The 57671-nt window shown below is 34.3% G+C and carries 51 protein-coding genes and 1 tRNA gene (1 of these 52 running past the window's edge); 29 read left to right on the forward strand and 23 right to left on the reverse strand.

Going from position 1 to position 57671, the window contains the following annotated elements; genetic code table 11:
• Positions 1 to 248: 248 nt before the first annotated feature.
• A complete protein-coding gene (locus R2I74_RS06010; protein WP_316354551.1) occupies positions 249 to 536 on the reverse strand; it encodes a hypothetical protein in 288 nt (95 codons plus the stop codon).
• 63 nt (positions 537 to 599) lie between these two features.
• Here R2I74_RS06010 and R2I74_RS06015 point away from each other — a divergent pair.
• From R2I74_RS06015 to R2I74_RS06065, 11 genes are all read left to right on the forward strand, one after another.
• Positions 600 to 1429 (forward strand): IS5 family transposase gene (locus tag R2I74_RS06015; RefSeq protein ID WP_316353078.1). Its coding sequence is split into 2 segments (ribosomal slippage): positions 600 to 990 and positions 990 to 1429, totalling 831 coding nucleotides; the frame shifts between segments, so codons are not numbered across the junction.
• Between the two features lie 429 nt (positions 1430 to 1858).
• Positions 1859 to 2806: a TDT family transporter gene (locus R2I74_RS06020; protein ID WP_316354553.1), complete on the forward strand. Its 948-nt coding sequence runs from the start codon at positions 1859 to 1861 to the stop codon at positions 2804 to 2806.
• Positions 2807 to 2875: 69 nt separating this feature from the next.
• Positions 2876 to 3856: a malate dehydrogenase gene (locus R2I74_RS06025; RefSeq protein WP_316354555.1), complete on the forward strand. Its 981-nt coding sequence runs from the start codon at positions 2876 to 2878 to the stop codon at positions 3854 to 3856.
• A 173-nt stretch (positions 3857 to 4029) separates the two neighbouring features.
• The gene (locus tag R2I74_RS06030) at positions 4030 to 4971 is read left to right on the forward strand and encodes a glycosyltransferase family 2 protein (protein WP_316354556.1); all 942 of its coding nucleotides are present in this window, start codon (positions 4030 to 4032) and stop codon (positions 4969 to 4971) included.
• Between the two features lie 18 nt (positions 4972 to 4989).
• Positions 4990 to 6081, forward strand: a complete 1092-nt coding sequence (gene rfbB / locus R2I74_RS06035; protein WP_316354558.1) for a dTDP-glucose 4,6-dehydratase — start codon at positions 4990 to 4992, stop codon at positions 6079 to 6081.
• Between the two features lie 93 nt (positions 6082 to 6174).
• The gene (gene rfbA / locus R2I74_RS06040) at positions 6175 to 7065 is read left to right on the forward strand and encodes a glucose-1-phosphate thymidylyltransferase RfbA (RefSeq protein ID WP_316354559.1); all 891 of its coding nucleotides are present in this window, start codon (positions 6175 to 6177) and stop codon (positions 7063 to 7065) included.
• A 100-nt stretch (positions 7066 to 7165) separates the two neighbouring features.
• On the forward strand, positions 7166 to 8545 hold the full coding sequence (locus tag R2I74_RS06045) for a hypothetical protein (RefSeq protein ID WP_316354561.1): 1380 nt from the start codon (positions 7166 to 7168) through the stop codon (positions 8543 to 8545).
• 276 nt (positions 8546 to 8821) lie between these two features.
• Positions 8822 to 9868, forward strand: coding sequence for a class I SAM-dependent methyltransferase (locus tag R2I74_RS06050; protein ID WP_316354563.1), 1047 nt, complete (start codon positions 8822 to 8824; stop codon positions 9866 to 9868).
• A 38-nt stretch (positions 9869 to 9906) separates the two neighbouring features.
• Positions 9907 to 10736 (forward strand): IS5 family transposase gene (locus tag R2I74_RS06055; protein WP_316353063.1). Its coding sequence is split into 2 segments (ribosomal slippage): positions 9907 to 10297 and positions 10297 to 10736, totalling 831 coding nucleotides; the frame shifts between segments, so codons are not numbered across the junction.
• A 184-nt stretch (positions 10737 to 10920) separates the two neighbouring features.
• Positions 10921 to 11418 (forward strand): hypothetical protein, encoded by a 498-nt coding sequence (locus tag R2I74_RS06060; protein WP_316354565.1) that lies wholly within the window; start codon positions 10921 to 10923, stop codon positions 11416 to 11418.
• A gap of 11 nt (positions 11419 to 11429) precedes the next feature.
• A complete protein-coding gene (locus R2I74_RS06065; RefSeq protein WP_316354567.1) occupies positions 11430 to 13583 on the forward strand; it encodes a GMC oxidoreductase in 2154 nt (717 codons plus the stop codon).
• A gap of 1361 nt (positions 13584 to 14944) precedes the next feature.
• Here R2I74_RS06065 and R2I74_RS06070 read toward each other — a convergent pair.
• The 5 genes from R2I74_RS06070 to R2I74_RS06090 all read right to left on the reverse strand — a co-directional run bounded on the left by R2I74_RS06070 (position 14945) and on the right by R2I74_RS06090 (position 17483).
• Positions 14945 to 15021 (reverse strand) — tRNA-Met (locus R2I74_RS06070).
• A gap of 66 nt (positions 15022 to 15087) precedes the next feature.
• Positions 15088 to 15312 carry a 50S ribosomal protein L31 gene (rpmE, locus tag R2I74_RS06075; protein WP_316354569.1) on the reverse strand — a complete coding sequence of 75 codons (225 nt, stop codon included), beginning with the start codon at positions 15310 to 15312 and terminating at the stop codon, positions 15088 to 15090.
• Positions 15309 to 15602 carry a 50S ribosomal protein L28 gene (rpmB, locus tag R2I74_RS06080; RefSeq protein WP_316354571.1) on the reverse strand — a complete coding sequence of 98 codons (294 nt, stop codon included), beginning with the start codon at positions 15600 to 15602 and terminating at the stop codon, positions 15309 to 15311. The genes rpmE and rpmB overlap by 4 nt, the downstream gene beginning before the upstream one ends.
• A 127-nt stretch (positions 15603 to 15729) precedes the next feature.
• Positions 15730 to 16197, reverse strand: a complete 468-nt coding sequence (locus R2I74_RS06085; RefSeq protein WP_316354573.1) for a DUF2269 family protein — start codon at positions 16195 to 16197, stop codon at positions 15730 to 15732.
• Positions 16197 to 17483 (reverse strand): SDR family oxidoreductase, encoded by a 1287-nt coding sequence (locus R2I74_RS06090; RefSeq protein WP_316355328.1) that lies wholly within the window; start codon positions 17481 to 17483, stop codon positions 16197 to 16199. The genes R2I74_RS06085 and R2I74_RS06090 overlap by 1 nt, the downstream gene beginning before the upstream one ends.
• Positions 17484 to 17726: 243 nt before the next feature.
• On the opposite strand from R2I74_RS06090, the gene sucC reads away from it, so the two are divergent.
• The 3 genes from sucC (at position 17727) to bioD (ending at position 20993) form a co-directional block, all read left to right on the forward strand.
• Positions 17727 to 18890: an ADP-forming succinate--CoA ligase subunit beta gene (gene sucC, locus R2I74_RS06095; protein WP_316354574.1), complete on the forward strand. Its 1164-nt coding sequence runs from the start codon at positions 17727 to 17729 to the stop codon at positions 18888 to 18890.
• A 46-nt stretch (positions 18891 to 18936) separates the two neighbouring features.
• Positions 18937 to 19809: a succinate--CoA ligase subunit alpha gene (gene sucD / locus R2I74_RS06100; RefSeq protein WP_316354575.1), complete on the forward strand. Its 873-nt coding sequence runs from the start codon at positions 18937 to 18939 to the stop codon at positions 19807 to 19809.
• A gap of 569 nt (positions 19810 to 20378) precedes the next feature.
• Positions 20379 to 20993 carry a dethiobiotin synthase gene (bioD, locus tag R2I74_RS06105; protein ID WP_316354577.1) on the forward strand — a complete coding sequence of 205 codons (615 nt, stop codon included), beginning with the start codon at positions 20379 to 20381 and terminating at the stop codon, positions 20991 to 20993.
• A 22-nt stretch (positions 20994 to 21015) separates the two neighbouring features.
• Here the strand turns inward: bioD and R2I74_RS06110 are convergent, their stop codons facing one another.
• The 8 genes from R2I74_RS06110 to R2I74_RS06145 all read right to left on the reverse strand — a co-directional run bounded on the left by R2I74_RS06110 (position 21016) and on the right by R2I74_RS06145 (position 31475).
• Positions 21016 to 22767 (reverse strand): ABC transporter ATP-binding protein, encoded by a 1752-nt coding sequence (locus tag R2I74_RS06110; RefSeq protein ID WP_316354578.1) that lies wholly within the window; start codon positions 22765 to 22767, stop codon positions 21016 to 21018.
• 325 nt (positions 22768 to 23092) lie between these two features.
• Complete coding sequence (gene rho / locus R2I74_RS06115) at positions 23093 to 24445, reverse strand: transcription termination factor Rho (RefSeq protein ID WP_316354580.1); 1353 nt, start codon at positions 24443 to 24445, stop codon at positions 23093 to 23095.
• Between the two features lie 880 nt (positions 24446 to 25325).
• On the reverse strand, positions 25326 to 25592 hold the full coding sequence (locus R2I74_RS06120; RefSeq protein WP_316354581.1) for a CBU_0592 family membrane protein: 267 nt from the start codon (positions 25590 to 25592) through the stop codon (positions 25326 to 25328).
• Positions 25593 to 25738: 146 nt separating this feature from the next.
• A complete protein-coding gene (gene ettA, locus R2I74_RS06125) occupies positions 25739 to 27400 on the reverse strand; it encodes an energy-dependent translational throttle protein EttA (RefSeq protein WP_316354583.1) in 1662 nt (553 codons plus the stop codon).
• Between the two features lie 2 nt (positions 27401 to 27402).
• Positions 27403 to 27609, reverse strand: a complete 207-nt coding sequence (locus R2I74_RS06130) for a 2-hydroxymuconate tautomerase family protein (RefSeq protein WP_316354584.1) — start codon at positions 27607 to 27609, stop codon at positions 27403 to 27405.
• A 16-nt stretch (positions 27610 to 27625) separates the two neighbouring features.
• Positions 27626 to 28750 (reverse strand): DNA polymerase III subunit delta, encoded by a 1125-nt coding sequence (holA, locus tag R2I74_RS06135; RefSeq protein WP_316354585.1) that lies wholly within the window; start codon positions 28748 to 28750, stop codon positions 27626 to 27628.
• A 12-nt stretch (positions 28751 to 28762) separates the two neighbouring features.
• The gene (locus R2I74_RS06140; RefSeq protein ID WP_316354587.1) at positions 28763 to 29188 is read right to left on the reverse strand and encodes a hypothetical protein; all 426 of its coding nucleotides are present in this window, start codon (positions 29186 to 29188) and stop codon (positions 28763 to 28765) included.
• Positions 29189 to 29414: 226 nt separating this feature from the next.
• Positions 29415 to 31475: an Rne/Rng family ribonuclease gene (locus R2I74_RS06145; RefSeq protein WP_316354589.1), complete on the reverse strand. Its 2061-nt coding sequence runs from the start codon at positions 31473 to 31475 to the stop codon at positions 29415 to 29417.
• Positions 31476 to 32008: 533 nt separating this feature from the next.
• Here R2I74_RS06145 and R2I74_RS06150 point away from each other — a divergent pair.
• The 3 genes from R2I74_RS06150 (at position 32009) to dksA (ending at position 35474) form a co-directional block, all read left to right on the forward strand.
• Positions 32009 to 33163 carry a hypothetical protein gene (locus tag R2I74_RS06150; RefSeq protein ID WP_316354591.1) on the forward strand — a complete coding sequence of 385 codons (1155 nt, stop codon included), beginning with the start codon at positions 32009 to 32011 and terminating at the stop codon, positions 33161 to 33163.
• Between the two features lie 48 nt (positions 33164 to 33211).
• The gene (gene phaC, locus R2I74_RS06155) at positions 33212 to 34969 is read left to right on the forward strand and encodes a class I poly(R)-hydroxyalkanoic acid synthase (RefSeq protein ID WP_316354593.1); all 1758 of its coding nucleotides are present in this window, start codon (positions 33212 to 33214) and stop codon (positions 34967 to 34969) included.
• Between the two features lie 79 nt (positions 34970 to 35048).
• Complete coding sequence (dksA, locus tag R2I74_RS06160) at positions 35049 to 35474, forward strand: RNA polymerase-binding protein DksA (RefSeq protein ID WP_316354595.1); 426 nt, start codon at positions 35049 to 35051, stop codon at positions 35472 to 35474.
• A 200-nt stretch (positions 35475 to 35674) separates the two neighbouring features.
• Here dksA and bioB read toward each other — a convergent pair whose 3' ends face one another.
• Positions 35675 to 36631, reverse strand: a complete 957-nt coding sequence (gene bioB, locus R2I74_RS06165; protein WP_316354597.1) for a biotin synthase BioB — start codon at positions 36629 to 36631, stop codon at positions 35675 to 35677.
• A 32-nt stretch (positions 36632 to 36663) separates the two neighbouring features.
• Here bioB and R2I74_RS06170 point away from each other — a divergent pair, with 32 nt between their 5' ends.
• From R2I74_RS06170 to R2I74_RS06200, 7 genes are all read left to right on the forward strand, one after another.
• Positions 36664 to 37815: an aminotransferase class I/II-fold pyridoxal phosphate-dependent enzyme gene (locus R2I74_RS06170; protein WP_316354599.1), complete on the forward strand. Its 1152-nt coding sequence runs from the start codon at positions 36664 to 36666 to the stop codon at positions 37813 to 37815.
• A complete protein-coding gene (locus tag R2I74_RS06175) occupies positions 37812 to 38573 on the forward strand; it encodes a methyltransferase domain-containing protein (RefSeq protein WP_316354600.1) in 762 nt (253 codons plus the stop codon). Before R2I74_RS06170 ends, R2I74_RS06175 begins: the two co-directional genes overlap by 4 nt.
• 84 nt (positions 38574 to 38657) lie before the next feature.
• Positions 38658 to 38987 (forward strand): ferredoxin family 2Fe-2S iron-sulfur cluster binding protein, encoded by a 330-nt coding sequence (locus R2I74_RS06180; RefSeq protein ID WP_316354601.1) that lies wholly within the window; start codon positions 38658 to 38660, stop codon positions 38985 to 38987.
• Between the two features lie 61 nt (positions 38988 to 39048).
• Positions 39049 to 40065 (forward strand): hypothetical protein, encoded by a 1017-nt coding sequence (locus R2I74_RS06185; protein WP_316354603.1) that lies wholly within the window; start codon positions 39049 to 39051, stop codon positions 40063 to 40065.
• Between the two features lie 282 nt (positions 40066 to 40347).
• Entirely contained in the window at positions 40348 to 40878 is a 531-nt protein-coding gene (gene petA / locus R2I74_RS06190) for a ubiquinol-cytochrome c reductase iron-sulfur subunit (RefSeq protein ID WP_316354605.1), read from the forward strand.
• 2 nt (positions 40879 to 40880) lie between these two features.
• The gene (locus R2I74_RS06195; protein WP_316354607.1) at positions 40881 to 42095 is read left to right on the forward strand and encodes a cytochrome b; all 1215 of its coding nucleotides are present in this window, start codon (positions 40881 to 40883) and stop codon (positions 42093 to 42095) included.
• Positions 42096 to 42121: 26 nt separating this feature from the next.
• The gene (locus tag R2I74_RS06200) at positions 42122 to 42877 is read left to right on the forward strand and encodes a cytochrome c1 (RefSeq protein WP_316354609.1); all 756 of its coding nucleotides are present in this window, start codon (positions 42122 to 42124) and stop codon (positions 42875 to 42877) included.
• A 463-nt stretch (positions 42878 to 43340) separates the two neighbouring features.
• Here R2I74_RS06200 and R2I74_RS06205 read toward each other — a convergent pair whose 3' ends face one another.
• The 8 genes from R2I74_RS06205 to R2I74_RS06240 form a co-directional block, all read right to left on the reverse strand.
• A complete protein-coding gene (locus R2I74_RS06205; RefSeq protein ID WP_316354611.1) occupies positions 43341 to 44177 on the reverse strand; it encodes a metal ABC transporter solute-binding protein, Zn/Mn family in 837 nt (278 codons plus the stop codon).
• 5 nt (positions 44178 to 44182) lie between these two features.
• A complete protein-coding gene (gene fsa, locus R2I74_RS06210; RefSeq protein ID WP_316354613.1) occupies positions 44183 to 44833 on the reverse strand; it encodes a fructose-6-phosphate aldolase in 651 nt (216 codons plus the stop codon).
• Positions 44833 to 45702: a ParB/RepB/Spo0J family partition protein gene (locus R2I74_RS06215; protein ID WP_316355330.1), complete on the reverse strand. Its 870-nt coding sequence runs from the start codon at positions 45700 to 45702 to the stop codon at positions 44833 to 44835. The genes fsa and R2I74_RS06215 overlap by 1 nt, the downstream gene beginning before the upstream one ends.
• A complete protein-coding gene (locus R2I74_RS06220) occupies positions 45703 to 46485 on the reverse strand; it encodes a ParA family protein (RefSeq protein WP_316354615.1) in 783 nt (260 codons plus the stop codon).
• Positions 46485 to 47090, reverse strand: coding sequence for a 16S rRNA (guanine(527)-N(7))-methyltransferase RsmG (gene rsmG, locus R2I74_RS06225; RefSeq protein WP_316354617.1), 606 nt, complete (start codon positions 47088 to 47090; stop codon positions 46485 to 46487). Before rsmG ends, R2I74_RS06220 begins: the two co-directional genes overlap by 1 nt.
• Before the next feature lie 146 nt (positions 47091 to 47236).
• Complete coding sequence (gene mnmG / locus R2I74_RS06230) at positions 47237 to 49090, reverse strand: tRNA uridine-5-carboxymethylaminomethyl(34) synthesis enzyme MnmG (protein ID WP_316354619.1); 1854 nt, start codon at positions 49088 to 49090, stop codon at positions 47237 to 47239.
• Between the two features lie 75 nt (positions 49091 to 49165).
• Complete coding sequence (ndk, locus tag R2I74_RS06235; RefSeq protein WP_316354621.1) at positions 49166 to 49585, reverse strand: nucleoside-diphosphate kinase; 420 nt, start codon at positions 49583 to 49585, stop codon at positions 49166 to 49168.
• Between the two features lie 189 nt (positions 49586 to 49774).
• Entirely contained in the window at positions 49775 to 51811 is a 2037-nt protein-coding gene (locus R2I74_RS06240) for a hypothetical protein (RefSeq protein WP_316354622.1), read from the reverse strand.
• 1166 nt (positions 51812 to 52977) lie between these two features.
• Between R2I74_RS06240 and R2I74_RS06245 the strand changes: the two genes are divergently transcribed.
• The 5 genes in view from R2I74_RS06245 to R2I74_RS06265 are tightly spaced (at most 11 nt apart) and all read left to right on the forward strand, a layout consistent with a single transcriptional unit that may run on beyond the window.
• Complete coding sequence (locus R2I74_RS06245) at positions 52978 to 53691, forward strand: VirB8 family type IV secretion system protein (protein WP_316354624.1); 714 nt, start codon at positions 52978 to 52980, stop codon at positions 53689 to 53691.
• The gene (locus R2I74_RS06250; protein WP_394355829.1) at positions 53678 to 54091 is read left to right on the forward strand and encodes a TrbG/VirB9 family P-type conjugative transfer protein; all 414 of its coding nucleotides are present in this window, start codon (positions 53678 to 53680) and stop codon (positions 54089 to 54091) included. The genes R2I74_RS06245 and R2I74_RS06250 overlap by 14 nt, the downstream gene beginning before the upstream one ends.
• Before the next feature lie 11 nt (positions 54092 to 54102).
• Positions 54103 to 55545 carry a TraB/TrbI/VirB10 family type IV secretion system protein gene (locus R2I74_RS06255; RefSeq protein WP_316354625.1) on the forward strand — a complete coding sequence of 481 codons (1443 nt, stop codon included), beginning with the start codon at positions 54103 to 54105 and terminating at the stop codon, positions 55543 to 55545.
• Positions 55542 to 56549 carry a P-type DNA transfer ATPase VirB11 gene (virB11, locus tag R2I74_RS06260; protein WP_316354627.1) on the forward strand — a complete coding sequence of 336 codons (1008 nt, stop codon included), beginning with the start codon at positions 55542 to 55544 and terminating at the stop codon, positions 56547 to 56549. Before R2I74_RS06255 ends, virB11 begins: the two co-directional genes overlap by 4 nt.
• A protein-coding gene (locus R2I74_RS06265; RefSeq protein ID WP_316354628.1) for a type IV secretory system conjugative DNA transfer family protein crosses the window boundary here: on the forward strand, positions 56527 to 57671 show its 5' portion. 646 nt of this gene lie beyond the right edge of the window; the window shows 1145 of its 1791 coding nt (coding positions 1-1145); its start codon is at positions 56527 to 56529; the stop codon falls past the right edge of the window. Before virB11 ends, R2I74_RS06265 begins: the two co-directional genes overlap by 23 nt.

Here is a 57671-nt window from a genome sequence, read left to right on the forward strand (position 1 = left end):
CGAGATATTTTTAACTAAAAACTAGCGTGAGCGTTGTTCAGGGATTAAAAAATCGTCTGAGCTGAGGAGTGAAACGACGAAGCAATCCAGTTGAAATCAATGTTTTTTAGCTATTTTCTGGATTGCTTCGTCGTTCCATTCCTCGCAATGACGGTGGTTGTAGCTTTGTAAGCCGCTGACTTGCGTTCAATTTTAAAAACTCGTGAACGCTTACAAACTAGCTACAAAGCCCTATCCAAAGAGAACTTCTATTGAGAGCAAATTACGAATTCTTGAATGTAATCATAACCAAGCGGCCAACAACATATCTTATTATTTGGATGATAATTACAAATAAAAGTTGAGCCATGCCCATTATCTCCTAATTGATATATTTCGTCAATGATGGGTCCGCATTGCTTGCTCCACGTAATAGAAAACTTTGCACTTTCATTTTGAGTATTCCATTTCAGCAAACAATTATCGCCGACATCACAACCAACTTTTTGCGCGAAAAGCAAAATAAGTTTTGTAACAATAGCTCCTTCTTCTTTCAATAGACCTCTTTCGAAACTGGACTAAATATGCTATAAAGTCGAATTTACTTAATTTAGAACTATATGAGATATAAAAATTTAAGCATTTTATCGGAAGAGCATTTTAGAAGATTAACTGGGGTAAGAAATAGTACATTCGAAAAGATGGTAGGGATTTTAAAGACAGAGAAACAAATAAATAGGAGGTACCAAGGTGGCAGAAGAGCTAGTCTTAGTATGGAAGACAGCCTATTAATGACACTTGAATATTTAAGGGAATACCGTACCTATTTTCATATAGCTAAGAATTATGGGGTTAGCGAAAGCAGTGCATTTAAAACAATTCGTTTTGTTGAAGACACTCTAATAAAACATCCGGATTTTGCTCTTCCAGGTAAGAAGGCTCTAGTTAAAAGCGGTATGGAGTATGAATTAGTTTTAATAGATGCTACAGAAAGCCCTATAGAGCGACCCCAAAAAAACAGAAATACTATTACTCAGGTAAAAAGAAAAGACATACGTTAAAGACTCAAATAGTAGTAGATAAGAAAAGCAAACGAGTCATATGCACTTCTTTTTCCAATGGTAAGCGTCATGATTTTAAATTATTTAAAGAATCAAGAACCCATATACTGCCTGAGGTTAAAGTGATTACTGATACTGGTTATCAAGGCTTACAGAAGATTCATACAAATTCTGAGCTACCAAAGAAAAAGAGTAAAAAGAATGCTTTAACCAAAGAAGATAAGAAAAATAATAGAAGTTTAGCAAGTGACAGAGTATTAAATGAAAATGTTATAGGTATGTTAAAGCGTTTTAAAATAATTGCTGATAAATATCGAAATAGACGCAAAAGATTTGGTCTTAGGTTCAATTTAATTGCTGGTTTATATAATTGGGATCTTGGTAAATGAGTTTCGAAAGAGGTCTAATATAGAATCTCCATTATCACAATATTTTACTTGTTGTACGCTATTATTTGAAATGTCGTTTTTTGTGGAAGCTACAGCATAGTCAGCAAACACAAAAAACAGAGTCATGACTAAGCTTACAAATAAGCACCAACCTTGCGATGGTTTTAATAACAAAAGCATAATAATACCATAATTCCTAGTTTGTAATTTTATGAAACCTTTTTTGATTTGTCAAATTACTGAGATGTAGTTAGGCAAACAATATTAGTAAGTAAGATATTTATTGATGTGGTTAAAACAGTAAAAATTGCAAGCTCCTCTACTTATTAGATCAAACTAGAATCCAAGGATAAAGGCTTTTTAGAAGCGAGTATAGTTAACTTGACGGCGTGCCAAATAATAAATATAAATTATAAAAAAAAGTGGGCTATGATAAATAAATTTAAAAACTTACCTGTGGCAATGTCTGGATTAGCTTTAGGTGTATCGGGATTAGGTAATTTGCTGGCATCAGAAGTACACCCTCACTTACGCCATATTTTTGTTGGCATTGCTATATTAATCCTAATTATGGTCTCTATAAAAAAATTAGCCCATTTTCAGCAATTAAAAAATGAGATTGCCAACTCAGTGACCGGTAGTTTTGTTCCGGCTTTTGACATGGCATTAATGGTAGTTGCAAGTGTCATTGCTGAGGAATATTTATTGATTGGTCAGGTTTTATGGTATTTCGCAATTATCTTGCATATAATATTTGCTACTAGTTTTTTCTATTACCAGATTAAAAGCTTTGAGTTTAACCAAATTTTACCTAGTTGGTATATACCCCCAGTTGGAATAGTCGTAGCCTGCGTTACTAGTACTCCTATGCATAACCAGCAGCTGGCACAAATTATTTTTTATATTGGCTTCGGTTTTTATTGTCTTATGTTACCAATAATGATGTATCGTTTGATTTTTGGAGAGCGAATTAATAACCCACAATTACCTGCATTTGCCATAATGGGTGCCCCGGCAAGCTTATGTTTGGCCGGCTACTTGACTGTATTTGAACAACCATCGTCGCTAATTGTGGAAATGTTGTTGCCACTAGGATTAATGATGACTGGTTTAGTTTATTTATCTATGGTACGTATAAATCCATTACGCATCAGTTTTATTCCACTTTATGCTTCATTTACATTTCCTCTGGTAATAGGTGCTACAGCAATTATAAAATATTCACATTTTATTGGAGAATTCACCGCAGCCGGCAGAATTTGGCATAATATTGGAATAGCTGAAATGATAATTGCTTGCATAATAATATTTTGGGTGCTAATAAATATGGCTCATTTTGTATATAAAAACGTATTAAATCCTCCAACAATAATCTAAATATATAGTCGATCAAGATCATTTTTGTTACACTTCAACTTTTGTTGAAATGTTTTTAGGACTCTCATTATGAAATTACCAGTTAAAATTACCGTAACAGGTGCAGCAGGACAAATTAGTTATAGTTTATTATTCCGTATTGCAAGCGGAGATATGTTAGGTAAAGATCAACCAATAATCTTACAATTACTCGAAATTGAACCAGCTCTGAATGCGCTAAAAGGAGTAATTATGGAATTAGATGACTGCGCTTTCCCACTAATTCATGGAATTAGCGCTAGCAGTGATCCTATGATAGCATTTAAAGAAGTGGACTATGCTTTATTGATTGGTTCACGTCCACGCACTAAAGGTATGGAACGTAAGGACTTATTAGAAGTAAATGGAGCAATTTTTATAGGTCAAGGTAAAGCTTTGGCTGCAGTTGCTAAAAAAGATGTTAAAGTGTTAGTAGTAGGAAATCCAGCCAATACTAATGCATTGATTTTATCTAAAAATGCAAAAACCATTGACCCGCGTAACATTACCTCGATGATGCGTTTAGACCATAACCGAGCAATGAGTAAATTAGCCGAAAAAATTGGCAGCCATTCTACTATGGTGAAAGATATTGTAGCATGGGGAAATCACTCGTCAACACAGTACCCAGATATTTTCAATGCAACGGTGGAAGGCAAGAAAGCCAGTGAATTAGTTGATAAAAATTGGTTAGTGACAGACTTTATTCCAATAATACAAAAACGTGGTGCGGCAATTATTGAAGCACGTGGTCTTTCCTCAGCAGCATCTGCCGCTAATGCTGCTATTGATCATATGAAGAGTTGGATACACGGAACTGCTAAAGACGAAATAGTAACTATGGGAGTTGCTTCAGATGGTAGCTACGGAATTCCTGAAGGCTTAATATTTGGGTACCCTTGCACATGTAAAGATGGGCAGTACACTATAGTTCAAGGTTTTGCAATTAGCGATTTTAGTCGTAAATATATTGATATTACTTACGCCGAATTATGCGAAGAACGTACTGCAATCCAACATTTATTAGCTTAAGCAGCGTTGTAGAAATTTTTATAGGAATTCGCATGATGCTTTAGTCTAATGTCAATAGAATCAAAAAACTATTTGAAATCTGATTTATATAGGATGCCGATTTTACGTGGACACGCCATATAAAATCATATATTTAAGTAGATATATTTATAAATAGTTTAATTTTTCTTAGTATGAACATCACCTCTAACTTGGCTATTATACTATGCACGTATAATAGCGCTAAATTTCTAACAGAACAATTAATGTCTTTTGATGCACAAAGCTTTAGAGACTGGTCTCTTTTTGTGTATGACGATGGCTCAACAGATAATACTGAAAGCTTGATTAAGGAACATCAGAAAGCTGATACTATTCATCATATTAATTGGACGGTAAATAATAAAAATAGGGGCTTTGTGCATAATTTTCTAAATGGAATATGTTCTGCCAATGTTGATAAGTTTCAATTCTATGCTCTCGCTGATCAGGATGATATTTGGTGTGACACAAAACTTGAGCGCGCTGTTGCTTGTTTTAAAAACGTTTCTGTTGAAATGCCTGCTTTATATTGTTCGCGCACACAATTGATAGATAAAAATGGCCGAACAATCGGATTTTCACCATTATTTACAAAAAAACCTTCTTTCATGAATGCTTTAGTGCAAAGTATTGCTGGTGGCAATACTATGGTATTTAACAAAGCTGCTCGTGAGCTGATTGTAAGTGCAGCAAAAGACATGACAGTAGATGTAGTAAGTCATGATTGGTTTATTTATCAATTGATTTCTGGAGCAGGAGGTCAGGTATATTATGATGCTCTACCATCAGTTTTATATCGTCAGCATGATCACAATTTGATCGGCTCTAATAACGGCTTTATGGCTAGGTTAGCTAGAGTTAGAAAACTGTTTAATGGCTCTTTTAGAGAGTGGAATGATAAGAACGTTAAAGCACTAAAGCAAAATATTTTATTATTCACGGCAGAAAACAGAAATAAACTCAATCTTTTTGATGAGGCAAGAAATAAAGGTCTTTTTACTCGTTTAATGGGTCTTAAAAAAACTGGTATTCATAGGCAAGGCTTACTTGATAATTTAGCATTATTTATAGGTATAATATTCAATAAAATATGAAGTAATATGCAAAATTCTATGTTAAAAAATACAATTTTGGTGACTGGTGGCGCTGGATTTATTGGATCCAATTTTGTGCTACAAGCTATGTCTTATGCCGACGAAAAGATTATAAATTTAGATTTATTGACTTATGCCGGAAATCTCCAGAATATTAAGACCATATCTGAAAATCCGTTACACCACTTTGTAAATGGTGATATTGCCGATAAATCATTAGTTTCTACTCTTCTTAAAACATATAATCCAAAAGCTATTATAAACTTTGCAGCAGAAAGTCATGTAGATCGTTCTATAGAAGAATCTAGTAAATTCATTAACACCAACATTCTTGGAACATATAATTTATTAGAAGTTACTCGTCATTATTGGAATTCTTTATCCGAAGAAGATAGAAAATTATTTCGCTTTATTCATGTAAGTACGGATGAGGTGTATGGTTCTTTGGAGGTGACTGATCCTGCTGTTACTGAAAAATCTTGTTATCAACCGAATAGCCCTTATTCTGCCAGCAAAGCTGCTTCTGATCATCTTGTAAGGGCATGGCATCATACTTATGGTCTTCCGATAATTATCACTAATTGTTCCAATAATTATGGACCATTGCAATTTCCTGAAAAACTAATCCCTTTACTTATTGTTAGTATATTTGAAGGCAAAATTTTGCCAATATATGGCAATGGAGAAAATATACGAGATTGGCTATTCGTGACTGATCATTGTTCGGCTATTAGATTAATCTTAGAAAATGGTAAAATTGGTGAAAGTTATAATATTGGTGGTAATAATGAAAAAACTAATTTAGAGGTAGTGCAAATTATCTGTTCACTGTTGGACAAACAACTACCGGCTGACAAGCGTAACTTAATACACCCACAAACCAGTAAACCCCTAGTATCATACAGTGAACTAATCACTTTTGTACCGGATCGCCTAGGACATGATCAGAGATATGCTATAAATTCTACCAAAATTCAGCAAGAGTTGCATTGGCGTCCTACAGAATCTTTTGAAACTGGTATTGTTAAGACAATTGAATGGTATATGAATAATCGTGATTGGATTTCGCAGATTAAAACTGGTGAATATTCAAAATTGAAGGTTTTGTAGTGATTGAATACATCTAAGTTATGTGATAAATTGGGGTTTATAATGCCGAGGTGGCATGTGTGGTTGGGTTGAATTAAATATGATAAAGATGATATGAAGAGAAAAGGTATTATTTTAGCTGGTGGATCAGGGACACGTTTGTACCCTTCTACCTTAAGAGTGTCTAAACAAATGTTACCAGTATTTGATAAGCCGATGATTTATTATCCACTGTCAACTCTTATGCTTGCTGGAATTAAAGACATATTGATCATTTCTACTCCTAGAGATACTATTCTATTTCAAGAACTACTTGGTGATGGTAGTAATTGGGGAATCAATCTTAGCTACGTAATACAGGAATCTCCTGATGGATTGGCTCAAGCGCTAATAATTGGAGAAAAATTTATAGGTAACTCGTTGAGTGCTTTGATATTAGGAGACAATATTTTTTATGGTGGTAAATTGTCGGCAATCCTATTGGAAGCTGGTAAAAAAACTGAAGGGGCAACAATATTCGCATATAAAGTGTGCGATCCTGAGAGGTACGGTGTGGTCGAGTTTGATCGTAATGGTATTGCACTATCTTTAGAGGAAAAACCACAGAATTCAAAATCTGATTATGCGGTTACTGGGTTGTATTTTTATGATGCTGATGCTTCATATTTTGCTAAACAACTCAAGCCATCAGCTCGTGGTGAATTGGAGATAACAGATCTTAATAGTATTTATTTACAGCAAAATAGATTGTCAGTAGTAACTCTTGGGCGAGGCTATGCCTGGCTTGATACAGGAACTCACGAATCATTACTTGAAGCATCTCAATTTATTGCTGCTATAGAACACAGACAAGGGTTCAAAATAGGATGCCCTGAAGAAATTGCATGGCGTATGCATTGGATAGATGAAGCGAAACTTGAAGAATTAGGGCATAATATGTCCAAGAATAATTATGGCCAATATTTAATCAAGCTTGCAAGAGAGTCATCAATCAGCGCGAGTTAAGGAGCGTGCTTGATAAAGATTGGATTGCTTCGATTTTTAACAAAATCTATGACGACTTTTTCTAAAAATCGTGAAACACTCACAAATTATGGTAATATTTATGAAGTTTAAAGGTAATTTTTTAACAGTCTTAGGAGGCTTTGTTTTTGGTACAGCAACTACCATGACATATACCTACTATAATCCTGAAATTATACTATCACATGCTAAAGACCCACAATTTGGATTTAATCTTGTTAAGTCTCTGATTAGTAAAGATCAGGCATTGAACGATGCAGTTGCTGTTGAAGCTACAAAAAGTGCTACCCAATTTGGTAAAGAATTTTATAACAATATAACGCAAGAAGGCAGACGATCAATTATTGCGCATCCCTATGATAAGCAAGGTAGTGGTGTATCAGTTACAGTATCATATATAGATTCTACTACTGGCAAAATAAACTTAATGTTAATGGAAAAGCTGAAAGTTCGTAATAAAGCTGAAGAAGGTTTTGCACCGCAGTATGACCAAATTGGTGGCTATACTCATGGTGCTGGGGTAGAAGGGACAAAAAAGACTAGATTATCTTTTGCCGAAGGAGAAGCAAGGGATGCAGCGGAAGATTTAAATACGGCAACTGGAGTTGCTATAACTTTATCCGACAGTTCAACATCTCAAAAAACTGCAGTACAATATACTACTAAAAAAGATCTAGAAGCAATTGGTAAGGCAATTGCACAATATAATGTTAAGATTGTCCAAAAAAATCCTTATATCAAGAACTTTGACCCTAATGATGTAAAAGGCTACCTTAAGTCTCAGGGTCTTGAATATACTAGAGATTATAATGCAATTGCTACGGCAATACGTGAATTTAGAGAAGAAACTGGTTATAATGGTCTGATTACCCTAGAAATGATTAGAGAGGTTTACACTACAGATAATTATGGAGCTGATAATGTAGCAAACCTACACACTAAAGCTTCGCATTATAGTATTAATTTAGGTAAACTACCAAAAGCACCAACCATATACGAATCATCATTCAAGTCTGAACGAGCAAGTAATTCTTTTCAGGCTAATGGCACAGAAATTGGGCGTCTTACATGGGTAAGTACTAGTGCATTGGAATCAAAAAATGATTCTTCATTGTGGTTCTATGATAAACCGATAAGATTTTCATATATATCTGTTCTAAATAATATTATACGGGAATTACGAGACGGAGAATTAAAAGAAGCAAGCAAAGGAGTGATTAACTCACATAACCATATTGCAGATTTTGCAGAGCATTTTCAACTGCAGCAGAAGTTAAGTAAATTTTCTGGAGAATTTGGTTCCACAGCCAGTCAAAAGCACAAAATAGATAAGTGTATTGCTCAGAATATAGGAGATAGCCGGGTTATTGATTCTAATAGTCTATCAAATATTTTTAAGCAATGTCATGAAAATATTAACCTTAAACATGATGTCAATATTTTAGGAAATATAGAAGAATAAAGTCATTTTGAAAATTCTGCACGCAAAACCTAGCGCTTTTTTTGCTACTCCAGTTTTTTAATTTTCTTTTATGCAGCTATTTCTTTTGCCAAAGCATATATAAGAGCCTGTCAGATCAGTAGATATAAGAGGTAATTTTGTCGTTAAAACTCTCTCTCTTAATATCTACTGATCTGACAGGCTCTTATACCAGCATTAATATCCTGATAAATAAGAGATTTTGCAGATATGATAAGAAGATTAATAGCAATAAAGTATACCCTCTATAAGCTCTTTATGGTGGTTTTCTTCTTTTTGCCACTAGAGGCTTCATCTAGCTCAATTAATTTTGACAGTCTAAATGGCAATAATATGTGGTATATTTTATCTAATGATCGTGGTGAAAAAGAAGTTAAAGACTTTATAAACAATGTACTAAGACAATGTGATGCTGATAAATTTATTGAAATATCGCATAAAACGCTTAGCAATAAGCTTGATTTATCAAATGCTGCGTTCTATAGCTCTTTAGAACATCAAATCTCAAAAACAACTCCTTTGATGCCATTTATAGCCAAAGTAAAATCACTGCATCATCAACAAAAGATTTTATCCGCACAATTACAACATTTAATTGGCAATAGAGTGGTAAAAAATTATGTTGAAATTGGTACCCCTGGTACCTATATTAACAGTTTAAAGGATTTAATGCTTATCGAACAAGCAACGATTATCAATAATGCTCAAGGTCTAATAGATTATATCCATGGTAGTTCCTGGTCTTTATCAAGAAAATTTAAATCATATGATAAATTCGTTCCGCTTAATAACTATGATGCAATTGCAGAAGAACAGATCCTTAGTAATAGTGTTGATGTAGTATCTTGCGTAGTAGGATTACATCATATTCCAACTGAGAAACTCCAACCCTTTGTAAGCTCAATATATCGTATTCTAAAACCTGGCGGTATTTTTATTCTTAGAGACCATGATGCTAAAGATGATGAGGTGAAATCTATAGTTCAAGCGGCACACACTATTTTCAACTTGGTAACAATGGAGCTTGATTTGCAGGGAGAAGTAAAAGAATATCGTAATTTTCAACCGCTTAACTATTGGATAGAACTGCTGACGCTGACCGGCTTCAGAGAAGCTGCTTGCGATAAATTATACCAGGCAGGTGACCCTACTTTAAATGCTATGGTAAAATTCATAAAACCCTTGCAATTAGAATCAGAAGTCATATCAGAAATTGAAGACTATCCTTATTATAAAAGAGATTTGACCAAAACTTTTCTTTCTGCGCCAGAATGGCATAATAGACCTCTTTCGAAACTGGACTAAATATGTTATAAAGTCGAATTTACTTAATTTAGAACTATATGAGATATAAAAATTTAAGCATTTTATCGGAAGAGCATTTTAGAAGATTAACAGGGGTAAGAAATAGTACATTTGAAAAGATGGTAGGGATTTTAAAGACAGAGAAACAAATAAATAGGAGGTACCAAGGTGGCAGAAGAGCTAGTCTTAGTATGGAAGACAGCCTATTAATGACACTTGAATATTTAAGGGAATACCGTACCTATTTTCATATAGCTAAGAATTATGGAGTTAGCGAAAGCAGTGCATTTAAAACAATTCGTTTTGTTGAAGACACTCTAATAAAACATCCGGATTTTGCTCTTCCAGGTAAGAAGGCTCTAGTTAAAAGCGGTATGGAGTATGAATTAGTTTTAATAGATGCTACAGAAAGCCCTATAGAGCGACCCCAAAAAAACAGAAATACTATTACTCAGGTAAAAAGAAAAGACATACGTTAAAGACTCAAATAGTAGTAGATAAGAAAAGCAAACGAGTCATATGCACTTCTTTTTCCAATGGTAAGCGTCATGATTTTAAATTATTTAAAGAATCAAGAACCCATATACTGCCTGAGGTTAAAGTGATTACTGATACTGGTTATCAAGGCTTACAGAAGATTCATACAAATTCTGAGCTACCAAAGAAAAAGAGTAAAAAGAATGCTTTAACTAAAGAAGATAAGAAAAATAATAGAAGTTTAGCAAGTGACAGAGTATTAAATGAAAATGTTATCGGTATGTTAAAGCGTTTTAAAATAATTGCTGATAAATATCGAAATAGACGCAAAAGATTTGGTCTTAGGTTCAATTTAATTGCTGGTTTATATAATTGGGAGCTTGGTAAATGAGTTTCGAAAGAGGTCTAATGTACTTACTACTGTTGAATACACCAAATTTATCTATAACAAGCCCTTCTACGAGTTTCCTTATTTCTCTAGCATTAGCTCATTTTGGGAAGTGTTTGGAAAATCGTGGAATGAGGCAAGAAAATATCATTCCTTTTGGCAAGTATTAACTGCGGATTATACGCAAATGAACTTATTCATAGGAGCATTTACGACTATTGAATATTCTTTAAAAGGAATAATTTCTGCTCCACTGTGCTGGCTTATTCAAGATGCAGAGCCACGAAAAATTCAAATGTTGGTTCGAGATCCCAAGAACGAAGTAAGTAAAGTTTTTTCTGGCACGCATGTTATTAGAGAATTTGAAATTAATGATCTTAAATTAGTGGAAGTAAGTCGCTATAAAGCATTTATGGAAAGCATAAAATCTCTTAATAATAATTTTGAATTACAAATAACTTCAATTGCAGGCAATGATAGAATTCAATTTACTTTAAAGCATTTTCCTGCTGCAGGTGCGATATTAGATTCTGCTTTAGGAGTTAAAAAATTATATAATTGGTCTTTTCCAACGGTAGTAGATCAAGAATTTACTGCTGTAACCGTAGAAGTCGCTCACTTAAAAGATTTTATAGAAATTATTTCAAGAAACAATATTGAAGTATTTTATATCCATGATTTTTAGGTTCTATGAAAATGAAAAAAATAATTGCACTTACGTTTATTGTTCTAATCTCCATATATGGTATTTTGGCTTTTAATACTCGATTTTTTGAAAGCGAAGAATCATCCCGTCTAAAAGAGTTTCATTATAATTTATTTGACTTATATTTACCAGCTGACGAATCTTTAACCACAGTGCAAAAGCTTAAACGAGTTTTTTACCGTGAGGTTACGTGGTACAAGATCAAAAATAATAAAGAGCTAGCAGGACTATTAAACCCACTTAGTGATTTAAAAAGACAACCCCCTGCTATTGTTATTCAAGAATTTCCAGATATCGTAAAAAATGGCTTTGAGAATGTTAGCCCAGAAAGGCAAGATGAATTTAGAAGAGCGATTATGTTAGTCGGTTCACCTGAGCTTAAGAAATACCTGTTTAAACTACGGCAAACCTGGTTATATATTGTTTATTCAACACCACTAACCTACGATCTTGCTAGCATTATACCAAAAGAAGAAAACAAGATAGTTGCCGTTAATTTAAACCTACCAAAAACTAAACTTAAAGTAGTTGATAATGAAATCATTAATGAAGATGGCGAAATAGATTATTTAATTATTGGTAGTGGTCCGGCTGCTAGTGTTATTGCTCATGAGCTCACCAGACAAGTTACTGGAGCAAAAGTAGTTTTAGTAGAATCTGGCTCTTTTGTTAAACCTTTAAGCACAATTACTGAAGCTTCATCCAATCTTATGGAATCAAATAATGACCGTAGAACAATCAGCGGAGGTATTGTAATTCGTAATGGTGCTACAGTTGGTGGAGGCACTACTGTTAATTTGGATCTTGCTTTTTCTCCTCTTCTTCCCCAGATAAAAGCGAAGTTACAAGGATGGGTTGACTTTGATAGATTGCCTGCAGATTTTTTGCATCAATCAAATCAAGATTGGCAAAAATTGCATGATGCCTATGAATGGGTTAAATCATATGTTCATACTAGGCAGGTATCGGCTGAAGAAATTAACGATAATAATAAGTTGCTAAAAGATGGAGACTTGCTTGCAACGACTTATAATCTTAATGCCAGAAAGCCTTCAGGTAAAAAAAATGAAATCTTAAAAATATCAGCAGTGGAGGCTTTTATTTTACCAGCGCTGCGAGGAGGTGATAATTTCAAAGGTCATCTTAGCTTGCTCCCCAACGCTAAAGCAATAAGAATTAACTTTAGCAACAATGATAATGATGGAGAAAAGAAATCTACAGGAGTAAGTGTGATAGCGCAACCATTGCTTCGAGAAGAATATGTTGCTGAGGATATTAATAATCTTAAATTATCTGAAGCTAAAGAATATACAATTAAAGCCAAAAATATTATTATTAGTGCTGGTACTCTAGGTTCTGCAGAACTGCTATTAAAATCAAATATCAATAATGATAATATTGGACGAGGAATTATAATACATCCTTCTATGGGAGTTATAGGACAGTTTGCTAAAGAAATAAATGCATTTGAAGGCCTATCTGCCTCTGTTTATGCTCCAGCTGTTGACGGTAGTTATTTTTATGAGGCAATGTCTGATAACCCGCAATTTATAGCCCAGATTCATCCAGGTAGCGGCAAAGATATAATACATACTCTACAAAATTATAGGAAACTTGGAGGATTTGGTATTATGTTAGTTGATAGTGTAAATTATAATAATCGCGTTTTTATTGATCATAATTTTGGAAAAGTAGAAGTAGATTATACCATTAGTAGTGCTGATAAAATAAGGTTGCGTGAAGGAATTAAAACTGCTGTTAAAATCCTCTTTCAACAAGGAGCTAAAGAAGTTTTTATACCAACAGCTGAAAATATTTTTGGCAAGAGTAAGTTTGAACCATTTCTTTCACCTGATAATATAGATAAGGCCGTTGAGCACTTAGAAATTATTGATCCTTTTAACTTTATTTCTTCAGCTCATATGCAGGGTAGCAATAAAATAGGGTCAGATCCTCAGAATTCAGTAATTTCTAACAATTTTAGAGTGTGGGATTTGCCGAGCGGAAAAGAGATAGCCAATCTTTATGTCTGTGATAGTAGCATCTTTCCTACTTCTGTAGGAGCTAACCCAATGCAATCAATATATACTATTGCCAAACTCTTTGTGGATCGCATAGCTTTATTCGAACAAACAAAAGATTAATCGCTATTTTGCTTAGTTTGTGAATGTGCGAGGTTCTTAGAGGGTAGATGTAAACAAAACGTTAAGATGATTTTTAGGATATTTTTGTGAGCGTTGTAAGTTAAAAATGGGATATAATAAATCTTGAAGTCAATATGAGCAGAATAAATTATATTGATTTTAAGAGAGTAAGCACTAGCTCTTATTTGAATAGGAACTAGTGCACGGGCGTGAGCGACCGAGTGAGCGAGGTTTTTTTGACGAGTGAATCATGATACTCTCTAGCCTATTCTCTCGAGACGTTTGGATAGTTGCAAGGTATTAACTGCACACCCGCGTACAACGTAAATATATATCTCGAGGTACTTTATGACATTGTACAATAATTTTGTTGGAATTGATATTAGTAAAAAAGATTTTGTTGTTGATGTATCCAGCTATAATATTGGTTCTCTCATAATATTTTCCACTTTTCTTACTATGCAATAACTTACCTTTTTTTCCCCAACCTCTATCCTTGCAAATTGTCATCTCGATCCCACTCTCATCAATGTATACAAGATGTTGAGCAGTTATGTTTTTTATACTTTCTATGTATTTATTTCGTTTCTCTTCATTAGCTTCCACATAGGTAAAGGCTTTTTTTATAGCTAAATCCTAATTTACATAAAATCCTTCCAACTTGAGAAGCTGTGATTCCGTATCTAATGCCTATTTCAGATAATTTAATTTCTAAATTTGACTTATCAACTTTACTTTGAAAACCACGCCTAACTCTTGGTTCTACATGCCCTTCTTTCTTATAGCGAATGTACCAACGATTAATTGTGTTCTTGTGGATATTAAATAATTTCGATGCCTATAATTGGCTATGATTATTATTGAGGTACAATATTACTTTTTTTCTTAAATCTGTATTATATGGACTTGTTGTCATTTTTTGCTAGATTATACCTTGTTGTAGCACCTAATACAACTCATTTAACTATATAGTCAAGGATCGATCATTTAATGGCTGATATACACCATCACAAGAGGTTTCTTAGGCTCCAGAACAGCTGATTGGCGTTCATGCTGTGATTTTAGCCAAGTTTACGTATAAGTCAATTATGAAATAAATAAGATGAAGGTCTTTGTATCATCCTCAGCCTAGTTTGGAATAATATCAAGGGAGTTCATAAAACCAGCAAGTTTTGAAATGGGTCTATATGAAAATGAAGTGAAGTGAGTGTTAATTCACGAGCATTAGCAATCGTTATCACTAGCTAAGAGTCTTATCGTGAATTTTTTCAGGATCTTATAAAGCCCAACGAGATCCCGAAACAAGTTCAGGATGACTATAATTGCTGGTTACCAAGCTATTACAAAACTTCAAGAATAATTGGTTGCGGGGGCTGGATTTGAACCAACGACCTTCAGGTTATGAGCCTGACGAGCTACCAGACTGCTCCACCCCGCGATAAATAACTAACAGATTCTCTCTTATATCTACTGATCTGACAGGCTCTAAAAGAGTCCAGTAAAACTACTTTGCTCCGAACTTCAAACCACCGAATTTCTTATTGAAATTACTTATACTTTGATTAGATTCATTGATTACGTTTAAACCATCTTTAGTCCAAGCCGGATGTTTTCGATAATCAACGTCCATTAAAATTTCCTCAACACCAAGAGTCGAATTTGTTTCAAACAAATCTTCTCCGATTTTTATACGTAATTTTTTATAGGCTGGATGTATACCAAGTTTCATAAATTTTCTTCAGCTTTTTTTGTGATAATTTTTCTCTTAACTAGCTTAGCCCGATCAGACAACATATGCTCAGATGTTTTTATCATATATTCATCAAACCCACCAGTTTTTTCCACTGAACGTATACATCTAGCATTTACTCTGAATCTATACTGTGAACCAGTTACATCACTAACAAACCGCACAACACGCATATTTGGTTCAAAACGCCTTCTAGTTTTACGCTCTGAATGCGATACTTTGTTCCCATATAAAACACCTACACCAGTAAGTTCACATTTACGAGACACTACCACTACCTATTTAAATTAACTAAAAACTATCGAGAGCAGATGATATCATCAATAAATATATTGTCAATAGCTTATCAATTGTTGATCTTGAAAATTCTAGCAAAACATTTTAGACTGATCTTTATTATGTAGGTTTAATGACCATCAAAAAGAAAATGATCACCAGGCTAATAAAAGCTGGCCAACCTAAGTAAAACCATAATTTGAATAACTTATAATATTCAGTTGGTAATTCTTCATTGATAGCCTGGGTCTTCAAGGCTATATTTCTTAGTTTAATTTGAATCCATACTACCGGTAACCAACAAATTCCAGCAACAATATATCCTATATAAGTTAACACTAACCATAAATCAGAAAAATCATAGCCTACTAATTTGATTAAGATAACGCCACTAATTGGCTGAATAATAACGCTTGGAGTAGTGAATAAGAAATCAGCTAGCACAGTAGTTTTAGCAGCATAGACTTTGGCTGCTAAATCGCCTGTTTTATTAGCCCACCACATAAAAAATGCAATACCAAGTCCAGTACCAAATAAAATAGTAGCGCTAATTATATGTATAGTTTTGACGATAGAGTACCAGTCCATTACTTATCTCTTTCGATTGCAAGTAATACACAAGCCAGGAGTATAATAGGAATATTTTTGGTAAGAGATCCCAAAGGTTCAAGCCATAAAACCGGTTCTAATAGTGTTAGAATAAAGGTATAACCAACTATTGTTGAAATTTGTATTAAAACTACTAGAGTTATTCTTTGTTTAAATATCAAGAGAGCACCAAGTATTACATCTAGCAAGCATGAGGAATACAACATTAGCTGATTTAGTTGATCGTTAAAACCCAATTTTCTTATAATTTCTATTCCAGGTTCCGGTGCCCATAAGCCAGTAATTACTCCTGTAGCTATCCAAAATAATCCAAGCACCCATTTTAATAACGGCTTAAGTACAAATAACCGTGCATGCCATAATGATTGTAAGGTAAGTGGATCAGTAGATAGTCCAAGTTCTAGGTTTTTTGGAGAAATAGCAGTAAATTCTATAAAATCTTGTTTATCAGCTATATTAGGAAGCATCATCATTTTATAGGAGGTACTATTTAATGGACCACTACCTATCAAATCTCCTATTTTAGATATAAATTTAATAAATATGAGAGGGATGCTAATTAGAATAGCTGGTTTCAATCCCAGCCATTTTCTGAAGTTAATCAATATATCTTTAACAGTGATAATTTCAGGGCCAACTATTTTTAGAATTTTTTTGATTTCTCCTTCTCTCTTAGCACAATGCAAAACTGCGTCAGTTAAATCGCTCATGTGCACAGGTTGAAATTGCTGTAGCCCATCTCCCATAAGAAATATGAAATATGGAACAGAAGCTAATCCTCTTAATAATGAAGTACCTCCATATGAGCCATTAGCATATATTAGAGATGGTTGTAATATGACCCAATCAACTGCAGCTATTGTTTTGAGATAATTATCTGCTGTTCTTTTACTACTGGAGTAATCTGTTGTTCTCTCATCATCTATACCAAGTGCTGATATGTGAATAATTCTTTTTACTTTAGCTTGTACACATGCATCAAAAAGAGCTTTTGGTCCATTTATGTGAACGTTCTCTATTTTATTAGAACCAGATGAATTTAACACCCCAACTACATTCACGACAATATCAATATTTTCCAGTCGTTTAAGCCAAATTTTAGCAGTGATATCTTGGTTAAAATCGCAAGCAATGATTTCAGCCAAAGGGAATCTTCCTTTTGTCCTTTCTACATCTCTTACCGCACAAATAACTTCATGTTTATCATTTATGAAAGCAGCAGTGATGTAAGAACCGATAAATCCACTTCCTCCAAGTATTAGCACTCTCAAATTAATCTCTCGCTTTGATATAATTATAATTTCCAGATTATTTATTGAAATAGTTTGTAAAGCAATGCAATTTTTTTCAGAGACAACATTTTCTCAAGTGATAAAAAAATTATGATAAATTAACACACTTATCTAAATACTCGATAATGGCACAGCATAAGCTTTACATATTAGTAAAATTTGTTGTAGAATCAATATTACATAAAGTTTGTTAAACACATAAATAAATTAGCAGTAATGAATATTCATGAATATCAAGCGAAACAAGTTTTAAGAAAATATAATGTTCCGACATCTCATGGCGTGGTCGCATTAAAAGAAAAAGAAGTCGATGATATTATTAATAATCTGGAAGCCAGTCTGTATGTAATAAAAGCTCAAATCCACGCTGGTGGACGGGGAAAAGCTGGGGGCGTAAAACTGGTAAGAAATAAAGAGGATGCAAAAAAAATAGCTCATTCTATGTTTGGTACTACTCTAGTTACTCATCAAACTGGCCCAGCTGGACAAGTAGTGCGACGTGTTTATATCGAATCAGGATGTAATATATTAAAAGAATATTATTTTAGCTGTGTATTTGATCGTACCAATGGTTGTGTTACTTTTATGGCTTCTACTGAAGGTGGGGTTGAAATTGAAGAAGTAGCAGAAAAAACCCCGGAAAAAATTATTAGAGTGTCTGTTGATTCTGCCACTGGGATACAACCATTTCATTGTCGTAAAATTGCTTATGGGCTTAAATTTCATGCAGAACAAGCAAAACAAATGATAAAGATTGTGGAGGCAACCTACAACGCTTTTGTCGGTACTGATGCAAATCAGATTGAAATTAACCCTTTGGTGTTAACTCATGAAGGTACCTTATTAGCGCTTGATGCTAAAATCAATTTTGATGATAATGCTTTATTTAAACATCCTGAAATTGAAGCAATGCGGGACGAAGATGAGGAAGATCCACTGGAAACCAGAGCTGGGGCAGTAGGCTTAAGCTATGTTAAGATGGATGGTAACATCGGATGTATGGTAAATGGTGCTGGCCTTGCCATGGCAACTATGGATATCATTAAATTATATGGAGCAAATCCTGCAAATTTTTTGGATGTTGGTGGTGGAGCAGATCGTGAGCGAGTAACCGAAGCATTTAAAATTATTTTATCGGATAAAGCGGTACAAGGAATTCTGATTAATATTTTTGGTGGTATCATGCGTTGTGATGTTATAGCTGAAGGTGTAGTAGCTGCAGCTAAAGATATCGGTCTTTCAGTACCTTTAGTAGTAAGACTTGCTGGCACTAATTTTGAACTAGGAAAGAATATTTTAGCAAATTCAGGATTAAAAATAATTGCGGCAGATGATTTGGCGGATGCTGCAAATAAAATTGTAACTGCAGTTAATGCTTGATTATCATTCACGTTAATTCTGAATTTTTAAACATGGTATAAGTTATATGGCAATATTGATTAATAAAAATACGAAAGTAATCTGTCAAGGTTTTACAGGTGCACAAGGTACATTCCATTCTGAACAAGCTATAAGCTACGGTACTAAAATGGTAGGCGGAGTTACTCCTGGTAAGGGAGGGAAGACTCATCTAGATCTTCCAGTATATGATACCGTAGAAGAAGCTGTTGCAAGAACTGGTGCTACTGCCACAGTAATTTATGTTCCACCTCCATATGCGGCAGATTCTATTCTGGAAGCAATTGACGCTGAAATAGCGCTGATCGTATGTATCACAGAAGGTATCCCAGTACTTGATATGATCAAAGTTAAGAGAGCATTGTCAAGATCAAAATCCAGATTAGTTGGACCTAATTGCCCAGGAGTAATTACTCCTGATGAATGTAAAATTGGTATTATGCCAGGACATATTCACAAAAAAGGACATATAGGAATTGTTTCAAGATCAGGCACTCTAACTTATGAAGCAGTGGCACAAACAACAGCAGTGGGTTTGGGACAGTCAACTTGTGTTGGTATAGGGGGAGATCCAGTAAACGGCACTAATTTTGTTGATTGCATCGAGATGTTTTTGGCAGATGATCAAACCAGCGGCATAATTATGATTGGAGAAATTGGCGGCACTGCTGAAGAAGAAGCTGCTGAATTTATTAAACAGTCTAAAGTTAAAAAGCCTATAGTTAGTTTTATCGCTGGTATCACAGCTCCTCCAGGCAAGAGGATGGGACATGCTGGAGCTATTATTGCCGGTGGTAAAGGTTCTGCTGCAGATAAATTAGAGGCTTTACAAAGCGCAGGAGTGGTAATTTCTCAATCACCAGCAGAAATTGGTAAAACTATAAAGAAATTAATGAGTTGAAGCATTTTTTAATAGACCTCTTTCCAAACTCGCTTCTGAGAGAGGATTTGAAGGAGACACTGCACTTGATCCGCAGCGCACTTTTGGGTGCGTGAGGATTCGAGTACCGGATCGACGTACAAATCATCCGCAGAAGCAAGTTTAGAAAGAGGTCTAATGTTTTGCTAACTGTTCACAGTGGACTGGTTTTTGACAAAAATTGTGTCATTGCGAGATTATTTATGGTCGAAGCAACCCAGAGAGCTACATATTTTACTGGATTGCTTCGACTTTGTCTCGCAATGACGACTGGTCTTCCGGACACACAGTCACTCAGACGGCGAAGTCATCCCGAACTTGTTTCGGGATCTTATGAAATTCTGATGAGATCCCGAAACAAGTTCGGGATGACTTCGCCGTCTTGAAACTATGCATGCGGGATTGTATTTAGTTCAGTAATTCTACCGAGTTGCTGAACTAATAATATAGTAACGACGGGTAAATGGCTCAGGCAAAATGGTTTGTATCGTCTCTTTTTTCTTAACTTGATACCTATGTTATTGAACACTCTCAAGTTTGAAAAAGGTCTAATGCAAATTTTTCTTACTGGTACTGATACTAATGTAGGTAAAACGATAATTGCTAGCTGGCTATGTATGCATAGCAAATATGATTATTGGAAACCTATTCAAACAGGTGGCACAATTAGTAGAGATACTAAGGTCATTCAAAAACTTACATCAGCTACAACCATCAAAGAGGCTTATATTTATCATCGCCCTCTTTCTCCTCATTTGGCAGCTAGTTTAGAACATGAAGTAATTAATATTAATCATATTATAGTTCCAAATAACAGCAATTTAATTATTGAAGGTGCTGGTGGAGTCTTAGTGCCATTAAATCAGGAACTATTAATGATTGACCTTATTAGGTCGCTGAAATTACCAGTAATTTTGGTAACACGATCAGGGTTAGGTACAATTAATCATACCTTATTAACCATAGAAGCATTGCGGCAAAGATCAATCCCCATACTTGGAGTAATTGTTAATGGTCACGAGAATATTGAAAATAATAAAGCCATCGAATATTATGGGCAGATTGAAATTCTCGCTTCTTTTCCACAGCTCAAACACGTCACTAGCAGAAAATTAAAAACCATAGATTTACCAGATAAATTAAATCGTATTTTTGAGAGTGTATGAATTGTGTGATTTACATAAATAACTAAACCACCATCCCATTTACCTGATGCTCCCAAAGCTCCTTAAACTTACCATTTGGAACTGCAATTAGCTCTGCAAAACTTCCATCTTCAACGATCGAACCGCCTGCCATAACAACAATTCTGTCTAAATGTTTTATGGTTGAAAGGCGATGCGCTATGGCAATTACTGTAGCACAGTTTGTTTCAAGCATCATGTTGATGGATTTTTGAATTTCTTGCTCAGTTTGACTGTCAAGTGCAGAAGTTGCTTCATCTAAAATTAAAATTGGTGCATGTTTAAGAATAGCTCTTGCAATTGCTATACGTTGACGTTGCCCTCCGCTTAGTTTAATGCCTCTTTCGCCTACTAGGGTATTGTATTTTTCAGGTAAAGTTTCAATAAATTCATGGATGTTCGCAGCGATGCTTGCGTTTTCTATTGCAGTTTGTGTTGCATGTTCGACGGCATATCCAATATTTTCACCAACAGAGCGATGGAAAAGCATAATATCTTGTGGAATTAGCGATATTTGAGAGCGAAGACTGTCAGAAGAAACATCATAAATGCTTTGATTATCAATAATAATATCACCTTTTGTTGCTTTAAAATTTTTGAGTAACAAAGATATTAATGTTGATTTTCCAGAGCCAGAGTGCCCGACTATTCCAATTTTTTGACCTGCTTTGATATGAAGATTTAGATTTTTAAATACATTGCTGTTGTCGGCATAATTGAAAGATAGGTTTTGGAATATAATATCACCTTTTGAAATTTTTAGTTCAGTTGCATGAGGTTTGTCGATTGTATCTTGAGGAGTTTGCATAATTGCAAAGGCAGAACGAAAAGCAGCAACATCTTCCAAAAAATCTTTAATTTCCATTGTTGTATGCCAAGAGTTTTCTGTAAATAAAAATGTCAGGGACATAACAAAGGCAATGTCGCCAATTGAAATCTCGCCGTTATTTCGCATATAAATAACATAGCAAAATAGCGATATTAAAAATACCCAATAAAATAGACATAATATTATGGATATAATTAAATCATACTTATAATAGCTAATAACTAATGGATTATGTATATCATCATAATAATTTTGTATTTTTTGTAATTCACGCTGTTTGGTAGCAAAAGAAAAGATTGTGAAGATGTTGCCAATACGATCTGCTATCGTTCCAAATAAATGATACCAGGAGTCCTGTTTTGCTTGCTCCATTTTGGCAAGCTTTGTAAAAAATCTTAGTGCTATCGGTGAGTATATAGCTGTAAATACTACAACAAAAAGAAATATTTTTATATTAGTGAAAGCTAAGGCAATGCCAGAAAATAACATAACTAATAGCGGTTTACTAAGTTGAAATTCAAGCGCTTGATGCAACTTAAAGTAATTATCGCCAATTCCCTTTACCTTCCCGACAATAGAGCCAGAAAGATTATTTTGAAAAAAACTATATGATAGGTTAAAGCAATGTTTGCAAATTTTATCCAACATATTTTGTAAAATATACGGCATACATTTTAATTGAGCAAAATTATGTGCTCGCCATGCGCCGTCAAGAATAACTTGCGCACCAACGAATAATGCTATTGGTTGCCAACTTTGTGCAAGTGTAATATGTTGATTCTGAGTAAATAAATCAATTAGTAGCTTTACCGCATAATTATACATAATCGGATACACCCCATTTGCAAAAGGGGCAATAATCATGATCAGATATGGGTATTTATATGGTTTTATTACTGACCAAAGAAAGGAAAGTGGATTACTCATATAGCTTCTCCAGTTGAACTATGTACGCCAATTGTGAGTGTTCACGGTTTTAAAATTGAACGTCAATATACGACTTACAAAGCTGGCGACCAACGTCATTGCGAAGAGCTTTAGCTCTGAAGCAATCTAGTCAAGACGTTAGATTTCTGGATTGCTTCAGAGCTAAAGCTTTTCGCAATGACGACTTTTTTTAAAAACCGTAAACACTCACCACCAATTTTATGGGTCTCGGCTGTGGCAATAAAGTAATCTACGCTCCCGCAGCTGAAGCAAAAAATTAACGTACCATAATTCACCAAGCGAAGCTATAAATACTATGGAAGGCTTACGAATTCATTGAATCAAAGAAATCTGTATTAGTTTTGGTATTTTTTAGTTTCTCCAATAAAAATTCTATAGCATCTACCGTGCCCATAGGATTAATGATCCTACGTAATATCCACATTTTAGCAAGTACTGCCTTATCCACTAATAAATCTTCTTTACGTGTGCCTGACTTAGTAATGTCAATAGCAGGATAAATACGTTTATCCACTATTTTTCTATCTAGTATTATTTCTGAATTACCGGTACCCTTAAACTCTTCAAAAATTACCTCATCCATACGAGAACCAGTATCAATAAGAGCTGTAGCTATTATGGTCAATGATCCGCCATTCTCAATATTACGCGCAGCTCCAAAAAACCTTTTTGGGCGTTGTAGAGCATTAGCATCAACACCACCGGTTAATACCTTACCCGAAGATGGTATTACAGTATTATAGGCACGAGCAAGACGTGTGATCGAATCTAATAATATTACTACATCTTTTTTGTGTTCTACTAATCGTTTAGCCTTCTCAATTACTATTTCAGCAAGCTGAACATGTCGGCTGGCTGGTTCATCAAAAGTAGAACTAACTACTTCTCCGTGGACAGAACGCTGCATGTCTGTAACTTCTTCCGGACGCTCATCAATTAATAATACAATTAAATATACTTCGGGATTATTTGTAGTAATAGCATGAGCAATATTTTGTAATAACATAGTTTTACCGGTTCTTGGCGGCGCTACTATTAAAGCACGCTGACCCTTGCCCATAGGAGCAACTAATTCGACTATTCTAGTACTGAAATCCTTATTCTCATTTTCAACTTCCAAGAGTAATTTTTCTTCTGGGTATAATGGTGTCAGATTATCAAAATGTACCCTGTGATAGGCTTTTGCAGTCTCTTCAAAATTTACTTTGTTCACTTTTAGTAAAGCAAAATATCGTTCCCCTGCTTTAGGAGCTCTAATTTGTCCTTCTACAGTGTCACCGGTACGTAAACCAAAACGCCGAATCTGACTAGGTGATACATAAATATCATCAGGGCCTGCCAGATAGTTTACCTCAGGTGATCTTAAAAAACCAAAACCATCTGGCAGTACTTCCAAAACTCCTTCACCGGAAATTAATCCACCTTGTTCTACTATCTTTTTTAAGATGGCAAATGTTAATTCCTGCTTTAGTAATGCGCTAACATTTTCTATTCCCAAAGATTCAGCTTGGATTTGTAATTCTTCGGGTAATTTTTGTTTTAATTGTTTGAGATTAACAATAACATCAGATTTTTGCTGATTATTAAGTCTGCTATTATCATAATCAGTATTATTATCACTATAGTCTTTATTATCGCTTATTGTATGTATGGTCATGCTTACTGCTAAATTAGTTATTGATTATATGTTTGAGGTAATGCGCACATTTATAGTGTCAACAAAATCTTATGTACTCATTTTATCTTGCGAACTAGCATTAAGTATAGCTAGAGTCAGTTAGATGATGTGATGACCGACGCTATATATTTGAAAATTTGTGGGCATCACATTAGACTTCTCTTACAAACTCTGCGTTCTTGCGGATGATGTGTACTCAGGTCTGATACTAGATCCGAAACAAACCTAAAGTGCGCTGTGGGTTGAGGTTCCGTGTCTCCTTCAAATCCTCTCTTACGCTTGAGTTTGTGAGAGAAATCTATATATAATATCGTATAGAATTATTTATTAAGGTTAAAAATTTGCGCAAGTCTTGCTGTATCCACATAGTAATCTACGCTCGCAGCCTTGTGTTTAAATTTATTCTATCTGAACCTTAGTGAATAGCCTACGCTAGCTACCTACACTGCACAAATTGAAACACTCCTGCTCTTTCGATGCAGTAAAACTATAGTTTATCTCACTTATCCGTTGTACAGAGTATATATTATGAATGATGGAAATTTAGAGCCTGTCTGACACGTGCACCTAAGAGATAATTTTGTCGTCAAAACTTGCCTCCGTTCCGAAACAAACTATATGACTGCTTGCGGTACTCGACTTCGTTTTTGTCTAAAAAATTCCTCTCTTAATATCTACTTTCAAGACAGGCTCTTAGATTATTGTAAGAAAATTATTTAACAACTTTATTTCTACACTTTAATATCAAACCATTTGGTGCTTGTCAAAGTTTATTTAAAAATAAAACAAATATTCTTTATAAACCAATTCAATAAGCCTCTACAGAAAAATGTTCCCAAAGCCTAATTTGTGGAGAGATCTAATTGTGATTATTGATACTATTTTTTTTCTTATGGGCTACTCTAATCAAACCAAATATGCTAATCACTGCCCACAACACTTCAATAATAAATGAAGATAGATTCCAGTTATACATCAATGATACTACGATTAGTAACGATCCAACTAAATTAACTACTAAGTATGATATGGAATCTGCTTGTACTTTTTCCATTTGTAGTAACAAATATACAGTAATTACCATAACTACCCCAATGATACCTATAATATCAGATATAATACTCATAATTTCACAATTAATTTTATAATTTTGGAGAACATTCAATATATAGAGTACGTACAAGACTGTTTTGACGACAAAATCATTATTTAGAAGATCATGCAAGAGATCCATTAAGCACTTGTACACCCAATATATAGTAAAAAATACTATTATACCAGCTTCTTATGACGGTATTTATGGTTTATTAGATCATCAGAGTTGTTTGTTACATAATTATGATAATCTTGATAATTACCTTCGAACCATACACACCCGCCTTGATCAAAAGCAATAATATGCGTGGCTATTCTATCCAAGAACCACCGATCATGACTGATTACACATACACATCCGGCAAAATCTAGTATAGCGTCTTCTAATGCCCGAAGCGTATCAACATCCAGATCATTTGATGGTTCATCTAGTAACAATACATTTGCACCAATCTTCAATAATTTTGCTAGATGAATACGATTCCTTTCACCACCGGACATCTGCCCTACTTTCTTTTGTTGATCACTACCTTTAAAATTAAATGCCGATAAATATGCCCTGCTTTTGATTGATCGATCACCAAGTTGTAGATCTTCTAGGCCATCAGAGATTTCTTCCCATATTGTTTTATTGTTATCCAAGTGATCACGTGATTGATCTACATAGCCAAGCTTTACGGTTGAACCAATTTTGATCTCTCCGGAATCCGCAGTAATTTTTTCCGTTATCAGGTTGAATAAAGTTGATTTTCCAGCTCCATTCGGGCCAATTATGCCGACAATCGCTCCTGGTGGTATTTTAAAGCTAAAATCAGCAAATAAAACCTTGTCGCCAAAACTTTTGCTAAGGTGATTAGCTTCAATTACCAAATCTCCAAGTCGTGGGCCATTTGGAATTATTATTTGTGCTGTACCATTAGTTAAATCACGTTTCCTGGTCAATAATTCTTGATAAGCAGTTATCCGTGCTTTACTCTTGGACTGTCTTGCTTTTGGCGATTGCCTGATCCATTCCAATTCTTTTTTCAATAGTTTACTGCGTGATCCTTCCTCTTTATCTTCAAGTTCCAATTTAGCTTGTTTCTGCTCAAGCCATGCTGAATAATTAGAGTGCCATGGCACACATTGGCCACGATCAATTTCTAAGATCCACTCAGTTACATTGTCCAAAAAATAGCGATCATGTGTTATTATTACCACTGTTCCTTTATACTCTTTTAAATAGTGCTCAAGCCACGAAACTGATTCTGCATCCAGGTGATTAGTTGGCTCATCCAACAATAACATATCAGGACGCTCCAATAATAATTTACATAATGCAACTCGACGCTTCTCACCTCCGGAAATCTTGCTAACATCAGCATCTCTTGCTGGGCAACGAAGAGCAATCATTGCAATATCAATTTCACGTTCTAAACTCCATGCATCAGCGGCTTCGATCGCATCCTGAAGTTCAGCCTGTAAGTTGAGTAGGTTATTCATCTCATCATCTGTCAACACTTCAGAAAATTTATTGCTAACCTCGTTAAATTGGTCAAGCAGAGCCTTTTTGCTGCTTAAGCTATCCATTATATTTTCAAATACATTTTTAGTTGGATCTAAAGATGGCTCTTGCGGCAGATAGCCTATCTTAATTCCCTCTGCTGCCCACGTTTCTCCTTCAAACTCCTTATCAACACCAGCCATAATCCGTAGCAAAGTGGATTTACCAGCGCCATTATGACCGATAATTCCAATTTTAGCTCCAGGCAAGAATGATAGCCAAGTTTCTTTTAAAATTTGTTTACCATTAACGGCTTTACTTAATCCTTTAACTACATACACATATTGATAAGACATAATTAATTCTTCTTCTCTATTTTAGCTGCATCCAACCCTAATACTCCGGCTTTACCGTAATTCTCTGGCATTACGTCGTGTAAAATAATTTGTACTCTTTCAGGAGTTACGTCTACTGACTCGCAGATGGCATTAGTCACTTTTTCTACCAGCATTCTTTTTTTCTCATTACTTCTTCCATGATGTAAATGAATATGTACTATTGGCATATATAATCCTCTTTTTTTATAAATGTATTTTACAATAAACATGTTGATAAAAATCAAAACTATTATTGGATAACTTAAACTGTACTTCAGCTTGTTGAAGTACAGAGAGTGCAGTTATAACATCTACTATAGCTGCACTATTAGTGATTTTTTTAAAATTGGCAAGTTGTTTAAAAAAAATAGGCGGCGATAAAGTTTTACACGCCTGATCTAGAGTCATACCATTTTTAACTAGCACTAATACAGCATATATATTTAGATAATATCTAATTAAAGCTCTTATAATTAATACCATACTTATATTTTGTTGTAATAATTTAGCTAATTCCTCAAATAATTTGGCTAACTCCTTATTGATAAAATAAACACATAAATCATCACCATTTGCAGTAATATTATTGCTTATTACTTTAATTGCATCGTCAATAGTAATTAAACTTCGATCATGAGTAAAATATATTAATTTATCAAGTTCATTATCAATTGATTGATAATCTCCTTGTAAGTGTAGGGTGCAGTATGCAAGCGCATCAGGATCAATAGACCTCTTTACAAACTCTACTGTTGATGAGAATTGGTGCGTCAATTTTGTGCTCGGATCCTCGTGTACATCAAGTACACTCTTGCCTTGCGCGCCTAAATCTCCTACCATTTCTCTATCATTGCTGAGTTTGTGAGAAGGTATAATATTCTTAATTTTTGTCAACTTGTTCAAAATTAATTTTGATACGCTTTGAGCATCCAAGTAATAACAACCAACTGCCGCCAGGTTGTTTTCAGCTTCAAAAAACTTTCTGAGCTCAGTGTGCGCTGGTAATTCATCGACAATCAGAATCGGAAAATGTATAAATTCACTACGTAATATCGTCTTATATTCGGCATTAAATTGGTTTGCTGAAATAAAAATTTTTAGACATTCTTTTTTACCAAAGAAATTTTGGGTATTTAATAGCATATCAAACTGATTGACATGTAAATGTGCATCAGTAATCACCCTAGGTAATAGACTTAGTCTGTGAATTATTATTTGACATATTTTTTTTATATATCCTTTATCGGGACCGTATAATAATAATGCCTTGATCTTCAGGCTATTAATATTTTCCATCAATTGATGAATTTTATCCGGATAAAACTTCATAGTTCCTATTGGTTAAACTCTTTTTAGCTCATCAAAAAATAAGATTAATCTGGTGCGCATCTCTTCAGCAGCCTGTAAAGCCATTGTTTCCAATGTTGATTCACCTTCGACATAAGTTGTGTACGCTGAAGTTGCTGCATTATAAGATACGATATTGTTAAATTGTCCGGAGGTTACGACTTGCTGATTTTGTAGGTCTAATAGTTTATATTGCACAATTTGGGTTGTACTTTGCCTAAAAACGTCAGAATTTCTTTTTATTATACTTGGTGAACTTAAGTAACTCAAACTGACCGTTAAACGATATTTTGTTACTCCACAATATGGTATCAACTCCGATAAGTGGTGATATAATTCTGCTCCGGCTATTGATGGTATTGAGTCAATTTCTACGGCACAAAGATTACTACCATTGTGTAGGTACTTTTCACTATACACAGGCTGTAACTTACATGAGCTTAAACATAGCAGCCAGCATATTCTTTGCAAAAAAAAACTATTGTAATTCATCAAATATTTCATGAAAATGTGCGAATGATAGACGAAGGTCAAAATTGAAGCAGTGCTAGGAGTCGTAGAGTCGAAGCGCGGAGCGTACATAAGGTACGCACTGGAGATCTCTAACGACGACAACGCAATTCTCAATTTTCACCGAGTATATATGTTAAATATCTTTCTTAACATAGTTAATCTTTTTCCTTATTCTTTTACGGCGAGATGGAGTTATAGGAGTAGGTAATTCGCCATCGCCTGTAGTAGTAACGTTAGTATTATTAGGATTATTTAACTCTCCATTATCTAACATTGGTGTAATATTTGTAACTGCTGCTATGTTAGCTTCATCATTAATTTGTTGATCATCCACAGACTTTGCTGATACTACTGTAGATTCTTTCCATTTTTGTTTGTGTCTGCTATTATTAGTATTGGCAGCTTTTTCTTGATAAATGCCAGAAATATCCTGTAAGGCTGGTTTATTTTGGACGTTGGCATTAGTAAATTTCTTTACTGCTTTGATTTTTTCAATTGAGTAACTATCTGAAGTAGCAGTGGGATCTAAATAAAAATTTAATTTTATGCCATATTTTGCTTCAATAAACGCAATTTCCTGGCGTTGATTATTTAATAAATAGATAATGGCACTATTACTGGCATAAACATTTACTGTATCCACATTATCATGGAAGATTTCATTCTCTACTGTTCTCAAGATAAGCATCGCATTTGATTCACCAGCTCTAACGAGCCCTTTACCGTTACAATGCGAACAAATGGAGGCATTTAGCTCTAAAAATGACGGACGCAACCTTTGTCTTGACATTTCGAGTAAGCCAAAGGTACTGATATTTGATGTTTGAATTCGTGCACGATCACGGCTTAAGAATTCTTTTAACGAACGTTCTACTATTCTACGATGGCGTAACTCATACATGTCAATGAAATCTATCACTAGTAAACCTGATAAATCACGTAAACTAATTTGTCGCGCAATTTCTTTTGCCGCTTCCAAATTAGTTTTTAGAGCCGTTTCCTCAATATTTCTTTCTGAGGTAGCTCTGCCTGAGTTAACGTCAATCGATATTAAAGCCTCAGTAGGATTAATTACTATATACCCTCCTGATTGCAGGGCTACTGTAGGTTGGTATAAATTTGATAATTGATCTTCAACTGCAAATTTTGTAAAAATCGGCGTTTTATTCTTATATTCTTTAACCCGATTAATTTCTGTAGGCAATATGTCACGCATAAACTTAATAGCACTTTGGTATGCATTACCGCCTTGTACCATTAATTCTTTAACATTATGGTCAAACATATCACGGATTGTTTTTTGGATAATCCCCTCTTCTTGATGGATAAAACAAGGTGCTATCGATTTTAATGTTACCTCACGAATTTTATTCCATAACTTAACTAAATAATTATAATCTCTTTTTATTTCTAAGGTTATACGACCAATACCAGCTGTACGAATGATAACACTTGAATTTTCATTATTATTCTCAGTTGCAAGTTGCGATATGATATTTTTTAGTCTTTTGCGCTCATCAGGATTAGAAATTTTTCTTGATACCCCATTTTGCGAAGATTTATTTGGCATCAATACGCAATATTTACCTGCAAGTGAAATATAGGTGGTCAAAGAAGCTCCTTTATTACCACGCTCTTCCTTGACTAACTGTACTAATAATATTTGTCCCTTTTTTATCACTTCCTGGATTTTGTATTGTTTATATGAATTCGTCATCTCTTTATCTGACGATATAGTCTCGATATCAATATCAGAAACTTCCAGATCAAAAGTAGTAGATAATTTATCATCCACTAATTTTTCTATGGTACTTATGTCAATTTCATCATTATCAATTAGCGTATTATATACATTTGATACAGCAACTTCTTCTGCATCTTCTGTAGTAATCTTGGGTGGAGTTATTTCTTTTAAATTATTACTTAATGACTTTTGATCAGCGACAGGGATATGATAGTAATCTGGATGAATTTCACTAAATGGTAGAAAGCCACTTTTCTCATTACCATAATCAATAAAGGCTGCTTGCAGTGATGGCTCAATTCTCGTTATTTTTGCAAGATATATATTTCCTTTATTCTGAGGTCTAATAGCATTCTCATATTCGATATCTTCTATATTATTATTATTATTTAGCAAAACTACCCGCGTTTCGTTGGGGAAGGCTGCATCTATAATGATTTTTTTACTCATGAACTTAAACTCTACAAATTTTTAAAAAATATAGCGTCGGTCGGTTAGACGGTAACAGTTGAATTTGTCAGGATTCGGTTGTGCTCACCTAGTAATCTAGGTTCCGCAACCTCACCTTAAAATTCAACTGTTACCGTCTAACCGACTCTAGCTATATCTGTACCATTACCTCTTTACATCATATATAATTGTCGGTTTAAAACAATATAAGTGCCTTATTAAAACACACATGCTACAGCAAAGTTACCAATGATCTGATAAATTTCGTATATTACAGCGTTAATTTGCTGTATCTATACTAGTATCAAATGTTAGTCTCAAGCTGATAGTTGAGTTATATGAACTGCATTTTTTACAGGAGCAGAGGTTTTTTGCTCTCTCGCATCAGAATACGTTCATATAGTTTCAATATTTAGGGGAATAAATATAATGACAAAACCGATTGTAAAACCTATATTATTATATAATATACCTCAATATCTCTGCATCTATTACAAAACTTATATATCATGTAACTTTGTTTAGCAATATTTATGTCTGTCAGTATTTTTTCAAGTAAAATTTTATTTTTAATTTTTGGCGTCTTCTTTTTTACGCTAATTGCTAAAATTGACTTTCATGCTATACCGCATATTGTCATGTTTCATAAATATTCAGAAACAAAGATAGAATATATATATATAGGATTATCTCAAATATTTGGATATATAGTTACTGGCTTTACGCTGATAATATTTAGTTTTGTTGGCAGTAGAAATACATTGTCAATTAGTATAATAATATTTGCAATTAGTGTTCTATTTTTAATGATTTCTATGACTAATGATCTACTATCGGTTGTATTAATGATAATGTCTGGTAGTACATTTTATTATTTTATAATAAACATTATTTACGTCACTGAATATTTCAAGCATCGCTTTAGTTATGGTATTACCCTGTTATTTTTAACTTTTGCAATCGGAATTTTGTGTGGCAAGCAATTAATATTTTTTTTTGATACACATGATTCTTCCTTCTTAATTTTATTAAATGTAATCTCATTGAGCCTGGTATTGATTTCTATTCAGTTTTATAAAAAAAACCATTGTATTATAGAAGAACCAGAGATCATATTTTCATATTTAATCACTAATACAAAGTTACAAATGATGGCAAGTTTTATAGTTTTTTATATACTCGCCTCAATATCCTGGCACTATTCTGCTTATGATATAGAACATGATTCAATTATATTAGATTTATGGATATTGAGAAAATATGCATTACTTACAATGCTTATATTTGCTGTGCCAATTCAATATTTATTATCCAAGTTTAGTAAATATTTATTAAATTTGTTATTCTTAATAATACTAATGATCAGTTTCACCTCATTACTAAGTTCTTACACAGAAGCAATAATACATTTATTACTTTTGGGGATTATCAGTATATGTATGTATGGCTTGCTAATTTCCAATTTGCTGATTCTGTCTGATAAGTTTGAGAATAGCCAGCTGCATACTGCAATAATGCTATATTTTACTACGGGGGCTATGGGATATTATACTGGAACGGCAATTGGTAGTAGAGCTTTTGAGATTATTGGTAGCAGTGGCTTAATAGCATCTATTTGCATTATCCTTACTGCCTATACATTATATTATTTGTTACAATTTATCAGGCTTAAGTTGTATAGTTGGTGATTCTTGCGAGCTATTACGTATTTGCCAGAGTGTGCGGGGATTATCTATATGAAAACCATTGACAGTGATCAGATTATTCAAAATCTACAAAAAATACGTGATAAATACCAAGAAATTGTATTATATCTACTGCAAGGTAAAGGGGCATTCATACCTCCATCATTAGTAAATGAGGATAAGAACCGACTGATGTTCACTAGTGCTTCCGAGCAATTTTGGAAAAATCCTGAAAAATTTATACAGATTAACATAGATTATTATGAAAAATTTCATGAGCTGGTTTCTCACTCAATAACCAGATTTGGTGGTAAACAAACTGACCCCATCGTTATTCCATCAGGTAAAGACAAAAGATTTAAGGATGCTGCATGGCAAGAAAATATTTTTTTTGATTTTGTAAAACAATTTTATTTATTATCATCTGAATGGTTACAAAAAAATATTGATCAATATGAATTAGATATAGAAACTAAACGATATCTTGAATTTACCACGCGTCAATTTATCGATGCTTTTTCTCCATCCAACTCTATATTTTATAACCCTGAAGTTTTAAGAGAGTCTTTAGAGACCGGTTGGCAAAATATTGTTCAGGGATTAGATAATTTATTGTCAGATATCAAAAAATCTGGTGATATACTAGATATTCCTACTACAGATAAATCAGCTTTTCAATTTGGCAAAAATATTGCTGCGACAAAAGGAAAAATTGTCTATCAAAACGAATTAATGCAACTTATATGTTACGCACCGAAAGTTCAAACATATAAGATCCCGCTATTAATTATCCCACCCTGGATCAATAAATATTATATACTTGATCTATCGACGCATAATTCAATGGTCTCTTTTTTGGTAGAAAACAATTTTCAGGTATTTATGGTTTCCTGGAAAAATCCAGATCAAAAATTATCGCATAAGAATTTTGAAGATTATTTACAAGAAGGAGTGTTAGCGGCATGTCAATATATCACCTCACTTGGTTTTAAGAAAATTAATGCTACTGGTTACTGTATCGGTGGAACTCTACTGGCTACTGCAATTGCTTATATGAAAGCTAATGCCTTAGATTATATTAATAGTGTTAGTTTTTTTACAACTTTGTTAGACTTTGCAAATCCAGGTGAAGTGGACATTTTCATCAATGAAACTTCAATTGCAGCAATAGAAGCAGAAATGAAATTGAAAGGTTATTTTGATGGAAGATATCTCTCCAATAGCTTTAGTTTGCTAAGAGCCAATGATTTGGTATGGTCGTTTTTTGTTAATAATTATTTATTGGGTAAGACCCCCATGCCTTTCGATTTATTATATTGGAATGCCGATCACACTAATTTACCGGCAACAATGCATAGTTACTATTTACGTAATATGTATCTTAATAATTTACTAAAAATACCGAATGCCATTCAAATGCTGGGTAGTGCTATTGACCTTGGCAGAATAGATTGTAATAGTTTTTTTCTGGCTGCTAATGATGATCATATAGCTCCTTGGCGTGCAGTATATGAGAGCAGTAAATTATTAAATGGCAATAAGAAATTTGTTCTTACCTCTTCTGGTCATGTAGCTGGTGTGATCAACCCGCCAGCTACTTCTAAATATAACTATCGTATTCAAGAAGATTTGCCTGTTGCTAGCGAAGAATGGCTAAAGAACTCAATCGAATTCAAGGGTTCCTGGTGGATTCCATGGAAAAATTGGTTGATTGATAATAGTGGAGAATTAACTTCATCTATACCTTATCAAGACATTGATTTTATTGAGCTTGCTCCTGGTATGTATGTTCAACAAAATTGCTTGTAACAGCTGAATATTAATAAAATTTTCTTGCGCTAACTTCTCATTTGAATATATTATGCGATTGAAATCGAGAGAATGTTGCATGAAAAAAATAATTTTACCTAGTGGTTATACTCCTTCAAGCGATGAAGAATATATGAATCCTTTACAGCTTGAATATTTTAAACAAAAGCTGTTGGCATGGAAAGGAGAGCTATTGGAGGAGTCGCGTGAAACTTTACATCATTTAAGGGAAGAAAATTGGAATGAACCGGATTTAAATGACCGAGCTTCAATTGAAACAGATACTACTATAGAGCTTAGAACTAGAGATAGGTATCGAAAATTAATAGATAAGATTGAAGAAGCGCTAAAAAGAATAGAAACTGGTGAATATGGATATTGTGAAGAAACTGGTGAAGAAATTGGTTTGAAGCGTTTACAGGCAAGACCGATAGCCACTCTATGTATTGAAGCGCAGGAAAGGCATGAAAATTATGAGAAGCAGCATACTGAAGATGAATACTAAAAGTGATATACTACTCGGTGAAAATTGAGAATTGCGTCGTCGTATCCAAAGGTCTGCAGTGCTCACGTACTAATGTACGCTGCGCTCCTCGACTTTGGTACTTCTAGCACTTATTCAATTTTGACCTTCGTCTATCTCACTCCTCAACTCATATAGTGCTTTCTACAAAACATTATCATCCGTCTAACTGACCGACGCTATCAGCTTATTACTTGTTTTTCTAACCCTAACCTCTGCAATAAGAGATTATCTTGTGCTGGGATAGGGTTTTGTGCCGTTAGTAATTTTTCACCATAAAAAATAGAATTTGCTCCAGCCAGGAAACATAATGACTGTAATTCTTCCGACATTTGTTCGCGTCCCGCAGAAAGCCTGATATAAGCTTGAGGTATCATTATACGTGCTAAGGCAATGGTGCGGACAAAATCAAAATGATCAATATCATCAGCATGTTCAAGTGGTGTTCCCGGTATTTTAATCAACTGATTAATTGGCACTGATTCTGGTGGTTCTTCCAAATTTGCAAGAGTAACCAGCATATTTATCCGATCCTCATTAGTTTCGCCCATGCCTAATATCCCACCGCAACACACCTTGATTCCAGAGTTGCGTACATGTTCTAAAGTTTGTAACCTATCATCAAAAGTACGCGTTGTTATGATTTTATCGTAATGTTCTCTGGAAGTGTCGATATTATGATTATAAAAATCCAGCCCTGCATCTTTTAACATCTCAGCTTGATGCTGCTGTAATAAACCAAGAGTTACACAAGTTTCAAGATTTAATTTTTTAACTTCTTTAATCATCTCACAAACATTTTGTAAATCTTGATCACGAGGCCCACGCCAAGCGGCTCCCATACAAAATCTGGTACTGCCAGCAATCTTTGCACGCTTTGCTGCTGCCACTACCTCGGTAATATCCATTAAAGGTTCTTTTTTTAACCCAGTTTGGTAATGAGCTGATTGTGGACAATATGAGCAATTTTCTGGACAGCTACCCGTTTTTATACTGAGCAGAGTACTGATCTGGATGATCTTAGGATTAAAATTTTCTCGATGTATAGTTTGCGCTTGATACATTAACTCTGGGAAAGGTAAGGAGAAAAATTTTATGGCTGATGCATAAGACCATTGTTCTTGAGCTATATTTGCCATATATATATGATTCTCTTAATATGTAAATTGTTATGCATTATGATAATAAATATACGACTTATTGTTTAAAATTGCAAAATACTGCAAAATATCGGCAATTACCAGAGTTCTCTGATGCAACTCAAAAAGATTTGATAGATTTCTCCAGTAATGATTATTTAAATTTAAGTCGAAATAAGGAATTATTGCAAGCAGCAATGCTTGCAGCAGAACATTATGGTGTTGGCAGCACGGGATCACGTCTTTTATCTGGCAATAGCGAGTTATTTGAAGAATTCGAAAATCAAATCGCCACAGATAAAGCAACTCAAGCTGCTCTGATTTGGAATTCTGGATTTCAGGCTAATATTAGTGCTTTATCAAGCTTATTGGATGAAGCGGTTTTAGGTCATAAGGCTCTAGTGTTCTGTGATCGATTTAATCATTCAAGCCTTTATCAAGCAATATTTCTAAGCAAAGCTGAATTGGTACGTTATCAACATAATGATATGAACCATTTAGCTGAACTATTACGCAAATACACTAATGATCCACGAGCCAAGTTTATTATTAGTGAAACCCTGTATGGTATGGATGGCGATCAGGTGTCTTTATTGGAGATCATCAACCTTGCATCACAGTATCAAGCTTTTTTATATCTTGATGAAGCACACGCTACCGGAATTCTTGGTGCTGATGGTTATGGTATGTCAACAGATTTTAATCTAGATAATATACCACATTTGGTGATGGGAACCTTTAGTAAAGCTATTGGAGTATGTGGAGCTTATACCGCTTCTAATATGCAAATAAAAAATTATCTGATCAATAAGTCGGCTGGGTTTATATATTCTACGGCTTTATCACCAATGATACTTGCAGCTGCTTATTATGGTTGGGGTTTGCTCAAAAAATTAAAACAGGAACGACAAAATTTGTTGCAGAGTGCTGATGCCTTGCGCGAACAAATAAAACAACTAGGATTTGATACTGGTGTTTCAACAACTCATATTATTCCGATATTAATTGGTAATGAAAAAGATGTATTAAATGCACAGCAGATATTATTAAACTATGGAATCATTGTTGCAGCAATTCGGCCACCTACAGTACCACCAAATAAGTCAAGATTACGGATTGCTCTAACTTTAAAACATCAATCTGTTGATTTTGAAAAATTGTTACTAGCTCTAAAATATTTATGAACGATAAAATTACTATTAATAAATTATCTATCCAAAAGAATTTTAACGATAATGCTAAAACTTATGATAGCGTTGCATCAATTCAGAAAAAATGTGCCAAGTTGTTAGTCGATTTATTGATAAAAAATTTTCCAGATTTTATACCATTAACAATAGCAGATCTTGGCGCAGGCACTGGCTATGTTACTGAATATTTATTGAAATTCTACCCTGATAGTAGATATTTTCTTAATGATTTTGCTCTGGCAATGCTTGATATAACACGTGATAAATTTAAGAATTATAGCAATATTCACTATAATAGTAATGATATAGAAACTTTAAATTTGGATTACCAGGATCTGATAATATCAAATTTTGCTTTACAGTGGACAACTAATCTAGAATTGATTATCCAAAATCTTAGGCTTCGCTCGCGCATTTTAGTATTTTCCACACTACTTAGTGGCACTTTCAAAGAATGGAGTGATCTGTATCAAGATTTTGGCTTACCAAGACCAATTTCAGATTATCCAACGCAAAAAGAACTAGAAGATTATTGTCTATCATTAAAACCAGAAAACTATTTATTTAGATGTGAAGATTTCTCTATGACTTTTGATTCACCATTAGCATTTGCTTCTTATCTAAAAATGCTAGGTGCAAATACCAATATTACCGGTAGTGAGAATCATTATTTGAGGGAAATAATTAAAAATCATCATCTCCCGATCAAAACTAATTATAAAATATTTTTTGCAATCTTAGAGGGTAGATGAAAACATTTGATGAGAGAGATCTTGTGAGTAATCGCATTTAATTATATACTAGTCACAAAATTCTGTTATATCATTGAGAATAAAATGCCTAAAGTAATTTTTATTATTGAACATGGTGCTGAAAGAGTAGTTGAAGCTCCAATCGGTTTATCCATTTTAGAGATTGCTCATCAACATGAAATAGATCTTGAGGGGGCGTGCGAGGGATCTTTAGCTTGTGCCACTTGTCATGTAATTGTTGACGAAGAATTTTATGATAAATTAGCAGCGCCATCAGAAGCCGAAGAAGATATGCTTGATTTGGCTTTTGGTCTTACCCATACTTCTCGGCTTGGTTGCCAGATTATTGTAACAGAAGATTTGGATGGGATTAGGGTACGTCTGCCATCAGCCACTAGAAACATTAACGTATAGATTCGGTAATCCTTTTTTACTTATAATAGTATGAACATCAATTTATATAATAGAACTGAGTGTGATACGTAAATTATTATTATTTATTATTCTAACCTTTGTAACTTTTTGGTTTGCTGGTGCCTATTTAATAAAGTATAGAGTAACTTCTATAATTAAGCAGCTGGACACAGATAATATTAAAATTACCTATGATAAATTAGCAATATCTGGATTTCCTAAAATGTGGAAGATAGAAATTATCGCACCACAGATCAGATTAATAGATCATACTAGTGTCCACGATCTGCACATTCCCAAATTACTATGCTTGTTAGATTTTAGTTTCAAAAAAATGAAATTATTATTGGAACCAGTTTTTCACTACCAACAACTTGTTAAAGACCAAATCAAAGAGTATAAAATTCATGCTGCTGATACTAATATAATTATTTCACTAAAGCTTGATCAGCCTTTATATCAATTATCAGATCAAGCGCAGTTGGCAACTATTATAAAATCCTTTGAGCTAAATAACACTTCACTCACAGTAAGCAATAATCACCAAGATATATTTGATATTAACGATCTGGGAATATTTGTTGCGGCTAGCCTGTTGGCTGATAGCGAAGATATTTTGTTAAGAATGAAAGCAGTATATAAGAGCAAAAATGAAACTTTAAACTTGAATTCTGCTGTTATTGATTTTGATGCCCTCTTTAAATTTGTTAAAAATACTGATAATACTACTTTATATAATAAGGGATTTACTATTAACAACCTACATATTGGACTTGAAAAAGCTAAAGTAAATTTGCATGGCACAATGAATTTGAGCAAAGGTACATTACCGCAGGGAAGGTTTTTTGTTAATTTGAACAATTATAATGAAGTTGTAGATAAACTGGTGCCCGACAATTTTATTATCTCCAGACCAATATTTAAAAAGCTAATTACTAGGGCGGTCAGTATCGATTCAAATTTGAATAATTCTAGTAATATTGTTATACCTAATGATGCACAGTTTGATATTGTGTTTTCTGAAAAAGGAATAAATATAGGGTCAATTAACTTACTAGATCTGAAGGTAGACAATTGAGAGTGTTCAATGAACCATACACGTCAAGTTAAGGAAAAAGAGACGATATAACTCGTCATTGTGAGACGAAGTCGAAGCAATTCAGAAAGTGAAACGAACTATTCTAACTGGATTGCTTCGACTTCGTCTCGCAATGACGGAGTGTGGTGGTCAAGCAAGTGTTAGAAGTAGATCATCTATTTAGTTTTTTAGATGCCAATGTTGATTTTACTTCCATTTAAGTATTCATTCTGGAATAATTAAACTATTACAAATTATTATAATTAAATTCGTGAACAATATATGTCAGATATTATAGATAATGACAAAAAGATAACGCGCAGGGATTTTATGACCCTAACGGCAAGTAGTATGGCGGCAGTAGGTGCTGCTTGCGTTGCCTGGCCACTTGTTGATTCTTTAAACCCTGCTGCTGATGTCCTATCTTTATCTTCGATTGAAGTTGACTTATCAAATATCCAACCAGGTCAAACTGTTACGGTGAAATGGCGTGGCAGACCAGTGTTTATTAGATATCGTACCAAAGAAGAAATTGAAGAAGCCAGGGAAGTCAAATTATCAGAATTACGTGATCCAGAGAATGATCAGGATCGAGTTAAATTAGGCAAAGACCAATGGCTGGTAACCATCGGTGTGTGTACTCATCTTGGATGTATACCTTTAGCTGATCAAGGTGAGTATAAAGGCTGGTTTTGTCCGTGTCATGGTTCACATTATGATCTTTCTGGACGAATTCGTAAAGGTCCGGCGCCATTGAATCTTGCTGTTCCTGCCTATGAATTTATTTCTGATACTAAAATTAAAATTGGCTAATTATGCATAACAAGACAGATGGCGCACCTAAAGTCGAAGGTGATAAATGCAATTCAATTATTGAATGGATAGATTATAGGCTGCCTATCTTTTCTTTCTTAAAGCATTCTGCCGAGTATCGTACTCCTAAAAATTTGAATTACTTATGGAATCTTGGTTCTATAGCTGGTATTGCCTTGGTTATTCAAATAATCACCGGAATAGTGCTGGCAATGCATTATACTCCACATGTTGATCATGCGTTTGCAAGCGTAGAAAATATTATGCGTAACGTGAATTATGGTTGGTTAATTCGTTACGCGCATGCTGTCGGAGCTTCAATGTTCTTTACAGCAGTGTATCTTCATATTTGTCGTGGATTATATTATGGTTCATATAAAGCCCCGCGTGAGTTATTGTGGCATATCGGTATTGTCATATTTTTAATGATGATGGCGACAGCATTCATGGGATATGTGTTGCCTTGGGGGCAAATGAGCTATTGGGGTGCAACGGTAATCACCAATTTATTCTCAGCAATACCATTAGTGGGAGAAAGTATAGTTACGTGGCTTTGGGGCGGCTTCTCAATCGATAACCCAACATTGAATAGATTCTTTGCATTACATTATTTATTACCATTTATTATTGTGGCTTTGGTAATGTTACACTTAATTGCGCTACATAGACATGGCTCTAATAATCCAAAGGGCATTGATGTTAAATCTGATAAGGACACTATTCCATTTCATCCATATTATACAGTAAAAGATCTTTTTGGATTTGGTATATATTTTTTGATTTTTGCATTCTTTATTTTTTATCAACCTAATTATTTAGGCCATCCTGATAATTATATTCCAGCTAACCCTTTAGTAACACCACCGCACATAGTACCTGAATGGTATTTTTTACCATTTTATGCTATTTTACGGGCTGTACCTTCTAAACTTGGTGGTGTATTATTAATGTTTTCTAGCATCATTATACTCTTTTTCTTACCATGGTTAGACCGTTCGAAGGTGCGTAGTGCTAATTATCGTCCGATGTATCGTATAGCTTTTTGGATATTTATTGTTGATGGGTTAATATTGGGTTATATGGGCGGCAAACCCCCTGAAGAACCTTATCTTACAATAAGCCGTATAGCTGCTGCTTATTATTTCTTTCATTTCTTAATTTTATTACCATTTATTGTAAAATATGAGAAACCTTTACCATTGCCAAATACTATATAAATCTTAGGTCAACATTAGGTCAACATATGTTAAATAAGTTATTGTGCCGAATCATATTAGTGTTTTTAGTGCCTTACGTAGCATACGCCTCTGAGGGAGGAGCTCCTTTGAAACAGATGAGCTGGCCATTTGACGGTGTTTTCGGTAAGGTTGATAGGCAGGCTGCACAAAGAGGGTTCCAGGTATATAAGGAAGTATGTGGTGCTTGTCATGGTTTATATAATTTATCATACAGAAACTTACAAGATATAGGTTTCTCAAATGCCGAAATTAAAGAAATTGCAAAAAATTATACTGTGAAAGATGGGCCTAATGATCAAGGAGAAATGTTTGAACGCCCAGGTGCACCTTCTGATAAGTTTGTACGTCCTTACCCAAATGAACAAGCGGCAAGAGCAGCAAATAACAGTGCTTATCCTCCAGATTTATCTTTAATAATCAAAGCAAGGGCGGATGGGCCAAATTATATTTATTCTTTATTAACAGGATATGTTGAACCGCCGGCAAATTTTAAATTAACACCAGGATTATATTTTAATCCATATTTTGCTAATTCTCAAATAGCAATGCCCTCACCACTGACAGATGGTCAAGTAACTTATACAGATGGAACAACCGCTTCTGTTGATCAGATGGTTAGAGATGTGACCATATTTTTACAATGGGCAGCAGAACCTGAAATGGAACATCGTAAATCAATGGGGTTGAAAGTAATGCTTTTTCTTGTGGTGTTTACTATAGTTTTCTACATTTCTAAAAGCAGAATCTGGTCTAGAATATAATTAGAGGGTAGATGTAAACAAAACGTTAAGATGATTTTTAAGATATTTTTTTATATTTCAAGGCAAATTTTATGATAATAGTGGCTCTATTAGAATAAAATTTGGCGTAGAAAGATAAGAAAATAGGCAAAAATTCAATTAACGTTTTGTTTACATCTACTCTCTAGACATCTTTCACAAACTCTACTTCTGTGGTCAATTTGTGCGTCGATGTGGTGTGCTCAAATCCGAAACAAACTATAGAGTACGCTCCGGTTTTGCGCATCCTCTCTCCTGCAAATTTACTCACTTCTCTGAGTTTGTGAGAGATGTCTATTATAATTTTTGCTAATCTTATGAGATTACAGTGCGGTGGAGCTCGCTCAAAGCTTGACGATTTTTCTTAAAATTCGTGACAACGCCTCACCCAAAAATCAGGTACCCCAAATCTGTTTTATACAAAGCCCTATTGTGCAACCGTGACCTAATGTTTATCAGTACATTTCATTATAGCTTGAATCAACCTAAAATATTGATCATAAAATGTTCTGGCATTAACTGTAGCTAATTGCCAATTCTCACTATCTATTTGTATTACTGCAGCAGTTAATTTATCATATAATTTATGATTCTGCTCATTACTGATTACTATGCACTTATTAACAGAATTTGCTAATAATTGCTCAAGATTATTCATATATTTCAGGCTCTTATACTCATGCTGATATAATTTATATATTTTATGTTTACCGAAGAAGAAATGCTCTGCACTATCATTTAATAAAATAACATCAGTTAAGTTAATTAAAGCAGTTGTTTTTACTTGAGCTAATTCATTGAGTTGCAATTTTGCTGCATCTAAATTAGTAAGAATATTTTTTTCCAGCTCTGGAAAAGATTGCGCCAAAATTATCGCCAATTCTTCTAAAAGCGCTTGTACATTTGATAAATTCAACCAAAAATGCCAATTATGTTGATTATCTTCTGTCAGAAATTTTATTGATTGTAAATTACTAAGCTTAATAATATTTTTATTATGGTTATTGATTATCTTTACGATAAAACCATCAAATTTATCATCTATATAAATTACAATATCAGCATGCTTGATTTTTTGTAGATCGCTGGGTCTAATATGATAATGATGAGGACAATTTTGTGTTACAGCAATAGCACTAATTTCTGCCTGATTATCCATTAACATTGCTACTATACTTGCTAGGGGTACTATACTGGTAATTATCTTAGGCTTAGCTATTGCCGTAATATTTATTGATATAACAGCAATAAATATTAGATGTTTTATAATTCTTTTGATCACAGTGCTTAAATAGTTAATCCAGAATGAACCCAGTCTTTGTTAAAGATATCTAACCCCTTATCAGTTAATGGATGATCAAGTAGTTGCCATAAAATTTTACCAGACAAAGTAACCACGTCAGCTCCAATCATTGCCGCTGCAGCAACATGTTGGGGATTTCTAATCGAAGCTGCAAGGATCTTGGTATCTTGTTTTTGTTGATCATACATTTGCCTAATATCATTTATTAGCTTCATGCCGTTATCGCCAATATCATCTAATCTACCAACAAAAGGCGATATATAATATGCCCCAGCTTTTGCTGCCAATAATGCTTGATTTACTGAGAAACATAAAGTCATATTTACTTTTATATCTTGTTTAGCAAAATATTTGCACGCCTTAATCCCATCCCAGGTCACAGGGAGTTTTATCACAATATTATCTGCAATCTCTAGAATTTTTTTACCTTGCTGGATCATCATCTCAAAATCATTGGCAACGACTTCGACACTTACATCGCCATTTACTATCTTACAAATAGCAGATATTGTTGCGATAAATTCATTATTCGTTTTCGACATTAGCGAAGGATTAGTAGTTATTCCATCGATAATACCCAAATTATAAATTTCTTCTATTTCTTTAATATTGGCACTGTCTAAAAAAATCTGCATTAACCTAACCTCGATAAAATTTCATCAAGCATATCTAAAGTTTCATAATGAAATATTAGCTTACCACCATTACGGCCTTCTTCTATAGTAATTTTGACCCCGAATTTCTGCATTAATGATTGCGTTAATAATTCTAGATCATTGCGATCATTATTAGTTGGCAACGTTCTTTGGCGATGTTTTTGCTGTTTTGCTATAACTAGATCATCTTGTTTATTCCAGCTCTTGGCAATATTTTCAGCTTGTCTGACATTTAAATCATGTTGAATAATATAATTTGCTATCGCTTCTGCATGCTCATTGCCGACTAAACATCTTGCATGTCCCATCGTTAATTGGCCGTTCATCACTTGATCTTTAACACCTTGAGGTAATTGATTGAGCCTTAATAAATTAGTGATATGACTACGACTTTTACTAAGTATTTCTGCCAATTGCTCTTGGGTATAATTAAATTCCTTAATTAATCTGGCGAATCCCTCTGCCTCTTCAATAGCAGATAATTCTTCTCGTTGGATATTTTCAATTAAAGAAATTCTTAAAATCTCTTGGCTAGTTAGATCTTTGATAATTACTGGTATATCAGTAAAGCCAGCAATTTTACAGGCTCTCCAGCGTCGCTCTCCAGCAATGATTTGATATTTTCCATCATCAACAGCACTAACAATAATTGGATGTAATAATCCTGAGCTGGCAATAGAATCTGCTAGCTCTTTTATTTTTTCATATTCAAAATGCTTACGCGGCTGATAAACACCAGCTTCAATTTTATCTATATCAACAAGCTTTACCAACTCATTATTTGCTGATACCACCTCTTCTTTTAACAGCGCTGATAATCCTTTGCCCAAGCCCCGGTGTTTCATTATTTATTCTCCATAAAGAATCTTTTTATCTAATATTTCTTTGGTTAATTCGATGTAAGCGATCGATCCGGAACATTTATGATCATATAATATTGCCGGTTGTCCATATGACGGAGCTTCGGATAGCCTAACATTTCTTGGTATGGTGGTATTAAACACCAGATCGCCTAAACATCTCCGTACATCCTCCTCCACCTGTTCAGTAAGACGATTTCTTTTGTCATACATCGTAAATAAAATACCGATGATTTTTATTTTTGGATTAAGATTTTTTTCTATAAGCTCAATCGTTTTTAATAGATGGCTTAATCCTTCCAATGAATAAAATTCACATTGCATTGGAATCAATACCTTATCAGCAGCAACCAAAGCATTAATTGTCAATAAACTCAAAGATGGTGGGCAATCGATAATAATATAATCATAAGTACGATCTAAAGATCTTAATATTTTAGACAAAACATATTCACGATCTTTTAATAAAACTAATTCTAATTCGATTGCTGATAAATTGGTATTAGCCGTAATAATATTTAAATTGGGAACTTGAGTTGCGATAATGCATTGATTAATTGAAATTTCTCCAATTAAAGCTTGGTAAATATTATTTTTTCTATCTTGTTGTGAAACACCAAATCCGGTGCTGGTATTTCCCTGAGGATCCAGATCAATAACTAGAATATTAGCATTAGTTGTTGCTAACACTGTCGATAGATTTATTGTTGTTGTGGTTTTGCCAACGCCACCTTTCTGATTAACTATCGCTATTGTTTGGCTTGTGCTCATTAAATTTTTACTAAATTATTGATCTCTAGAATTTTGCTGGTATTTGACAAGATGCTATCATGTATAATATGATCAAATTGCCAATTTTTTTGCGCTTTAATTAATTCTTCCTGATATTTTGAGCCTTTAAGCAGTAAATACTTATCTTTCACTGCAAGATGTTCGACATAGCTAAAAATCATATTAAGATCTGCCAATGCTCTACCAGTAACAACATCACATTCTATATTTATATCTTCAATTCTTGCATTAATTATTTCTATTTTATTACTGGAAATTTGTGCTGCTTGCAATAAAAAAGCAGCTTTCTTACTATTAGCTTCAACTAAAGTAACCATATTTATACCGGCAATCGATAATATTACTCCTGGCAACCCAGCACCACTACCAACATCAACTACATGAATATTACGATCTTTGATAAAATTCATTATTTGCAAACAATCGACTATATGTCGCTTTAATAATTCATCAGTGGTATTTCTAGATAACAAATTAATGCTTTTATTCCACTCAGACACTAGTTGTATATAATCCTCAAGTGCTGTCAATGTTTCACGTGAAACATTGCTAATCCCAAGTAACAAATCATCAATGTTTTTCATAACTTGTATGTTGTAAATTTATGCTTGAGTAAAGGATACTTGGTCAAAATCAAGGAGTGCTAGGAATCACAGAGTCGAAGAGCGCAGCGTACACTTGTACGTGAGCACCGGAGATCTCTGGTGATAACACCGTAATCCGTAGATTTTTACCGAGTATCCTTTGATTTAATGTAGATTACTAATGCAGTAAGCGCCGCCGGAGTCATTCCAGCTATCCTTCTAGCCGCTCCAATAGATGCCGGTTTTATTTGCATTAATTTTTCTTTAATTTCTAAAGACAAAGCAGGAATTATAGTATAATCAATATTATCGGGTATTAACACTAATTCTTCTTGATTAAATAAAACAATATCTGCTTGTTGTCTAAAAAGATAGTTAGAATATTTAGATTCAACATGCAAAGAAAATAAAGTTTTTTTATCAACATCAATAAGCTCAGGGAAAATATCCAAGATTTTATCTAAACCCACATTTGTTAAACCTAATAAATTAAAGGCTGATCTATAAGCACCATCTTGCGCAATTGTCACTCCTAATTTTTCTAATTTACTGGTAGTGATTTTTAAAGACTGAGTTAGTCCTCTCGCTTGCTCAAGTTTAGCATATTTTTCATTAAATATTCGTATTCTAGCTGGTGAAATTAAGCCAATTTTCATTCCTAAAGGAGTTAATCTAAAATCAGCATTATCCGCTCGTACAGAAAGGCGATATTCAGAGCGTGAAGTAAACATTCGATAAGGTTCGGTAGTACCTAAATTAATCAGATCATCAATCATCACACCAATATAAGCATCAGCTCTGGTTAAAATAAAATTTGGCTGATTTTTTATTGATAATGCTGCATTAATACCGGCAATAATCCCTTGTCCAGCTGCCTCTTCATAACCAGTAGTACCATTAATTTGACCTGCCAAATATAGGCCTTTGATTTTTTTAGTTTCTAGCGTAGCTTTTAACTCTCTAGGGTCAATATAGTCATATTCAATAGCATATCCTGGTTTAAGGATAATCGCATGTTCTAGACCTGGTATAGTATGAACGAATTCAAGCTGAACATCTTCGGGAAGCGAAGTAGAGATACCATTGGGATATATAGTATTATCGTCTAATCCCTCCGGTTCTAAAAAAATCTGATGGCTGTTTTTAGAGCTAAATTTAACTATTTTATCTTCTATTGAAGGACAATATCTTGGCCCAATACCTTCTATCTGCCCAGAATACATTGCAGATTTATTCAGATTATTTTGAATAATTTTAGCTGTTGCTTGCGTCGTTCTAGTGATAAAGCAATTAATTTGCGGCACTTTAACAGTTTCAGTCATCTCTGAAAATGGCCTAGGTGCCGCATCTCCAGCTTGCACTTCTAGCTTACTATAATCGATACTATTGCCATCTATCCGTGGTGGGGTACCAGTTTTCAGACGCCCCAATCTAAAGTCCATTTTTTTTAAAGTATTTGCTAATGCGATTGATGGTGGCTCGCCAACTCTCCCTGCTGGAATAGTTTTACTGCCAATATGAATAAGGCCGGATAAAAAGGTACCAGTAGTGATGATCACTTTTTTACATTCTATTTTATCGCCATTTTGTAAAATAACGGCTTGTACTTCGGCATTGTCAGCAATAACATCTTCAACAGCATTATATAACACTGTTAAATTAGGATAATTTAGAATGGCGTTTAGCATTGCTGCTTGATAAAGTTTACGATCAGCTTGAGCTCGAGGCCCCCATACTGCAGGCCCTTTGGTTTCATTAAGGATTTTATAATGGATTCCGGCTTGATCAGTTACGCACGCCATCAAACCGTCTAACGCATCAACTTCTTTAACCAGAGTGCCCTTAGCAACACCCCCAATAGCAGGATTGCAAGACATTGCTCCAATATTCTCAGGTGCTAGAGTGATTAACAGCGTCGGCACTCCTAAGCGTGCTGCTGCTGCGGCGGCTTCACAACCAGCATGTCCACCACCAATAACCACTATATCATATTTTGTCATTTGAATCTTTTTTGCAAAGCTTACATTTTATCAGCAAATTTCATACCTTATTTGTTTCACGTGAAACATATGAATTTATTCAACAATTTCATAACCGGCAAAGAAAAAACCAATCTCTCTTTTGGCACTTTGTACGCTATCAGAACCATGGATACTATTTGCTTCAATATTCTCGCCAAAAACCTTTCTAATTGTACCAGCTTCTGCTTGCTCAGGGTTAGTTGCACCCATAACTTGGCGATTTAGCATCACTGCATTTTCTCCTTTTAACACTTGTAACACCACAGGACCTGAAGTCATATATTTAATTAAGCTTTCAAAAAATGGTCGATCTTTATGTTCAAGATAAAATGCTATCGCTAAAGGAGGGGTAAGAATCATCATTTTTTGCGCAACAATTTTTAAGCCCGCTTGTTCTAGCAATGAGTTTATTGACCCTATTAAATTTCTTTTAGTAGCATCAGGCTTGATAATCGAAAAAGTATATTCTATCATGTGATTTATAGACCATTATAAATTGAAGTCCTAAGTTATTACAGGATTTTATGATATTTGGCAAGATTAAACTTGGTGCAATTTTATTGACAAGCTAACGAAATCGCTTTAGAGATAATTCAGTACAGCTCTAAAGCGTGCTATAGCGTCGGTCATCTTAGCTATATCTTATGAAGATGAAGTTAATCGTTAAGATCCAAAATCAGGCGCTATCGTTACACCAATCAGTCCTAAAGAATCATTAGCAGCGTGTGGATTTGCGAAGAATGCCTCAACCTGTTCCGTTAGATCTAGCCCATACCTATTAAAATCATTAAGATTAACCTCATGATCCGCCAAGTATTTAGATACTTCTGTTGCAATTTGACTAGGCTCACTTGTGTCATTAATGAATTTACTTATTAGAGTCTTTAATTTTGTAGTGAAGTGAGCAATCGTATTTTTGGTAATTTCTACTTGAGTAGCTTCTAATTTAAATATCTGCTTAAAACTATTGCAAATTGAGTTTTTAAGCGCCTCTACACCACTAATAGTAGTCTCTTCTACTGGTGATAACACATAAATTTGAGGTATTGTAGGTAATAACTCTACTACAATATCAAAATCTTCGTCATCAGGTGCTCTAGGAGCATCACTAGATTGCAATGATTTAAATTTATATAGAGATTGGTTTAATATTGCTCTTAATGCTTGCTCATAGCGCCACTCCGCTCCATCAGTATTATCTGGCTTAGCTATTCGATCTAGAATTGCTTTAAGCAACTCCTGATCCAAGTTAGGCATAATTTCTTCTACAACATATTGCGAAAAATCTACCTTATTAATCCGAGGTATCTGAGGTTGATTTGTTGATGATATTAACAATTCGTATGTTTTGGATAAATCAAGTAATATATTCAGACTACCGCCAATACAACTGGCGTTAAATATTATCTCTTGCCCTTCTTTAATATACTCACAAGCTATTTGAACCAATGCTTTAACCAGATCACTGGTATAATAGTAAGGCTTGTTAGATACTACTTCTTGTTTATATAGTTGTTGCCATACTAAGGCCAATATTTTTGTAGCATCCGGAGTTCCTGAATGCACAGCGGCCACTAAAACATCAAATGCTCGAGTTGCTAATGCTAAAGCATCGTCAATTGGCAATGTTGTAGTTATTGTCTTACTAGCATTAGCAGTTCTTATACCGACCGCAACGCTATCACCAGCAAAAGTAATACTTTGTTCACGCGCATTAGTATCAGTTTGTAACGTGTTAATACATGCACCGATTTCACTTATAGTTTGTTCAATATTGAGATCAGGAAATTGCCGTTCAAGTTTAGCTAATTGCTTTTTTGTGTTTTCTTCAACACTTCTTTCATGTGCTGATTGAGGATTTGATATTCTGTTTGCTACCATTTCTTCAGTTATTACTTGCTCATGACTAAAACCATACTCACGTAAATACTGCATCATTTCTGGATCAGCAGAATATCTATTCTCTAACTCTTCTTGGTATTTATTAATATTTATTAAAGGTAATCCATCTAGATCTTTTACTGCTATGAGCTTTTTTAAAAGAAGATCATTAGATTGCTCTACAGGGCCAACATAATGAGTAACGCTTCGAAAATACTCTCCTAATATTGTATAATTGCCTTTTGCAGCCATTATATCGATAACTTTATAAATGAATTCGGGATCACTATACCATATAGTTTCCATATTAATGGAGTCTAGCATTGGTGTTTTCTCTAAAGCCAAATATTCTAGGGCAAGATTAAGATAGTTGGGTAATAATATATTCACAATTTTGTAAATATTATAGTCATAATCGTTGATATTAATGGAATACAATACTTTTTTTATAATGTCAGTATTATTTGTTTTCTTTATAACATCTGCTAAGTGCCATTCCTTACACTTAGTAATTTTATCTAAAGTAAAAAATTTATTAACAAAATTAGTAGTAAGATTGCAAATAAAGTCATACTCAAATCCAAGAAGATTTATCTCTTCAAACTTGTTTGAAGCAAATACTTTAAATATTATCTCAGGTGAGTACCGAGCAATTTCTAGAAACCCCTTCATAGTCTCATAAGATATTTGCAGGTCAGTTGCGTTAAGTGCATTTGTTAAACTCTTTATATCTCCTGCTATAACTGCCTCATAAAGAGTTGCTTCAGATTTACGACCATTTTCAATAAGCAGTTTCATATATTGTCGATGATTTTTCATTGTTTTATATCTTTATATTAATATTTATATTAAAATAACAATATATATTACAAAAATCAAGTATTATAATAATAATTATATATTAAAATACAATTATTATTATTTGTGTATAAATTAAAATTTGCGTTATTTCACAATAGCCCTCTTGCATAACTTAGAGATATAGCGTCGCTCTTGATTGAATTATGGTGCATCGATTTCAGAGTTAGGTAAATTACTTTATGCCAGCGCCAATTAAAATTGTCAGAAACTCCGGTTTCTACGTCTGAGCTGAGGGCTTTAGCTATCCAGTCATTGCGAGCTGATTATCCCCACGAATTTGAAAGTGCTGAAATGCGCTATATATCGTCTGAGCTGAGGAGTAGCCTTTAGGTTACGACGAAGCAATCCAGAAAGAGTGACACAGTAAAAGCTGTGTCACTGTTATGATTTTTTCTGGATTGCTTCGTCATGTGTTTACGCACATTCCTCGCAATGACGGGCTTTTGGAGTGTTTTTTAGCCACTTCAAATTCGTGGGGATATATCAGATTGCGAGGAGCTTTAGCTCCGTGGCAATCCAGTGTTCTTTGTACTGGATTTACTAGATTGCTTCGGCTGAAGCCTCGCAATGACGTGGGGGTGTGGGGCTTAGCTCAAGCAATGACGACTGGAACCAGCTTCTGTAGTAGACCTCTTGCATAACCTAGAGATGATTGGTGATTTTGTTGTCAAAACTCGTCTCCGTTCTGTAACAAACAAGGGTACGCTGCGATACTCCACTTCGTTTTTCCTAAAAATTCCTCAACCATCTCTAGGTTATGCAAGAGGTCTAGTGTTTAATAAAATATTTTAATCAACAACTTGCGGTACTTTGTTACGCACAGCCAAGATGCAGACGAGAATCGTATGCTGCGACTTGACTCAAATTTTGACAACAAAATTGTAAAGCAGGTATAGTTTATAAAAGGTCTATTATCTTCTTCGAAGCTGAGCTTATGCTGAAGTTTGTTAAGAGAGGTAATTGTATGAACAACCGCTAACCAAATTCTAATGCGCTGAAAATACAATATAAAAACAACGAGTTGACAAGATTTTTATAGTTATCTCATAGTATTTTCACAATTTTTATTTTTAAATCAAGGAAGTAAAGGCATAATTAGGTTCGACATAATTAAACTGAAATCTATGCTAAATTTAACTGGCTTACTGCACAAATTCAAATCTACCGCAGCTGCGACACAAGATAGTCAGCAAAGTAATGTCGTACGGTCAGTTAGAAATTGGTATGAAGAAAGGTATGACAGTATAATAGTACAACGTAATATCTTGTTTATGTTGTTGTTAATTTTTGTCATATTATCTATAATTTCAATTATATCTGTTGCTGTGGTTATTAATTCTAAAAGGTTTGATCCTTTTGTAATTCAGATTGATGAAACTACTGGTATGGCAAAGATTGTTAACCCAACATCATCACAAATGCTTGAAGGTAACGATTCATTAGCCAGATACTTCATTAAAAAATATGTTATTGCTAGAGAAACTTATAACCCAGTTGATTTTGATACTCAGGCTAAGCAGATCGTAAGATTGTTTTCTTCTAGTAGCACCTTTTTTACTTATCTTGGTTATTTAAAAAATCAAGATGTAAATCCTGGTGTAATATATGGGCAAAAAAACACTACTTACCTGACAGTCAAGTCATGGTCCAAGTTAGACGCGAAAAAATATATGTTGAGATTTTCTATCAGTGAGACTTCGGAAAATAAAAGAGTGTTTAATAAATTGGCAATAATAGACTTTAATTATGTAGCAATGGATTTAACAGAAACAGAACGTGATATCAATCCCATAGGTTTTCAAGTACAAGGTTATAGAGTAGATGATGACAATAGTTAGGCTTTTAATAATATTTTTAAGCTTATTAAGCAGTAGTCATGCAATGATTGAAGATGATTTGCCAATTACTACTGATAATAGAATAAAAACATATATATATAACCCAAATGAGGTATATTTATTAGTATTACATTTTGGGTTTCAATCACACATAGAATTTGCCAAAAATGAAGAAATTCAAACAATTACTCTTGGTGATTCTTATGTATGGAAAATAACACCGCTAGCTAATCGGTTATTTATAAAACCATTGGAAAAAAATATTAGAACTAATATGACCATCATTACTAATAAAAGAACCTATCAATTTGATATTGTTGCAAAAGAATTGGAAGATGGCGAAGAAAAAGACCTGGTTTACGCAATTAGGTTCTATTATCCAAAACGAAAATCTGGATAAATTTTAGAAATATGGCAGAACAAACTACCTCTGAGGTAAAAACAGAACGAGCTGGAGCAAAACCTGAAGTTCAACAAGAGCTTTCAAAAGTTGCGGCTAACCCAAAACAAAGTCTTTTAATTTTAGTAGGCATCTGCGGTATTTTTGGATATTTAATTTTTAATTTATTTATTAATAAAACTTCTACTACTACTGAACAGCCAATAACTGCGCCTACTCAAGTTAGTAAGCCGGTGGAAAGCAAAGCATCTGATGCGCCAAAAATTCCACAATTGCCAGATTTGCCAAAGTTAATTACTCCAAAAGAAGCGCCGCCACCACCTCCGCCACCGCCACCACCAAAACTTGAAGAGCCACCGTCACCAATGCCGATGCCAGAGGTAGTACCGGCAAAAGTTGAGACTCCTATTTTAGAATCTATGCTACCACCAAAATTAGTGGATAACGCCGATGCTCAAAAGCGTAAGGAAGCAAAAAGAAAATCAACAATAATTTTAGTAGCGGGAGCTGGGTCAAAAAAAACTTCAGAGCAACTTCAGCAGGAAGTGGATTTTACTGAACGCGGAGCCATGGAATTTGTTCTTGGACGTGGGAAGATAATTGACGCAGTATTAGAAACTGCTATCAGCAGTGATATCGGTGGGGAAGTAAGAGCTGTGATTAGTAGAGATGTATTTGCTGAAGGGGCTAAAGTTATATTAATTCCTAAAGGAACAAGAGTGTTTGGAATTTATGAAATTGGCATAATGGATGGTAGCTATGGTAGAATATTAATACAGTGGAATAGAATTGATTTAGCTAGTGGTTATACTATAAACCTGCAGCTTACTCCTATCGTAGACGGTTTAGGGAGACAAGGAATACAAGGTAGAGTTGATAATAAATATAAAGAACAATTCTCAAATGCAATTTTGATGTCGGCATTTAATATTGCTATAGCTAACGCTTTAGATAAAATAGTAGCGCCACCGATTAGCTCTCAGGCAAATGCAACTAATACTGCTGCGGCTACTGCTATCCAAAATATATTATCTACAGTTTCTGGTAGTAATCTTGATGCTGCTAGTAAAGTTATTCAAATTTGTGCACAAACTCAAGCAGCGATTAGTGACAAAACATCTTCTGCATACACTTCCATGACTCAAGCTTGCACAAGCATACAGAGTACTACTGGTGCTACACCAGAACAAAAATTGGCGTCGATAACAAGTAGTGCTAACGCTGCAGTAGCAAGCCTGCTTACCACTACTGCTAGTAGTGCTACTACAACTCAGGCACAAGATGCCTCAAAGCAAGCATTTACTGATGTAACCGACACTTTTAAAACTATGGTTACCCAGCAAAAATTCAAACCAACAACTACCATAGATCAAGGTACTTTGGTGAAAATTTATGTTAACAGAGACTATAAATTTCCTAAGGCAGCACTAAAAAAATCGAGGTTAATAAAATGAATTTTGCAGCATTAGAAACTTACTTATTTCCGTTTAAAAATATTTTTGCTGAAGATGGAGTTAATGAGGTTATGGTCAACAGACCAGGTGAGGCTTGGGTTGAAAAAAGAGGGGATCAAAGGTTAGAAAAAATACCAGAGTTAGATTTTGATCATTTACTCGGTTTAGGCAGGCTTGTAGCACAAAGTACTGATCAGACTATTTCTGAAGAAAGACCTTTACTTTCTGCATCACTACCAAACGGTTATCGTATTCAAGTTGTATTTCCTCCAGCATGCGAAATTGGTTGTGTAGCATATGCAATTAGAAAAGGCAGTACCATGCATTTATCTTTAGATGATTATGAAAAGATGGGAGCTTTTGCTTCTACAACTGCAGAAGCTAAGGTAGATGAAAGCCATGCAATTTTAGCACAATACCTTAAAGAAAAGAAAATTAAAGAGTTTCTTAAAGCCGCCGTACTAAACAAAAAGAATATTATTATTAGTGGTGGAACATCGACCGGGAAAACAACCTTCACTAACGCAGCGTTAGCTGAAATTCCTACTCACGAGAGGTTAATTACTACCGAAGATGCTCGTGAAATATTGTTACCTAAACACCAAAATAAAGTGCATTTACTTGCTTCAAAGGGCGGTCAGGGACGAGCTAAAGTTACTACCCAAGAGTTGATAGAAGCATGTTTAAGGCTTAGACCGGATCGTATTATTGTAGGCGAACTAAGAGGAGCCGAGGCTTTCAGTTTCTTACGTGCCATTAATACAGGTCATCCAGGATCTATATCAACCTTACACGCAGACACGCCGGCTATGGCGCTAGAACAGCTAAAATTAATGGTAATGCAAGCTGGTCTTGGTATGCCACCAGACGAAATAAAAAAATATATATTAGCAGTAATTGATATTGTTGTTCAGTTACAACGTGGCGATGGTGGTAGGAGATACATTTCAGAAATATATTTTAAAGGCTTAGGAAACGAAAATGGATTTCCAGAAAATTCTTAGAACCGCTCGTAATATTTTTGGGCATGCAGTACTTCATCCAACGGTAATATTTTGTGTTATTTGGATAAGTGGAGCATTGGTATTAGTGTCGGTTGATCGTTCAATGCAAATAGGGTTAAGCTTACAACCTATTACTATTGCTTTTACTTATCTAAAATGGCTTATTAGTGTATGGCCACAACTCAGTTTTGATTATAATAATTATTTAAAGGTCAAATTAGTACTATCTCTTATTTCTCCTACAATATTGGTGTGCGTACTTTATTGTAAAAATTTTACTAAAATCAAAGATTTACAGTTTTTTGCTCCAAAAGAGAAAGTATATGGTGATGCTGATTGGGCTACACCTAATGATGTAGAAAGAGCAGGGCTTCGTGCCAAACAAGGAGTGTTACTTGGCGTAGACAATATTGGTTATTTTGTAGCAGATGGATTTCAGCATATTTTATTATTTGCACCTACAGGGGCTGGTAAAGGTGTTGGTTTTGTAATTCCTAATTTACTATTTTGGAATCATTCTGTGGTTGTACATGATATAAAATTAGAAAATCATCAGCTAACTAGTGGTTGGCGAGCAAAGCAAGGACAGGAAATTTTTGTTTGGGAACCTTCAAATCCTGATGGAGTAACACATTGCTATAATCCGATAGATTGGGTAAGCAAAAAATCAGGACAAATGGTTGATGATGTCCAAAAGATAGCTAATCTTGTATCACCAAAACAGGATTTTTGGGAAAATGAAGCCAGAAGTTTATTTCTTGGGGTAGTATTATCTTTAATTGCTGACCCTAGCAAGACTAAATCGTTTGGTGAAGTAGTGCGTACAATGCGTAGTGATGATGTGGTATATAATCTTGCCGTTGCTATGGATACTTTTGGCAAAGATATTCATCCAGCAGGATATATGAACATCGCAGCTTTCCTGCAAAAAGCTGATAAAGAACGATCTGGGGTTATCTCTACCATGAATTCTTCTTTAGAATTATGGGCTAATCCTTTAATTGATGCTGCAACAGCTTCTTCAGATTTTAATGTATTGGAATTTAAAAAGAAAAAAACCACCGTTTATGTAGGACTTACTCCAGATAACATTCAACGTTTGCAAAAGCTGATGCAGATATT

This window comes from Candidatus Trichorickettsia mobilis, assembly GCF_963422225.1.
GTDB lineage: Bacteria > Pseudomonadota > Alphaproteobacteria > Rickettsiales > Rickettsiaceae > Trichorickettsia > Trichorickettsia mobilis_B.

What these genes read in the sequence shown, in the direction of transcription:
- R2I74_RS06020 (WP_316354553.1), top strand. Translation starts at nt 1,859, where the DNA reads ATGATAAATAAATTTAAAAACTTACCTGTGGCAATGTCTGGATTAGCT.
- R2I74_RS06060 (WP_316354565.1), top strand. Translation starts at nt 10,921, where the DNA reads ATGAACTTATTCATAGGAGCATTTACGACTATTGAATATTCTTTAAAA.
- petA (WP_316354605.1), top strand. Translation starts at nt 40,348, where the DNA reads ATGTCAGATATTATAGATAATGACAAAAAGATAACGCGCAGGGATTTT.
- R2I74_RS06130 (WP_316354584.1), bottom strand. Translation starts at nt 27,609, where the DNA reads ATGCCAATAGTACATATTCATTTACATCATGGAAGAAGTAATGAGAAA.
- ndk (WP_316354621.1), bottom strand. Translation starts at nt 49,585, where the DNA reads ATGATAGAATATACTTTTTCGATTATCAAGCCTGATGCTACTAAAAGA.
- R2I74_RS06025 (WP_316354555.1), top strand. Translation starts at nt 2,876, where the DNA reads ATGAAATTACCAGTTAAAATTACCGTAACAGGTGCAGCAGGACAAATT.
- R2I74_RS06110 (WP_316354578.1), bottom strand. Translation starts at nt 22,767, where the DNA reads ATGAGTAATCCACTTTCCTTTCTTTGGTCAGTAATAAAACCATATAAA.
- R2I74_RS06145 (WP_316354589.1), bottom strand. Translation starts at nt 31,475, where the DNA reads ATGAGTAAAAAAATCATTATAGATGCAGCCTTCCCCAACGAAACGCGG.
- ettA (WP_316354583.1), bottom strand. Translation starts at nt 27,400, where the DNA reads ATGTCTTATCAATATGTGTATGTAGTTAAAGGATTAAGTAAAGCCGTT.
- R2I74_RS06045 (WP_316354561.1), top strand. Translation starts at nt 7,166, where the DNA reads ATGAAGTTTAAAGGTAATTTTTTAACAGTCTTAGGAGGCTTTGTTTTT.
- R2I74_RS06255 (WP_316354625.1), top strand. Translation starts at nt 54,103, where the DNA reads ATGGCAGAACAAACTACCTCTGAGGTAAAAACAGAACGAGCTGGAGCA.
- bioD (WP_316354577.1), top strand. Translation starts at nt 20,379, where the DNA reads ATGCAAATTTTTCTTACTGGTACTGATACTAATGTAGGTAAAACGATA.
- virB11 (WP_316354627.1), top strand. Translation starts at nt 55,542, where the DNA reads ATGAATTTTGCAGCATTAGAAACTTACTTATTTCCGTTTAAAAATATT.
- R2I74_RS06170 (WP_316354599.1), top strand. Translation starts at nt 36,664, where the DNA reads ATGCATTATGATAATAAATATACGACTTATTGTTTAAAATTGCAAAAT.
- rfbA (WP_316354559.1), top strand. Translation starts at nt 6,175, where the DNA reads ATGAAGAGAAAAGGTATTATTTTAGCTGGTGGATCAGGGACACGTTTG.
- sucD (WP_316354575.1), top strand. Translation starts at nt 18,937, where the DNA reads ATGGCAATATTGATTAATAAAAATACGAAAGTAATCTGTCAAGGTTTT.
- R2I74_RS06085 (WP_316354573.1), bottom strand. Translation starts at nt 16,197, where the DNA reads ATGGACTGGTACTCTATCGTCAAAACTATACATATAATTAGCGCTACT.
- R2I74_RS06220 (WP_316354615.1), bottom strand. Translation starts at nt 46,485, where the DNA reads ATGAGCACAAGCCAAACAATAGCGATAGTTAATCAGAAAGGTGGCGTT.
- R2I74_RS06150 (WP_316354591.1), top strand. Translation starts at nt 32,009, where the DNA reads ATGTCTGTCAGTATTTTTTCAAGTAAAATTTTATTTTTAATTTTTGGC.
- dksA (WP_316354595.1), top strand. Translation starts at nt 35,049, where the DNA reads ATGAAAAAAATAATTTTACCTAGTGGTTATACTCCTTCAAGCGATGAA.
- sucC (WP_316354574.1), top strand. Translation starts at nt 17,727, where the DNA reads ATGAATATTCATGAATATCAAGCGAAACAAGTTTTAAGAAAATATAAT.
- rsmG (WP_316354617.1), bottom strand. Translation starts at nt 47,090, where the DNA reads ATGAAAAACATTGATGATTTGTTACTTGGGATTAGCAATGTTTCACGT.
- bioB (WP_316354597.1), bottom strand. Translation starts at nt 36,631, where the DNA reads ATGGCAAATATAGCTCAAGAACAATGGTCTTATGCATCAGCCATAAAA.
- R2I74_RS06195 (WP_316354607.1), top strand. Translation starts at nt 40,881, where the DNA reads ATGCATAACAAGACAGATGGCGCACCTAAAGTCGAAGGTGATAAATGC.
- R2I74_RS06240 (WP_316354622.1), bottom strand. Translation starts at nt 51,811, where the DNA reads ATGAAAAATCATCGACAATATATGAAACTGCTTATTGAAAATGGTCGT.
- rho (WP_316354580.1), bottom strand. Translation starts at nt 24,445, where the DNA reads ATGACCATACATACAATAAGCGATAATAAAGACTATAGTGATAATAAT.
- holA (WP_316354585.1), bottom strand. Translation starts at nt 28,750, where the DNA reads ATGAAGTTTTATCCGGATAAAATTCATCAATTGATGGAAAATATTAAT.
- fsa (WP_316354613.1), bottom strand. Translation starts at nt 44,833, where the DNA reads ATGCAGATTTTTTTAGACAGTGCCAATATTAAAGAAATAGAAGAAATT.
- R2I74_RS06120 (WP_316354581.1), bottom strand. Translation starts at nt 25,592, where the DNA reads ATGAGTATTATATCTGATATTATAGGTATCATTGGGGTAGTTATGGTA.
- R2I74_RS06245 (WP_316354624.1), top strand. Translation starts at nt 52,978, where the DNA reads ATGCTAAATTTAACTGGCTTACTGCACAAATTCAAATCTACCGCAGCT.
- mnmG (WP_316354619.1), bottom strand. Translation starts at nt 49,090, where the DNA reads ATGACAAAATATGATATAGTGGTTATTGGTGGTGGACATGCTGGTTGT.
- R2I74_RS06250 (WP_394355829.1), top strand. Translation starts at nt 53,678, where the DNA reads ATGACAATAGTTAGGCTTTTAATAATATTTTTAAGCTTATTAAGCAGT.
- R2I74_RS06200 (WP_316354609.1), top strand. Translation starts at nt 42,122, where the DNA reads ATGTTAAATAAGTTATTGTGCCGAATCATATTAGTGTTTTTAGTGCCT.
- R2I74_RS06065 (WP_316354567.1), top strand. Translation starts at nt 11,430, where the DNA reads ATGAAAAAAATAATTGCACTTACGTTTATTGTTCTAATCTCCATATAT.
- R2I74_RS06030 (WP_316354556.1), top strand. Translation starts at nt 4,030, where the DNA reads ATGAACATCACCTCTAACTTGGCTATTATACTATGCACGTATAATAGC.
- R2I74_RS06050 (WP_316354563.1), top strand. Translation starts at nt 8,822, where the DNA reads ATGGTGGTTTTCTTCTTTTTGCCACTAGAGGCTTCATCTAGCTCAATT.
- phaC (WP_316354593.1), top strand. Translation starts at nt 33,212, where the DNA reads ATGAAAACCATTGACAGTGATCAGATTATTCAAAATCTACAAAAAATA.
- R2I74_RS06180 (WP_316354601.1), top strand. Translation starts at nt 38,658, where the DNA reads ATGCCTAAAGTAATTTTTATTATTGAACATGGTGCTGAAAGAGTAGTT.
- rfbB (WP_316354558.1), top strand. Translation starts at nt 4,990, where the DNA reads ATGTTAAAAAATACAATTTTGGTGACTGGTGGCGCTGGATTTATTGGA.
- R2I74_RS06175 (WP_316354600.1), top strand. Translation starts at nt 37,812, where the DNA reads ATGAACGATAAAATTACTATTAATAAATTATCTATCCAAAAGAATTTT.
- rpmE (WP_316354569.1), bottom strand. Translation starts at nt 15,312, where the DNA reads ATGAAACTTGGTATACATCCAGCCTATAAAAAATTACGTATAAAAATC.